The sequence below is a fragment of the Streptomyces roseoviridis genome, assembly GCF_039535235.1.
Lineage (GTDB): Bacteria > Actinomycetota > Actinomycetes > Streptomycetales > Streptomycetaceae > Streptomyces > Streptomyces roseoviridis.
Genome location: NZ_BAAAWU010000001.1, coordinates 3023255 through 3078046, shown reverse-complemented (window position 1 = coordinate 3078046; position 54792 = coordinate 3023255). Strand labels below are relative to the sequence as shown.

Genomic DNA, 54792 nt, shown 5'->3' with positions numbered 1-54792 from the left:
TAACCGGTACACACCGACCCGATACGCAGCCCGCTCACGCCGCAGCCCTCTCAGCCTTCAGGGTGTCGCGCAGCCACCGCCCCTTCTCCGGCGACGTGCGCAGCGCCTTGCGGATCCGGTCGGCCGTCAGATGCTCCACCGGCCACGACTCCGTGAACTGCCGCGCCTCAGCCAGCAGCTCACCCTTCGTGCGGCGGGGCTGAGTCGACTTCGCGGCCTCGGGCACCCGCCGGGTCACCCGGCGCGGGGTCGACTGCTCGGCGGCGACCGCACGGACCACGGCCGGACCGGGCGCCACCACATCGGGCGGGGTGGACTCTTCCTGCTCAAACAGGTCGTGGGAGCGGCCGTAGTCAACTGGGACTGGCTCCAGGGCCGGTACGGCCTGCTCAGAGGTAGACCGTTTCATACCGGTCTGGGGCGATTCCTTCGCATTCGGAGGGTGGATCGGTCGAGTGGACCGGTCGACCTTCAGCTCCACCATCATGTCGACCGGTTCACCGGCAGGTCCGGCGGTCGGGGTGATGGCGTACATGGCGGTGAGGGCCGCCTTGGCGCCGGTGGTGAGCTGGGTGCGCTGGACGTCGAGCAGCTTCTCGCCGAGGGCGAGGTCACCCGAACCGACTCGCTTGGCCAGCTTCCAGGACTCCAGTTCCGACTGTCGGCGGACCTTTTCGTCGGGGTGGTTCGCGGCCCGTGCCCGGTGATAGGCGAGGGCCTGGACGACCTCGGCGGCGCGGCGCTCGGCTTCGGCGTCGCGGCCGTCGCGGTAGACCACGATCCGTCGGGCCAGGAACGCGGCGCCCTCGGCGGACGCGGTCATGGCCAGCGGGGTGAGTGCGTAGATGACGATCTCGCCCGCGCCGGTGGCGGCCATGGCCGACATGGCGGACGCGGCGGCGGGAAGAGCCCACAGCCCCGCCCGGATCACGGCCGGGGCGGACTGCCCCAGCAGCGTGAGTCCGAGCAGCACGACCGCGAGCACGGCGGTCGCGCCCTCGCCGGCCGCGACCGCACCGACCGCCGTGCCGGAGCCGTATGCGGCCTTGATGTTGGTGTAGGTGCCGTAGGCGCCGGCGCCGCCGGTGGCGAGCATCGGCACGAACGCGACACCGAGCACCAGCTTCTGTACCCGGCTCAGGGGCTTGCCGGTGGCGTTCACGACTCACCCCCGTCCCGGCGGGCCAGCCAGAGGATCCGTGCCACGGCGATCACACCCGCACCGGCGATCGCTCCGGCGTAGTGGACGTCCCGGCGGCCGACGACCAGCCCCAGGACCTCCACGGCGACGCACAGGGCGAGCAGGCACCAGAAGGTGAGGCGGTTCATGCGGCACCGCCGATCAGGCGGACGTCGAGGGAGGCGAGCAGGCGGACGCGGTCCTCGTCGGGGCCCGACAGCTCCTGCCACTGCCAGTCGCCCTCGGCGTTGTCGGGCTCGTAGCCGAGCAGGGCCAGCGCCTCGATCCGCTCCGCCCGGGTCGGGGCCGAGACCCGCTTGAAGTCGTGGGCGGGCCAGTCGACGGTGGGGTGCTCCTTGACCACCACGTACAGCTCCCACTCACCCGTGAACGGGTTGGCCAGGTGCGCGGTGTACGTCATGCCGCACCGCCCATCGTCACGCCGGCGCGGTTGGTCAGGTTCCGGCGCTCGGCCAGGACCCGGTTGCGGGCCCGGCGGATGCGCCGCTCGTCCAGCACCGTGGCCGGACGGTCCAGCGTCATGATCTGCGCGTCGAGCAGGTCGACCTCCGCCAGGATCAGCGGCATCTCCTGCTCGATCGCGTCCAGCTCCGCGTCCGACGGCTCACCGTCGAACGCCACGGCCGTAACGGCCGCCTGAAGTGCAGCGATGGACTTCATTGGGTCGTGCTCCCTTCTCAGAGGAACGGCCCGAACCGAGGCCCCGGTGTTCCAGCACCGGGGCCTCTCGCCGTTGGAACCATCCGGCTCCCCTCGACCCCGCCCGTACGACCCCGCGAAGGGACCGGACGGGCGGAGGAGGCAACCGGCCACAGCCGAGCGGCTGCGGATGGACTGAGCGCGCGGACCTGTGCCGCGCCGGCCGCCTTGTTGTGTCTAAGGACAGGCGGCGAACCCTCATCACGCTGTTCAGTTTTCAAGCACCGGGCGCTTCCATCGAGCCGACCCGCCTACACGGAGCTCTCCGGGCGTCGAGCGCAGCACCTCGCATCGAGCCCGAAGCTCGATGAGGTACATGTATTACCTGTTCCTCATCATGCGGAGAAGGATTCGCATCGTCAAGTCCCTTGCTTCTTTGGGGCTGCGAGTCCGTCCCGCTCGATGCATTCAGCTTGGCTCGATCACGGCAGACGTTGGACTCCGCGCGTGTACGACTCCAGGACGTCTTCGCTACGGTGAAGTCGTCCCAAGTCGTCCCTGACGGGGGGAGTGCACGGCATGGCCAATGAGCGGCTTCGCGGTGCGATCGTGGCGAGCGGCATGACGCTCGATCAGGTCGCCGAGCAGTTAGGGGTGTCCGCCAAGACGGTGGAGCGCTGGATCAACGATCCCAAGCGTCAGCCGTACCGCCGCTTCAAGTACGCGACGGCATCGCTCCTCCAGCGCGAGGTGTCCTATCTGTGGCCGGAGGAGCAGACGGCGGCGGAGGTGACGGAGGCAGGCAACGCTGAGCTGGTGAGGCTGTATCCGCACCGGTCGGTTGTTCCGAACCGTCTGTGGCCGCAGCTGTATGCCGGAGCAACGCGCCACTTCGACGTGTTGGTCTACTCGGGCTTCTGGCTCACTGAGGACGCCGCCTTCCACCAGGTCGTGAAGGAGAAGTCGTCGGCCGGCGTCCCGGTGCGGTTCATGCTGGGCGACCCCGGTTCCGCCGCGGTCGCCGTGCGCGGAGCGGACGAAGGTATCGGCGGAGCGATGGGCAGCAAGATCCGCAACGCGCTGGTCAACTATGCGCCGTTGTTCGGGCTGCCCGGTGTGGAGTTCCGGCTGCACTCCACCACGCTCTACAACTCGATCTATCGGGCGGATGACGAGATGCTGGCCAACGGCCACCTGTACGGCGTCGGTGCCTACCTGGCGCCGGTCCTGCACCTTCAGCGTGTACCTGGGGGCGAACTGTTCGACGCCTACGCTGAGAGCGTCGAACGGGTCTGGGAGAGCGCCCGACCCATTTCGTCGCCCTTCGACCTGGGAGGTGCGGGCTCATGAGCCGCATTGACTACTTCCGTGACCCGGCGGCCCCCAAGGCGAACTCCGTCGTGCCCTCGGTCACGGCCGTCGTCCGGGAGGCGTCCGGACGACTCCTGTTGATCCACAAGACGGACAACTGTTTGTGGGCTCTTCCCGGCGGTGGCCACGACATCGGCGAGCGGATCGCCGACACGGTCGTCCGCGAGGTGGAGGAGGAAACCGGGATCCGCGTTGAGGTGGACGGCATCGTCGGGCTCTACACGGACCCTGAACACGTGCTCGCGTACGACGACGGTGAGGTGCGGCAGCAGTTCTCCATCTGCTTCAGGGCTCACCCCGTCGGGGGTGATCTCCGCACCAGCAGTGAGTCGAAAGAGGTCCGCTGGGTGGACCCGGCGGACCTCGATGGCCTGGACATTCATCCGTCCATGCGGTTGCGCATCACGCACGGCCTGGACGAGTCCCGCCGGGAGCCCTACATCGGCTGAGCGCCGGCCGTGGCGGCGGCCATGCGACGCTCCACGCGCTCGTTGGCGGCGTAGATCTCCGGCGCTGCCCGCTGAATGAAGCGGCCAACGATCGTGTCCGGCCCGTACCGCTGCACGATCTCGTCCAGCCGTGCCGCCGGCGTCGTGTGCTCGCCGTCCGGCGTCGTGGTCATGTCGGACACGATGAGCGCGTCCACCAGCTCCTGCCGCTCCAGCTCGAACTCAGTCTCCAGCTCCTGTCGAAGCCCGCGCTCCTCGGCCTCCAGGAGTGCACAGGAGTGATGGGCGACGAGCCGTACGACCCGCTCGTCGGCCCCCTCCTGATCGCGCAGGAACCGGGCGCCGTCGAGCGGGTGGAAGCCGGTGGCGGCGATGGAGGGCGAGTAGCCGATGTCGTGCAGGACGGCCGCGGCCTCCAGCAACTCGGCGTCCTGCCCGAGGATCGGCCTCAGGGACCGGGCCCGCTTGGCGACCCCAAGGGAGTGCGCCCAGCGGCGCGGCAACGGCTCGGACAGCAGCGATTCGGAGAGCGAGTACGCCCACTCAGTAAGCCCCATGGGTACCAAGGCTACGGCTGCTCGGGCGAAGCTGGGAGAGCGCGCACGGTTCGCCCTTTGCCGTGTGTGGTGTCGAGCAGGCCGATGCCTTCCAAGTGCGCGAGCGCACGTCGGACCGCCGTGCGCGAGGCCCCGAAGCGCTCACAGAGTTTCGATTCCGAGGGGTAGGTGTCGCCGAGCCCGAGTGAGGACTCAGTGATCAACGCTGCCATGCGTTCAGCTAGCGAGCGACGGTCGTTATTGCTGGGAATCCGCCAACCGACACCTGGGACCGACTCCACGACTTGCTCGGACTCAAGGAGCTTGAGGGCGCGACGGACAGTGTTGCGGGAGACGCTTAGAGAGCGCATGAGGGCTGCTTCGGACGGCAGTCCGTCCGAGATCTCACCGCTGTCAATCTGCTCTCGCAGTGCTTGTGCAACCACGAGGTACGTGCCACGTGGGTTTCGGCCTGACACAAGGGCTCCTCTCTGCAACCTTACTCAAGGCTCGCATAGAGCGGACCGTTGATGTGGCCCTCGCAGTGCCAAGCACTGCGAGGATGGTGTCAGACGGGGCAGCTACGAGCTCACGCGAAGTGCCTGACGGAGAGATAGGGAGGTCAATGGCCCTCCTCTGCCTATGTCTAACTAAAAATTGAGAGCGACGTGAGCCAGAAACTCATCCGTTCCCATTTCATGCGTTGAAGCGCCCATCCTCACGAAGAAGCGCTGGTTGTATGAGAGTGGTTTTCCGGTGGACCGTGGCTTCATGATCCACAGAACCTTTCCGTCACAAATAATCGGACTGAAGCTGTGAGCCAGGTTATTGCGGAAGTCGGAATCCACGGGAGCGGATCGAATCTTGCTTTGCCATTTACGCCACCACGAGTCAACGTCGTAACCCAGGTGGGTAATCTGTTCGCTGGTGCCCACGACTTGTTGGCCGTGAATTTCGATAGGAGATACGTTGAACAGTTCCTTCAATCGATCCGCTGCCGACGGCTTGTCTGCGACACCGATGAGGATGAAACCACTTGCGTCCCTGCTCCAGTTGGCCATGCCTACTGCAGTTTGCATGACTTCGTCGAACAGGTCGACGTTTTCAGTTGGAGGGTTCGACAGTACGCAAAATCCTTGCTTCAGCTCGACTAGCGGGTCCTCGTTCACGGGGCCGGACAGGTAGCTTTCGATCAGCAGGCGCGAGTTGAGTTGCACGGCGGCGCTCTTAGGCTCGGGCTTGAAGAAGGCTCTCCGTAGGCGACGCTTGACTTCCGGGTAGAGCGTCGCCTTTTTGTCCTTCCCCCAGGCGCTACCTCCAGTGGGGATAGAGAGGTCGCGGCCCCAGAAGTTGTCCAAAACTCCGCGGATCGCATCCATCGAACGTGGCTGGAGGCCGTCAATGAAAACGAGTTCGTAAAGCGCGGCGAAAATCGCCTGGAACTGTCGCTGTGTTCCCCTTTCGTAACTCTCCAAGTGGACCATGTGTCGGCCGAGTGAACCGTGGTCGCGCATCACGTCGTCGAGCAGTTCGATGACGGCTACGATACGCTGCTGCAGATTCTCCACTCCAATGGTGTTGATCGCGGCGCCTACTTCCTCCGAAGTGGCCGACGTGATTTTGCGTGGCAGCCCGTAAGCCACGTCACGGTTCTGCCATCCGCTCGTGGGCCAGGGGTCAAGGACGGCGTCTAGTACCAGATCTAGAACCATCTCTTCGTCGCCGGATGAACGAATGTCCTCCGCTCCGATGATGTCGTGTCTGGTCCAGAAGATGCGATCCAGGTCGAGGCCGTATGTTAGATCCCTCCTGGAGATTGAAAGCTTCTCCATCTCGCTGAGTGTGAGCGCTTCGGCAAAAGTTCCATCGCCGCGGATTGTGGCGCTGGTGCGTCGAACGACATCGGCTAGCGGGCCCGTAACACCAGCCTGCCGGATCTCATGCAGGCTGAGGCGTCTTCCGCCGCTGTTGATGCGGCGAAAAACTTCATCAATAGATGAAGTGGCGGCATCGCGGTAGATGGACAGTGGAATCTGGTAGTTCGCAATCGCTAGAGAAGTTTCCCGTGACATGACGGGCTTTTGTTGAGTCAATTCCCTTGCGTGCAGTTTTGCCAGAGTGTCGCCTGTTGTAGCCAGGTCAAAATACTCGCCGCGGTAGGAGTACTTGTTCTCCATGAATGAGAAGAAAGCTTCCAGGCGCTGCAGCCCGTCAATTAGCTCAAAGATCTCAACGCCAGCCCTCTTCCTTTGAGCCAGAAGAATTAGCGGGATGGGAAGCTTATTGATGGCCGAATCAATAAGCTTTTCCTTTTCGTCGCGTGTCCAAACGAGCTTCCGTTGGTATCGGCGGTCGACGATGAGCTTATCTCGGTAGTACTGGTTGTACAGCTGAATAAGGTTCTGCCCCTGCACCGAAAGCTCTGAACTCTGCATGCGTTCACGGTAGCCCAAACCCTCCAGCTTGGCCGTGTGTACGCGGAATCAGCCACCACACAACGCTGCGGAGTCTGCGGCGAGTTGAGGAAACAGTGCCGAAAGTGAACAGAGGGGCTGGAGGCGACATCCCTCTGAGCGCCGCACGCAGGCAGGCTCGATGTGCTCGCGTTACCCCGAGGGCTGGGTCTATCGCCGCTTGGCCCTGCTCAGCGTTCTTGGCCCCGCGGGGCCAAGCCCGGCACGTGGACGAGGTGCGGACGGTCGTGCGTCTATGCGGTGAGCCGGACGCTTAGATGCAGGTCAGTGGGCATCTGCAACGCCAACGCGAGCAGTCTGTAAATCCGTCGGCTTAGCCTACCCAGGTTCGAATCCTGGCGCCGCCACGCGATGCAGAAGGTCCCCGGTGTTCGCACCGGGGACCTTCTCTCGTTTTCGGGCCGCTCCCCGCGGGCTCGGGCCCCGGGCCGTCAGTTGCCCGCGACGTCCCGGACCGCGACCGCCACCGGGGTGGAGCCGGAGATCAGTTCCAGGGTCAGGCCCGCCGTCGCCGGGGTGTCGAGGAGTTCGGCGAGGACCGCGGCCACGTCGTCGCGGGGGACCGGGCCGCGGCCGGTGTGGGCCTCCAGGCGGACCAGGCCCGTGCCGGCGTCGTCGGTGAGCATGCCGGGGCGCAGGATCGTCCAGTCCAGGCCCTCGCGGGCGCGGACGTCGTCGTCCGCGGCGCCCTTGGCGCGCAGGTAGGCGTCGAAGACGGCGTCGCCCTCGTGGCCCGCCTGGGCGCCCATCGAGGAGACGACGAGGAAACGGCGCACGCCCACGCGTTCCGCCGCGTCCGCCAGCAGGGCGCACGCGCCCCGGTCCACGGTCTCCTTGCGGGCCGCGTCGCTGCCCGGGCCCGCGCCGGCCGCGAAGACGGCCGCGTCGGCGCCCTGCAGGATCGCCGCCACCTCCTCCACCGACGCCGACTCCAGGTCCATCAGGGCCGGTTCGGCACCCGCCTCCCGCAGGTCGTCGGCCTGGTCGGGGCTTCGGATGATCCCCACCGGTTCGTGTCCGCCGGCGGCGAGCAGCCGCTCGAGCCGCCGGGCGATCTTTCCGTGTCCTCCAGCGATGACTACGCGCATACTCACGACCGTACGGCCCCGGGCCCCGCCGGGCCTCCCGAGTCCGGCCGTGCCTGCCGGGGCAGATCCAGGGCCGCCGCCGAGTCGCAGTACTCCCGCACCGCGCTGGTCCGGGCCACCACCCGCCCCCGGTGCACCACGATCCGGCTGTACGCCAGGGACAGCACCCCCGCCAGCCGCGTGCCCCGCACCGCGAGCAGCTCCGCCGGGAAGCCCGCCTCCACCCGTACCTCCGCGAGCCCCATCGCCGCCCGCGCCCCCGTGCTCACCGCGCCGTACGCCTCCTGCGGCGCCAGGCCGCCCAGCGACGCCAGCAGATACGCCGCCTCCAGCGGATCGCCGCGCCCCACCGGGTTGGACAGGTCCCGCAGCGCCCCGCCGCCCGCCGCCACCCGTACCCCGGCGGCCCGCAGCAGCCGCACCGGCGCCGCGCCGCGCACCTGGGCGGCCCCGCAGCCGCCCTGCGGCAGACAGACCACGGTCACCCCGGCCGCCGCCAGCCGGTCCGCCGCCCGTCGCGCCTGCTCGGCCGGCAGTCGGCCCAGGCCCGCGCACGGCCCGATGGTCACGCCGGGCCGCAGCCCGCCGGCCATCGCCGCCAGCCGGGCGAGGCGGGCCGGATCGTCACCGTCGAGGTGCAGGTCCACCGGGCAGCCGTGCTCCGCGGCGACCTCCAGGACCGTCTCCACGTAGCCCGTCGGGTCCGGGTCCAGGTCCGGACAGCCGCCGACCACCCCGGCGCCCATCTTCACCGCGTCCCGCAGCATCGCCAGCCCGTCGGCCCCGGCCGCGCCGGTGAGCAGCCGGGGCGCCGCCACGGCCGTCAGGTCGGCGAGGCCGCGCAGCGAGCGCCGGGCCTGCAGGACGGCCTCCAAGGGCCCGAGGCCGTGCACGTCGCCGATCCGCACCTGGGCGCGCAGCGCGGTCGCGCCGTGCCCGAGCTGGAGCAGGGCGGCCTCGGTGGCCCGGCGCTGGACCTCTTCGGCGGCGTACGAGACGGGGCCGGCGGAGTCGGCGGTGAGCGCGGTGTCGGCGTGCGCGTGGGGCTCGGCCGGGGCGGGCAGCAGCAGATAGCCGGTGAGGTCGACGCGGGCTCCGACGGCGGTCAGGCTGCCCGCGGTGCCGACGGCCTCGATCCGGCCGCCGCCGAGGCGCACGTCGACCGTGCGGCCGTCGGTGAGCAGCGCGTTCGAGAGCAGCAGGGACGTGGCCTCGGCGGCGGCCGCGGGCCGGTCGTCGGGCGGCGGCTGGGGCTGCTTGCTGTCGGCTGACATCGGGCTCCTCACGGGCTCGCCAAGATCACGATCACGCAGCGTGGGCCCGAGCCTAGGGGCGGCCCCGGCCGCCTTCGAGGAGGAGGGCAATAGTCGTACTGATGAGGGCACGAGTGGCCTAGGAGGGGGTGGGGACGCGTGCGCGCGGGTACCCGCGGAAACGGATTTGGGTGATGGGCGGAGGACCGTGTAATGTCTTCCTCGCTCGCCCCAATAGCTCAGTCGGCAGAGCGTCTCCATGGTAAGGAGAAGGTCTACGGTTCGATTCCGTATTGGGGCTCTGGTGAGAAGGACCCGCCTTCGGGCGGGATCCGGATCATCAAAGCGGTGTAGCTCAGTCGGTAGAGCAAGCGGCTCATAATCGCTGTGTCACCGGTTCAAGTCCGGTCACCGCTACCCTCAGTAGCCGATTGTGGGGTCGGTCCTACGATCGGCTACTCTTTTCTGCGTTCATCCGTCCACCCGTCCGTCAAGGAGCACTCACGTGGCTGCCACCGACGTCCGCCCGAAGATCACGCTGGCCTGCGTGGAGTGCAAGGAGCGGAACTACATCACCAAGAAGAACCGGCGTAACAACCCGGACCGTCTTGAGATGAAGAAGCACTGCCCTCGCTGCAACTCGCACACCGCGCACCGCGAGACGCGCTAAACAGGCTCGTACACGAGGCCGTCCCCAGCCGGGGGCGGCCTCGCGTCGTTTCCCGGCAACGCAACGCATTCGCGTTTCCACGCACCACATCCAGCAGGACCAGCAGGAGGTATCGAGTCCATGGCGCTCGACCAGTCCTTCGTGGGCCGGACCTATCCGCCCACCGCGCCCTACGAGGTCGGCCGCGAGAAGATCCGCGAATTCGCCGAGGCGATCGGTGACGCGAATCCCGCGTACACCGACCAGGAGGCCGCCAAGGCGCTCGGCCACCCCGACGTCGTCGCCCCGCCGACCTTCGTCTTCGCGATCACCTTCAAGGCCGCGGGCCAGGTCGTCGAGGACCCCCAGCTGGGCCTGGACTACAGCCGCGTGGTCCACGGCGACCAGAAGTTCGCCTACACCCGCCCCGTGCGGGCCGGCGACCGCCTCTCGGTGACCAGCACCATCGAGGCCATCAAGTCCCTCGCCGGCAACGACATCCTGGACATCCGCGGCGAGGTCCACGACGAGACCGGCGAGCACGTCGTGACCGCCTGGACCAAGCTCGTGTCCCGCGCCCCCGAGGAGGTCTGACCGTGACCGCGAAGATCGCCTACGACGAGGTCGAGGTCGGCACCGAGCTGCCCGCGCAGACCTTCCCCGTGACCCGCGCCACCCTCGTCCGGTACGCGGGCGCCTCCGGTGACTTCAACCCGATCCACTGGAACGAGAAGTTCGCCCGCGAGGTCGGCCTGCCCGACGTCATCGCCCACGGCATGTTCACCATGGCCGAGGCGATCCGGGTCGTGACGGACTGGGCCGGCGACCCGGCCGCCGTCGTCGAGTACGGCGTCCGCTTCACCAAGCCGGTCGTCGTCCCGAACGACGACCAGGGCGCCGTGATCGAGGTCTCCGCGAAGGTGGCGGCCAAGCTCGACGACCGCCGGGTGCGCGTGGACCTCACGGCGTCCAGCGCCGGGCAGAAGGTCCTCGGCATGAGCCGGGCCGTGGTCGAGCTCGCCTGACGGCCAGGTGTTCTTCCTGGGAGACGGTTCGTCTCCCAGGAAGGACGGCCCCGTACTCTTGAGCCCGTGCAGCTCCTCCACGACGCCCCCCTCGCCCCCCTGACCACCTTCCGGCTCGGCGGACCCGCCACCCGGCTCGTCACCGCCACCACGGACGACGAGGTGGTCGCCGCGGTCCGCGAGGCCGACGCCTCCGGGACTCCGCTGCTCGTCATCGGCGGCGGTTCCAACCTGGTCATCGGCGACAAGGGTTTCGACGGCACCGCCCTGCACATCGCCACCCGCGGCTTCGCCCTCGACGGGAACCGCCTGGAGCTCGCCGCCGGCGAGGTGTGGACGGACGCCGTCGCACGGACCGTCGAGGCCGGGCTCGCCGGGATCGAGTGCCTGGCCGGCATCCCCGGCTCGGCCGGTGCGACCCCCATCCAGAACGTCGGCGCCTACGGGCAGGACGTCTCCGCCACCATCACCGAGGTCGTCGCCTACGACCGCCGGGCCGAGGAGACCGTCGTCCTCACCAACGCCGAGTGCGCCTTCTCCTACCGCCACAGCCGCTTCAAGCAGGACCCCGACCGCTATGTGGTCCTCCGGGTCCGTTTCGAGCTGGAGGACGCCGACGGGCTGTCCGCCCCCCTCGCGTACCCGGAGACGGCCCGCGCCCTCGGCGTCGAGGCGGGCGACCGCGTGCCGCTCGCACAGGCCCGGGAGACCGTCCTCGCGCTGCGCGCCGGCAAGGGCATGGTCCTCGACCCGGAGGACCACGACACGTGGTCGGCGGGGTCGTTCTTCACCAACCCGATCCTGACGGCCGGGCAGTACGCCGCGTTCCTCGCGCGGGTGGCCGACCGGCTCGGCCCCGAGGTCACCCCGCCCGCCTACCCGACGGGCGAGGACGGCTCGGTCAAGACCTCCGCCGCCTGGCTGATCGACAAGGCCGGCTTCGTGAAGGGCTACGGTTCCGGGCCCGCCCGGATCTCCACCAAGCACACCCTCGCGCTCACCAACCGCGGCGAGGCCACCACCGAGGACCTGCTGGCGCTCGCCCGCGAGGTCGTCGCCGGTGTCGAGGACGCCTTCGGGATCACCCTCGTCAACGAGCCCGTGATGGTAGGCGTCGGCCTCTGACGTCAGGCCCCTCTCGTCCTCATCGCGCCGTCGGTGAAGCCCTCAGCCGTGCGACCGCATCGGCGTTGAGGCGCCGGAAGTCCGCGGCCTCCCTGGCATGGAGCTCGGTCCAGTGCCGGGTGGCCTGCTCGTACAGGCTTCGGTGGGTCTTCGACCGGCCCACTTGGCGGTCGCACTCGGCCGCGGCGACGGCGAGCGGGACGGCCCGCTCCCGGGGCAGGGTGCCCGCCCGGGCGCGGGCTTCGTCCGGGGTGGCGAAGGCGTGGCCCCGGGCGCGGACGCAGCTGCTCCAGCGGGCCGTGGCCTCCTTGTACGCGGGGCTCCTGCCGACCTCCTCGTCCACGGGCCGGAAGCGGGCGTGCACGAAGGTGTCGGCGCGGGCCCACGCCGCGTAGTCGCCGAACAGTGCGGTGCGGGCCTCCGCGAAACACCCGGCCGTGGGGTGCTCCATGGTGCCGACGCCAGGGACCGCGACCTTGATCCTCTGCTGCTCCGGCGGCCCCATCAGGGCCTTCTCCCAGGCGGCGCGCCGCTGGGGGGACAGCCCCGTGAGGTACGTCCGCTCCTGGAGCTCGGCGGGGGAGTCGGGTGGCGCGGGGGTGCCGGGGGCCGGGCCGAAGCCCTCACGCCGGGCGCGGGACACGTCGTCCAGCGTCAGCTCCCGCTGCTGCGCGACGGCCTCGGCCCGGAGCTCGTCGACGTCGGCGGAGTCGTAGAAGAAGGCGAAGCCCTGGCGGGCCATGCACTCCCGTACCAGGGCGCGCTCGGCGTCCGCGAGCAGCGCCCTGGTCTCGGCGGGCAGATCGAGGTCGCCGGGCCGCGTGGACACCGGAACGGGGGCGGGGGCGGGGGCCGGCGGGGAGGAGCAGGCGGCGGCCGTGAGGAGGAGGGCGGCGGCGAGGAGCCGGAGCAGGGCTCGGGCTGGGGCACTGCGCGTCATGGAGGGCCTTCCGGTACCCGGTGCGGACGTACGGGCGCGGTACGGGTCGCACACGACCCGTACCGCCCGCGGCGGACAGGGCGTCTCTCAGCAGGCGGACACCTTGCTGAGGGAGGCCAGCTGCTTCGCCGGGTTGTGCTGGTACCAGAGGGTGCCGGGGCGGGAGCAGGCGTAGACGGAGCCGCTGGTCCGGTTGGGCTGGTGGTGGAGCTTCATGGCGGCCGACGACATGCGGTTGAAGGAGGAGTTGTCGTTCTTGTACACGGCCCCCGGCACCAGGTCGGAGTGCCAGCTGAACTTCTCCCAGACCCCTTCGTGGTTGGCGCGCGTCCACACGCAGTAGTTGCCGGACGGGCAGTCGTGCGGGCCCGCCTGGGCGGGGGCGGCGGCGAGGACGCCGCCGACGAGGAGCACGCCCACGGCGGACGCCACGGACACCATCTTCTTGATCACGGGATTCACCTCGGTCGTCGGAGGTACGGAAACGCCCGGCGTCAGAGCGTCGGGCGAGGCCCATGGTGTGGTCCGGTGCGTCCGTGGCGGCAATGCGCGCGGACCGTCCCGGACAGACCTGCGTGCTTCCGTGCTGGTCGGGGGTTGTCCGGGACGCTGTCCCACACGACCGCCGGCCCGAGAGGGCGGAGAGAGGGGGCTCAGTAGGCGACGCCCACGCCCTGCTTCACCGTCGCCGGGTCGTCGATCATCGCCAGCATCGCGTGGGCCACGTCGGCACGCGCGAGGGAGCGGCCGCGCGGCGGGTTTCCGCCGACCACGCGCCGGTATCGGCCGGTGACCGGCCTGTCCGTGAGCTTGGGCGGGCGTACGGACGTCCAGTCGGTCGCGCTCGCGGCGAGATCGGCCTCCATCGCGCGCAGGTCGGCGTAGATGTCCTTCAGGACGGAGTTGACGATCGCGAGCACGGCCTTGTCGGCCACGCCCTGGCCGTCGGGGACGGGACCCACGGGTGCGGCGCTGACCACGAGGAGCCGGCGGGTCCCCGATCCCTCCATGGCGCGCAGGACCGACCGGGTCAGCCGGGTGGCGATGCCCGCGTCGGCGCGGCTGCGCGCGCCCAGGCCGGAGAGGACCGCGTGCCGGTCCGCCACCGCCTCGCGCAGCGCCTCCGGGTCGGACAGATCCGAGCGGAAGACGTCGAGCCGGGCGCCGGTGACGGTGAACCGGGCCGGATCGCGGACCACGGCGGTCACCTCGTGGCCCGCGTCCAGGGCCTGACGGACGATCTCCTGGCCGATGCCGCCGGTGGCACCGAAGACGGTGAGCTTCATGTCGAACTCTCCAGAGTGGGCGAGGTCAGCGGGTGAGTGAGTACTCACTCACCTCTAGAGTGGGTGGGCACTCACCCACCCGTCAAGCCGTTCCCCTCCCGGAGTCCTTGTGGAGCAGAAGCCGACCCGCACCCGGATCCTCGACGCCGCCCGCGACCTCATGCGCACCGCCGGCCTGGCCCGCACCACCACCAAGGAGATCGCCAAGGCCGCCGGCTGCTCGGAGGCGGCGCTCTACAAACACTTCACCAGCAAGGAGGAGCTGTTCGTCACCGTCCTCAAGGAACGGCTGCCCAAGCTGGGCGACCTCCTCGGCACTCTCGCCGTCGACCCCCAGGGACGGGGCGTCGAGGAGAACCTCGCCGAGATCGCCCGCCGGGCCGCGCTCTTCTACGAGCAGACCTTCCCGATGGCCGCCTCGCTCTACGCCGAACCCCAGCTAAAGGCCCGCCACGACGAGGCCATGCGTGAACTCGGCGTCGGCCCCCACAAACCCATCGAGGGCCTCGCCGACTACCTCCGCGCCGAGCAGGCCCACGGCAGGATCAGCCCCGCCGCCGACCCGCACGCCGCCGCCTCGCTCCTCCTCGGGGCCTGCGCCCAGCGTGCCTTCGCCTACGAGACGACCCCGGACCGCCGGCCGCCGCAGGACGTCGACGACTTCGCCCGCTCGCTCGCCCGCACCCTCATGCGCGGGATCGGCTAGCCGCTTCCCCGCTCCCGCCCACCGGGGCCGCCAGCCAGTCGTCGATCCCGGCGAGGAGCTTGCGCCGTACGTCCTCCGGGGCCGCCGAGCCCCGCACGGACTGCCGGGCCAGCTCCGCGAGCTCCGCGTCCGTGAAGCCGTGGTGCTCGCGGGCGATCTCGTACTGCGCCGCCAGCCGGGAGCCGAAGAGCAGCGGGTCGTCCGCGCCGAGCGCCATCGGGACCCCTGCCTCGAAGAGCGTCCGCAGCGGCACGTCCTGCGGCTTCTCGTACACCCCGAGCGCCACGTTGGACGCAGGGCACACCTCGCACGTCACGCCGCGCTCCGCGAGCCTGCGCAGCAGCCGCGGGTCCTCGGCCGCCCGCACCCCGTGCCCCACCCGGGCCGCCCGCAGGTCGTCCAGGCAGTCCCGGACCGAGGAGGGCCCGGTCAGCTCGCCGCCGTGCGGGGCCGCCAGCAGACCGCCGTCCCGGGCGATGGCGAAGGCCCGGTCGAAGTCGCGGGCCATGCCCCGCCGCTCGTCGTTGGAGAGCCCGAAGCCGACCACGCCCCGGTCCGCGTAGCGCACCGCCAGCCGGGCCAGGGTGCGCGCCTCCAGGGGGTGCTTCATCCGGTTCGCCGCGACCAGCACGCGCATGCCGAGCCCGGTCTCGCGGGAGGCGGAGTCCACCGCGTCGAGGATGATCTCCAGGGCGGGGATCAGACCGCCGAGCAGCGGCGCGTACGAGGTCGGGTCGACCTGGATCTCCAGCCAGCCGGAGCCGTCCCTGACGTCCTCCTGGGCCGCCTCGCGCACCAGCCGCCTGATGTCCGCGGGCTCGCGCAGGCAGGAGCGGGCGATGTCGTAGAGCCGCTGGAAGCGGAACCAGCCGCGTTCGTCCGTGGCCCGCAGCTTCGGCGGCGTGCCGCCCTTGAGCGCGTCGGGGAGGTGCACCCCGTACTTGTCGGCCAGTTCCAGCAGGGTCGAGGGCCGCATCGAGCCGGTGAAGTGCAGGTGCAGATGGGCCTTGGGGAGGGCGGCGAGGTCTCGGTGAACGTGCTCCATCGGCCGATACTGCCGCACTCGAATGGACGAGAACAGTCCGTTTCCCCGATCGGGACCTTGCCCGAACGCGAGAACGGGCCCCCGGTTCCGGAGAACCAGGAGCCCGCCACTTCCGAAAATCCGGAGGTGCTAGTCGCGCGCCTCGGCCAGCAGCTTCTGGATCCGGGACACGCCCTCCACCAGGTCCTCGTCGCCCAGCGCGTACGAGAGGCGGAGGTAGCCCGGGGTGCCGAAGGCCTCGCCCGGGACGACCGCGACCTCGGCCTCGTCCAGGATCAGCGCGGCCAGCTCCACCGAGTCCTGCGGACGCTTGCCGCGGATCTCCTTGCCCAGCAGCCCCTTCACCGACGGGTACGCGTAGAAGGCGCCCTCCGGCGTCGGGCAGTACACGCCCTCGATCTCGTTGAGCATCCGCACGATCGTCTGGCGGCGGCGGTCGAAGGCGGTGCGCATCTCGGCGACCGCGTCCAGGTTCCCGGACACGGCGGCGAGCGCGGCGACCTGCGCCACGTTGCTCACGTTGGAGGTGGCGTGCGACTGCAGGTTGGTTGCGGCCTTGACGACGTCCTTCGGGCCGATGATCCAGCCCACCCGCCAGCCCGTCATCGCGTACGTCTTGGCGACACCGTTGACCACGATGCACTTGTCGCGCAGCTCGGGCACGAGCGCCGGCAGCGAGGTGAACGTCGCGTCGCCGTAGACCAGGTGCTCGTAGATCTCGTCGGTGAGCACCCACAGGCCGTGCTCGACGGCCCAGCGGCCGATCGCCTCGGCGTCGGCCTGGCTGTAGACGGCGCCGGTCGGGTTCGACGGGGACACGAAGAGGACGACCTTGGTCCGCTCCGTGCGCGCCGCCTCCAGCTGCTCCACCGACACCCGGTAGCCGGTCGTCTCGTCGGCCACGACCTCCACCGGGACACCGCCGGCGAGACGGATCGACTCGGGGTACGTGGTCCAGTACGGGGCCGGGACGATGACCTCGTCGCCCGGGTCGAGGATCGCGGCGAACGCCTCGTAGATGGCCTGCTTGCCGCCGTTGGTGACCAGGATCTGGGAGGCGTCGACCTCGTAGCCGGAGTCGCGCAGCGTCTTGGCGGCGATGGCGGACTTGAGCTCGGGCAGGCCGCCGGCCGGCGTGTAGCGGTGGTACTTCGGGTTCTTGCAGGCCTCCACGGCCGCCTCGACGATGTAGTCCGGCGTCGGGAAGTCGGGCTCACCCGCGCCGAAACCGATGACCGGGCGCCCGGCGGCCTTGAGTGCCTTGGCCTTGGCGTCGACGGCGAGGGTGGCGGACTCGGAGATCGCACCGATCCGGGCGGAGACCCGGCGCTCGGTGGGAGGGGTAGCAGCGCTCATGCGGCCCATCGTCCCAGACCCCAAACCGCCCCGGCACACAGGTTTCACGGACCGGACAGGAACGGTCATTCACGGTCGCGGGCAGGTCCGGCGGCAGGTCGGACCCGTTTCTGTTCGACGTGAGGGCCCATGACCACGTACACTCACTGCTCGTTGGCCCGCACCGACCACATCTCCTGATGCGGTAGGTTGGGGAACCACAAAGGGTCGTAGCTCAATTGGTAGAGCACCGGTCTCCAAAACCGGCGGTTGGGGGTTCAAGTCCCTCCGGCCCTGCTACACACACCGCCAGGTTGTGTGCGCATGTACGTACTTCATTGCACCGCCGTGCGGCTCCACCCCGGGCGCGGCACGGCCACGACCCGGAATCAGGTGAGAGATCGTGACGGACGCCGTAGGCTCCATCGACATGCCTGATGCCGAAGACGCCACTCCGGAGTCCAAGAAGAAGGCCCGGAAGGGCGGCAAGCGCGGCAAGAAGGGCCCCCTCGGCCGTCTCGCGCTCTTCTACCGCCAGGTCGTCGCGGAACTCCGCAAGGTCGTCTGGCCGACGCGAGGCCAGCTGACGACGTACACCACCGTGGTGATTGTCTTCGTTGTCATCATGATCGGCCTCGTGACCGTGATTGACTATGGCTTCCAGGAAGCAGTCAAGTACGTCTTCGGCTGACTTTTTGTTCCACCCCATCTGTATCGCAGGAAGAAGCAGCCACCGTGTCTGACGCGAACCTGAACGACGCCTTCGAGTCCGAGTCCGTCGAGGACGAGCTCGACATCGTCGAGGCGGCCGACGAGGACCAGGACGAGGCTGCGGACGTCGAGGCCGGGATCGAGGCCGACGAGGTCGAGGTCGAGGACGCCGAGGACGACGGCACCGAGACCGCTGACGTCGAGGCCGCCGAGGAAGAGGCCGAGGAGGCCGTGTCGGCCGAGGCCGGCGACGCCGAGGAGAGCGACGAGACCGAGGACGCGGAGGAGGCCGCCGAGCCCGCCGCGCCGGTCGACCCCGTCGCCGCGCTCCGCGAGGAGCTGCGTGGCCTGCCCGGCGAGTGGTACGTGATCCACACCTACGCGGGCTACGAGAAGCGCGTGAAGGCCAACCTGGAGCAGCGTGCCGTCTCGCTGAACGTCGAGGACTTCATCTACCAGGCCGAGGTCCCCGAGGAAGAGATCGTCCAGATCAAGAACGGCGAGCGCAAGAACGTCCGGCAGAACAAGCTGCCCGGTTACGTGCTCGTCCGCATGGACCTGACGAACGAGTCCTGGGGCGTCGTCCGCAACACGCCCGGCGTCACCGGCTTCGTGGGCAACGCCTACGACCCGTACCCGCTGACCCTGGACGAGATCGTCAAGATGCTCGCCCCGGAGGCCGAGGAGAAGGCCGCCCGCGAGGCCGCAGAGGCCGAGGGCAAGCCGGCTCCGGCCCGCAAGGTCGAGGTCCAGGTCCTGGACTTCGAGGTCGGCGACTCGGTCACCGTCACCGACGGCCCCTTCGCCACCCTCCAGGCCACGATCAACGAGATCAACGCCGACTCGAAGAAGGTCAAGGGCCTCGTCGAGATCTTCGGTCGCGAGACCCCGGTCGAGCTCAGCTTCGACCAGATCCAGAAGAACTGACACACCAGGTTTCCGGACAGGTCAGAGGGGCTGCGACAGCCCCTCTGACCTGCTCGGTTTTTGGCCGCGCAGCTATACCCGTTATCGTTGTGCGGTATGCCTCCATCCGGATGACCGGATGGACCGGCTGAAAACTCTCACTAGGACCCGGAGAGAGCTATGCCTCCCAAGAAGAAGAAGGTCACGGGGCTTATCAAGCTCCAGATCAACGCCGGTGCGGCCAACCCGGCCCCGCCGGTCGGCCCCGCGCTCGGCCAGCACGGCGTCAACATCATGGAGTTCTGCAAGGCCTACAACGCCGCGACCGAGTCGCAGCGTGGCATGGTCGTGCCGGTGGAGATCACGGTCTACGAGGACCGTTCCTTCACCTTCATCACCAAGACCCCCCCGGCCGCCAAGCTGATCCTCAAGGCCGCGGGTGTGGACAAGGGCTCCGGCGAGCCGCACAAGACCAAGGTCGCGAAGCTCACGAGCGCCCAGGTCCGCGAGATCGCGTCGGTCAAGCTGCCCGACCTGAACGCCAACGACCTGGACGCCGCCGAGAAGATCATCGCCGGCACCGCCCGTTCCATGGGCATCACGGTCGAGGGCTGATCACCCCCGTAGTCCTTCAGTGGCAGGACCACGCGCTGGTCCGTACCACGACTCCACACCTGAACACACAGGAGCAGAAGTGAAGCGCAGCAAGTCCCTCCGGGCTGCCGACGCCAAGATCGACCGGGAGAAGCTCTACGCCCCGCTCGAGGCCGTGCGTCTGGCCAAGGAGACCTCCACCACCAAGTTCGACGGCACCGTCGAGGTGGCCTTCCGTCTGGGCGTCGACCCGCGCAAGGCCGACCAGATGGTCCGTGGCACCGTGAACCTTCCGCACGGCACCGGTAAGACCGCCCGGGTCCTGGTCTTCGCGACCGGTGACCGTGCCGAGGCCGCGATCGCCGCGGGCGCCGACATCGTCGGCTCCGACGAGCTCATCGACGAGATCTCCAAGGGCAACCGCCTGAACGAGTTCGACGCCGTGGTGGCCACCCCGGACCTCATGGGCAAGGTCGGCCGCCTCGGCCGCGTCCTCGGCCCGCGTGGTCTCATGCCGAACCCGAAGACCGGCACCGTCACCCCCGATGTCGCCAAGGCTGTCAACGACATCAAGGGCGGCAAGATCGAGTTCCGCGTCGACAAGCACTCGAACCTGCACTTCATCATCGGCAAGGTCTCCTTCGACGAGACCAAGCTGGTGGAGAACTACGGCGCCGCGCTGGAGGAGATCCTCCGTCTGAAGCCGTCCGCCGCCAAGGGTCGCTACATCAAGAAGGCCGCCATCGCCACCACGATGGGCCCCGGCATTCCGGTCGACCCGAACCGCACCCGCAACCTCCTCGTCGAGGAGGACCCGGCCGCGGTCTGAGCCCCCTGAAGGCTCAGGAGCCCCTCGCGGCTCCAGCGTCCTGAAACCGCCCCCCACGCCTCCCGAGGCGTGGGGGGCGGTTCATTTCCCGGCGCGGCTGTCGGTGCCCCGGGGTACCGTGCTCCCGGGCATTCGAACGGAAGAGCGCAAGGGGTGGGATTCATGAGCATGTCCGCATGGAAGCGCGCGGGCGTGGCGCTGACGGCGACCGCCGTCGTCACGGGCGTGGCCGGCTGCCAGGACGGTGGCGACGCCAAGAAGGCGGCGGAGGCACCGGCGAAGGCGGTGACGATGGGCCTCGGTGAGGTGACGAAGGCGCTCACGGCCGCGTTCCAGAAGACGTCCGAGGCCAAGTCCGCCAAGGTGACCATGACCATGAGCATGCGGGGCGTCGGCGCCCAGTCCGGCACGGCCACGCTCACCGGTGTCCAGGGCTGGGACCCCGCGGCGATGGACATCACCATGAGGGGTTCTCTGCTGGGCGCGGGTGACCCGGACGCCCCGGACCAGACGCGCATGATCATGCTCGACGGCGTGATGTACATGGACGTGGGGGCCGAGCGCGCTGCCGAGACGGACGGCAAGCGGTGGATGAAGCTCGACCTCGAGGCCGCCGCACAGGAGTCCGGGGACACGGCACTGCAGAAGCAGATGACCGGTGGCCTGGACAACATGAACCAGGACCCGGCCCAGCAGCTCGCCCTGCTCCTGGAGTCCCCGGATCTGAAGCACGTCGGCGCCGAGAAGGTCAACGGCATGGAGACCGACCACTACAAGGGCACGCTCAGCGTCGAGCAGATGCTCAAGGCCAACAAGTCGTCGAAGCTCCTCACCAAGGAGCAGCACGACTCGCTCGTCGCCGGCGTGAAGAAGGCCGGTCTCAAGGGCTACGACACCGAGGTCTGGGTGACCGAAGAGGGCTATCCGGCGCGGATGGTCGTCGGCATGTCCATGGCCCAGGGCACCGTGCACATGCGGGCCGACTACAGCGACTACGGCGCCCGAGCCGCCGTCCAGGCGCCCCCGGCCGAGGACACCTTCGACCTGTTCGCGCTGTTGAGGGAGGCCGGCCAGGAGCCCGGACAGGGCTGATTTGCTCCTGGACGCCACCGTCGCGTACGCTTCCACAGAAGCCAAAGACCGCTGGTCGTCGCTGTGCCCGTGAGGGTGCGGAGGCCGAAGGATTCGCTGAGAGATGCGAGCGACCCGCGCAGGTGACAGTGGATGAGTTCCCGGATCGTTCTCGATGCGGTCGAGCTGAGCCCCGTGCGCCTGCGCCCGGGGCGTTTTGTTTTGTTCAGTCCCTTCCGCGCGGTCCCATCACCCGGAAGGAGGCCGACGCTTATGGCAAGGCCCGACAAGGCTGCCTCGGTGGCCGAGCTGGAGGACCAGTTCCGCAGCTCGAACGCCGCTGTGCTGACCGAGTACCGGGGTCTCACCGTTGCGCAGCTCAAGACGCTGCGTCGTTCGCTCGGTGAGAACGCCCAGTACGCCGTGGTGAAGAACACGCTGACCAAGATTGCGGCCAACCAGGCCGGGATCACCGCGCTGGACGACCAGTTCACTGGTCCGACCGCGGTCGCCTTCGTCACCGGTGACCCGGTGGAGTCGGCGAAGGCGCTGCGTGACTTCGCCAAGGAGAACCCGAACCTCATCATCAAGGGCGGTGTCCTTGAGGGTAAGGCGCTCTCCGCCGATGAGATCAAGAAGCTTGCGGACCTCGAGTCCCGCGAGGTTCTGCTCAGCAAGCTGGCCGGCGCGTTCAAGGGCAAGCAGTCCCAGGCTGCCTCGCTCTTCCAGGCGCTGCCGTCGAAGCTCGTCCGCACCGTGGACGCGCTCCGTGCCAAGCAGGCCGAGCAGGGCGGTGCCGAGTAATTCGGCTCGCGCAATGATCCGAGCCGCCGCCTAGCCGGCGGAGCGGGTCACAGCGGGCCGACAGTACGCCCGCCTCACATGTACATCCGGCACCTGCCGATTTAGTGGAAGGATCGCCCATCATGGCGAAGCTCTCTCAGGAAGACCTGCTCGCGCAGTTCGAGGAGATGACCCTCATCGAGCTCTCCGAGTTCGTGAAGGCGTTCGAGGAGAAGTTCGACGTCACCGCCGCCGCGGCCGTCGCCGTTGCCGCCCCGGGTGCCGCTGGTGGCGCCGGTGGCGCCGAGGCCGTCGAGGAGAAGGACGAGTTCGACGTCATCCTCACCGGCGCCGGCGACAAGAAGATCCAGGTCATCAAGGTCGTGCGTGAGCTGACCTCCCTGGGTCTGAAGGAGGCCAAGGACCTCGTCGACGGCACCCCGAAGCCGGTCCTCGAGAAGGTCAACAAGGAAGCCGCTGACAAGGCCAAGGAGGCCCTCGAGGGCGCCGGCGCCTCCGTCGAGGTCAAGTAAGACCTCGTCGCGTCTCGCGACTCCTGCTGAGCGTGCTGTAACGCTCTGAGCCTGAAGGGCGATCATCCATCTGGGTGGTCGCCCTTCGGCGTTCCCGGGACCCGCGTGGCGGCGGTCGTCCGGGCCCGGGGAAGCGGAGTATGGTGATCTTCGCCGTGCGCCGCGCAGAGGCAGGGGCCTTGACGAACCGCACGCAGCGCGCAATTCTCAGGACGCGTCGTCACAACGATCCGTTTCCGAGGCATGGATCGACGACCGAACGGGCAGTATCGAGGTGCGCCGCACGGCGCGACGTAGCGCGGAGTTGAGAACAACGAGGGTCGCGAATTGCTCGCCCTGGACATCAGTGGGCCAAGTGGCTACACTGACCCTTTGCGCTGCCTGTTAGCTGCCCCCTGCCCGTCACCAGGGGCATCCCCTCGCATCAGCATCCTGGGCCTACCGCCCCTGACCTGGCTTTATCGCCATTTCAGGGCCGTCCGCCCAGGGGGCTCCGCTAGGGACCGGTACGCGCGTAGTGAGTCCGAGCCCTCGGAAGGACCCCCTCTTGGCCGCCTCGCGCAACGCCTCGACCAATACGAACAACGGCGCCAGCACCGCCCCGCTGCGCATCTCCTTTGCAAAGATCAAGGAGCCCCTCGAGGTTCCGAACCTCCTCGCGCTCCAGACCGAGAGCTTCGACTGGCTGCTCGGCAACGCCGCGTGGAAGGCTCGCGTCGAGGCCGCCCTTGAGTCGGGACAGGACGTCCCCACGAAGTCCGGCCTGGAGGAGATCTTCGAGGAGATCTCCCCGATCGAGGACTTCTCCGGGTCGATGTCGCTGACCTTCCGCGACCACCGCTTCGAGCCGCCGAAGAACTCCATCGAGGAGTGCAAGGACCGTGACTTCACGTACGGTGCCCCGCTCTTCGTCACCGCCGAGTTCACCAACAACGAGACCGGCGAGATCAAGTCCCAGACGGTCTTCATGGGCGACTTCCCGCTCATGACCAACAAGGGCACCTTCGTCATCAACGGCACCGAGCGTGTCGTCGTGTCGCAGCTGGTCCGTTCCCCTGGTGTCTACTTCGACTCCTCCATCGACAAGACGTCCGACAAGGACATCTTCTCCGCCAAGATCATCCCGTCCCGGGGTGCCTGGCTGGAGATGGAGATCGACAAGCGCGACATGGTCGGCGTCCGCATCGACCGCAAGCGCAAGCAGTCCGTCACCGTCCTCCTGAAGGCGCTCGGCTGGACCACCGAGCAGATCCTGCAGGAGTTCGGCGAGTACGAGTCCATGCGCGCCACCCTGGAGAAGGACCACACCCAGGGCCAGGACGACGCGCTGCTCGACATCTACCGCAAGCTCCGTCCGGGCGAGCCGCCGACGCGCGAGGCCGCCCAGACGCTGCTCGAGAACCTGTACTTCAACCCCAAGCGCTACGACCTCGCGAAGGTCGGCCGCTACAAGGTCAACAAGAAGCTCGGGGCCGACGAGCCGCTGGACGCGGGTGTCCTCACCACCGACGACATCATCGCGACCATCAAGTACCTGGTGAAGCTGCACGCCGGCGAGACCGAGACGGTCGGCGAGAACGGCAACACGATCGTCGTCGAGACCGACGACATCGACCACTTCGGCAACCGCCGCCTGCGCAACGTCGGCGAGCTGATCCAGAACCAGGTCCGCACCGGCCTCGCGCGCATGGAGCGCGTCGTCCGCGAGCGCATGACCACCCAGGACGTCGAGGCGATCACGCCGCAGACCCTGATCAACATCCGGCCGGTCGTCGCCTCCATCAAGGAGTTCTTCGGCACCAGCCAGCTGTCCCAGTTCATGGACCAGAACAACCCGCTGTCGGGTCTGACGCACAAGCGTCGTCTGTCCGCGCTGGGTCCCGGTGGTCTGTCCCGTGAGCGGGCCGGCTTCGAGGTCCGAGACGTGCACCCGTCCCACTACGGACGCATGTGCCCGATCGAGACCCCCGAAGGCCCGAACATCGGTCTGATCGGTTCGCTCGCCTCGTACGGCCGCGTCAACGCGTTCGGCTTCGTCGAGACGCCGTACCGCAAGGTCGTCGACGGCCAGGTCACCGACGAGGTCGACTACCTGACCGCCGACGAGGAGGACCGCTTCGTCATCGCGCAGGCCAACGCCGCGCTCAACGACGACCTGCAGTTCACCGAGGCCCGCGTCCTGGTCCGCCGCCGTGGCGGCGAGGTCGACTACGTCTCCCCGTCCGACGTGGACTACATGGACGTCTCGCCGCGCCAGATGGTGTCGGTCGCGACCGCCATGATCCCGTTCCTCGAGCACGACGACGCCAACCGTGCCCTCATGGGCGCGAACATGATGCGTCAGGCCGTCCCGCTGATTAAGTCGGAGGCCCCGCTCGTCGGCACCGGCATGGAGTACCGCTGCGCCACCGACGCCGGCGACGTGCTCAAGGCCGAGAAGGACGGTGTGATCCAGGAGCTGTCCGCGGACTACATCACCGTGGCCAACGACGACGGCACCTACATCACGTACCGCCTGGCCAAGTTCTCCCGCTCGAACCAGGGCACCTCGGTCAACCAGAAGGTCGTCGTCTCCGAGGGCGACCGCGTGATCGAGGGCCAGGTCCTCGCCGACGGCCCCGCCACCGAGAACGGTGAGATGGCGCTCGGCAAGAACCTGCTCGTCGCGTTCATGCCGTGGGAGGGTCACAACTACGAGGACGCGATCATCCTGTCGCAGCGCCTCGTCCAGGACGACGTCCTCTCCTCGATCCACATCGAGGAGCACGAGGTCGACGCCCGTGACACCAAGCTCGGCCCCGAGGAGATCACCCGGGACATCCCGAACGTCTCCGAGGAGGTCCTCGCCGACCTCGACGAGCGCGGCATCATCCGCATCGGTGCCGAGGTCGTCGCCGGCGACATCCTGGTCGGCAAGGTCACGCCCAAGGGTGAGACCGAGCTGACCCCGGAGGAGCGCCTGCTCCGCGCGATCTTCGGTGAGAAGGCCCGTGAGGTCCGTGACACCTCGCTGAAGGTCCCGCACGGCGAGACCGGCAAGGTCATCGGCGTCCGCGTCTTCGACCGCGAGGAGGGCGACGAGCTTCCCCCGGGCGTGAACCAGCTGGTCCGCGTCTACGTCGCCCAGAAGCGCAAGATCACCGACGGTGACAAGCTCGCCGGCCGTCACGGCAACAAGGGTGTCATCTCCAAGATCCTCCCGATCGAGGACATGCCGTTCCTCGAGGACGGCACCCCGGTCGACATCATCCTCAACCCGCTCGGCGTCCCGTCCCGAATGAACCCGGGACAGGTCCTGGAGATCCACCTCGGCTGGCTCGCCAGCCGCGGCTGGGACGTCTCCGGCCTCGCCGACGAGTGGGCGCAGCGCCTCCAGGCGATCGGCGCCGACAAGGTGGAGCCCGGCACCAACGTCGCCACCCCGGTCTTCGACGGTGCGCGTGAGGACGAGCTCGCGGGTCTGCTCCAGCACACCATCCCGAACCGCGACGGCGAGCGCATGGTGCTCCCCTCCGGCAAGGCGCGCCTGTTCGACGGCCGCTCCGGCGAGCCGTTCCCGGACCCGATCTCGGTCGGGTACATGTACATCCTCAAGCTCCACCACCTGGTCGACGACAAGCTGCACGCCCGTTCGACCGGCCCGTACTCGATGATCACCCAGCAGCCGCTGGGTGGTAAGGCCCAGTTCGGTGGTCAGCGCTTCGGTGAGATGGAGGTGTGGGCGCTGGAGGCATACGGCGCCGCGTACGCCCTCCAGGAGCTGCTGACGATCAAGTCCGACGACGTGACCGGCCGCGTGAAGGTCTACGAGGCCATCGTCAAGGGCGAGAACATCCCTGAGCCCGGCATCCCCGAGTCCTTCAAGGTGCTCATCAAGGAGATGCAGTCCCTGTGCCTCAACGTGGAGGTGCTGTCCTCGGACGGCATGTCCATCGAGATGCGCGACACCGACGAGGACGTCTTCCGCGCAGCGGAGGAGCTCGGTATCGACCTGTCCCGGCGCGAGCCGAGCAGCGTCGAAGAGGTCTGACGGGAGTCCGGTACGGGGGCTCAGCAATGAGCCCCCGGCCGGCCCCAGGACCCCCGTATCAGACCCACAGCCTTACAACCCTGAGAGGGATTGACGCATAGTGCTCGACGTCAACTTCTTCGACGAGCTCCGGATCGGTCTGGCCACCGCTGACGACATCCGTCAGTGGAGCCACGGCGAGGTCAAGAAGCCGGAGACCATCAACTACCGCACGCTCAAGCCCGAGAAGGACGGACTCTTCTGCGAGAAGATCTTCGGTCCGACCCGGGACTGGGAGTGCTACTGCGGCAAGTACAAGCGCGTCCGCTTCAAGGGCATCATCTGTGAGCGGTGTGGCGTCGAGGTCACCCGCGCCAAGGTGCGCCGTGAGCGGATGGGCCACATCGAGCTGGCCGCTCCCGTCACCCACATCTGGTACTTCAAGGGCGTTCCGTCGCGTCTTGGCTACCTGCTCGACCTCGCCCCGAAGGACCTGGAGAAGGTCATCTACTTCGCGGCGTACATGATCACGTACGTCGACGACGAGCGCCGTACGCGTGACCTGCCGTCGCTGGAGGCCCACGTCTCCGTCGAGCGCCAGCAGATCGAGAACCGCCGCGACGCCGACCTCGAGGCCCGTGCCAAGAAGCTCGAGACCGACCTGGCCGAGCTGGAGGCCGAGGGCGCCAAGGCCGACGTGCGCCGCAAGGTGCGCGAGGGCGCCGAGCGCGAGATGAAGCAGCTGCGCGACCGCGCGCAGCGCGAGATCGACCGCCTCGACGAGGTCTGGACCCGCTTCAAGAACCTCAAGGTCCAGGACCTGGAGGGCGACGAGCTCCTCTACCGCGAGCTGCGTGACCGCTTCGGCACGTACTTCGACGGCTCGATGGGCGCCGCGGCGCTGCAGAAGCGCCTGGAGTCCTTCGACCTGGAGGAGGAGGCGGAGAAGCTCCGCGAGATCATCCGCACCGGCAAGGGCCAGAAGAAGACCCGTGCGCTCAAGCGCCTCAAGGTCGTCTCCGCGTTCCTGCAGACCGCGAACAGCCCCAAGGGCATGGTTCTCGACTGCGTGCCGGTCATCCCGCCGGACCTGCGTCCGATGGTGCAGCTCGACGGTGGCCGTTTCGCGACCTCCGACCTGAACGACCTGTACCGCCGCGTCATCAACCGCAACAACCGTCTGAAGCGTCTGCTCGACCTCGGTGCCCCCGAGATCATCGTGAACAACGAGAAGCGGATGCTCCAGGAGGCGGTCGACGCCCTCTTCGACAACGGCCGTCGCGGCCGCCCGGTCACGGGCCCCGGCAACCGTCCGTTGAAGTCCCTCAGCGACATGCTCAAGGGCAAGCAGGGTCGATTCCGCCAGAACCTGCTCGGCAAGCGCGTGGACTACTCCGCGCGTTCCGTCATCGTCGTCGGCCCGCAGCTCAAGCTGCACCAGTGCGGTCTGCCGAAGGCCATGGCGCTCGAGCTCTTCAAGCCGTTCGTGATGAAGCGCCTGGTCGACCTGAACCACGCGCAGAACATCAAGTCGGCCAAGCGGATGGTCGAGCGCGGCCGCACGGTCGTGTACGACGTCCTCGAAGAGGTCATCGCCGAGCACCCGGTTCTGCTGAACCGTGCTCCCACGCTGCACCGCCTCGGCATCCAGGCCTTCGAGCCCCAGCTGGTCGAGGGCAAGGCCATCCAGATCCACCCGCTCGTCTGCACCGCGTTCAACGCGGACTTCGACGGTGACCAGATGGCCGTCCACCTGCCGCTCTCCGCGGAGGCGCAGGCCGAGGCCCGCATCCTGATGCTGTCCTCGAACAACATCCTCAAGCCCGCCGACGGCCGTCCGGTGACGATGCCGACCCAGGACATGGTCCTCGGTCTGTTCTTCCTCACCACCGACGGCGAGCTGCGGGACGTCAAGGGCGAGGGCCGCGCGTTCGGCTCCACGGCCGAGGCGATCATGGCGTTCGACGCCGGCGAGCTGTCGCTGCAGTCGCAGATCGACATCCGCTTCCCGATCGGCACCGTTCCGCCGCGCGGCTGGGTTCCCCCGGTCGCCGAGGAGGGCGAGCCGGAGTGGCAGCAGGGTGACTCGTTCCGCCTGCGGACGACCCTGGGCCGCGCGCTCTTCAACGAGCTGCTGCCCGAGGACTACCCGTTCGTCGACTACTCCGTCGGCAAGAAGCAGCTCTCCGAGATCGTCAACGACCTCGCCGAGCGCTACCCCAAGGTCATCGTGGCGGCGACGCTCGACAACCTGAAGGCGGCGGGCTTCTACTGGGCGACCCGTTCCGGTGTCACCGTGGCCATCTCCGACGTCGTCGTCCCCGAGGCGAAGAAGGCGATCGTCGCCGGCTACGAGGCTCAGGACGAGAAGGTCCAGAAGCAGTACGAGCGCGGTCTGATCACCAAGGAAGAGCGCACTCAGGAGCTCATCGCGATCTGGACCAAGGCGACCAACGAGGTCGCCGAGGCCATGAACGAGAACTTCCCCAAGACGAACCCCATCTTCATGATGGTTGACTCGGGTGCCCGAGGAAACATGATGCAGATGCGGCAGATCGCCGGTATGCGTGGTCTGGTGTCGAACGCCAAGAACGAGACGATCCCGCGTCCGATCAAGGCGTCCTTCCGCGAGGGCCTGTCCGTGCTCGAGTACTTCATCTCGACCCACGGTGCCCGTAAGGGTCTCGCCGACACCGCCCTGCGTACCGCCGACTCGGGTTACCTGACCCGTCGTCTGGTGGACGTCTCGCAGGACGTGATCATCCGCGAGGAGGACTGTGGCACCGACCGCGGCCTCAAGCTGAAGATCGCCGTCAAGGACGAGGCCGGCGTGCTGCGCAAGGCCGAGGACGTCGAGACCAGCGTGTACGCGCGCTGCCTCGCCGAGGACGTCGTCGTCGACGGCAAGGTGCTGGCCCCGGCCGGCGTCGACCTCGGTGACGTGCTCATCGACCAGCTGGTCACCGCGGGCGTCGAGGAGGTCAAGACCCGCTCGGTCCTGACCTGTGAGTCCGCCGTCGGCACCTGCGCCATGTGCTACGGCCGCTCGCTGGCCACCGGCAAGCTGGTCGACATCGGTGAGGCGGTCGGCATCATCGCCGCCCAGTCCATCGGTGAGCCCGGTACCCAGCTGACGATGCGTACCTTCCACACCGGTGGTGTGGCCGGTGACGACATCACCCAGGGTCTGCCCCGTGTCGTCGAGCTCTTCGAGGCCCGGCAGCCGAAGGGTGTCGCCCCGATCTCGGAGGCGGCCGGCCGCGTCCGCATCGAGGAGACCGAGAAGACCAAGAAGATCGTCGTCACCCCGGACGACGGCAGCGACGAGACCGCTTACCCGATCTCGAAGCGCGCCCGTCTGCTGGTGGGCGAGGGCGACCACGTCGAGGTGGGCCAGAAGCTCACCGTGGGTGCCACCAACCCGCACGACGTGCTGCGCATCCTCGGCCAGCGTGCGGTCCAGGTCCACCTGGTCGGCGAAGTCCAGAAGGTCTACAACTCGCAGGGCGTGTCGATCCACGACAAGCACATCGAGATCATCATCCGGCAGATGCTGCGCCGCGTGACGATCATCGAGTCCGGCGACGCGGAGCTGCTGCCGGGCGAGCTCGTGGAGCGCTCGCGCTTCGAGCAGGAGAACCGTCGTGTGGTCCAGGAAGGCGGCCACCCGGCCTCCGGCCGTCCGCAGCTGATGGGTATCACCAAGGCCTCGCTCGCCACCGAGTCGTGGCTGTCGGCGGCGTCCTTCCAGGAGACGACCAGGGTCCTGACCGACGCGGCGATCAACGCCAAGTCGGACTCCCTGATCGGCCTCAAGGAGAACGTCATCATCGGTAAGCTCATCCCGGCCGGTACGGGTCTGTCCCGCTACCGCAACATCCGGGTCGAGCCGACCGAGGAGGCCAAGGCCGCGATGTACTCGGCCGTCGGCTACGACGACATCGACTACTCGCCGTTCGGCACCGGCTCCGGCCAGGCCGTCCCGCTGGAGGACTACGACTACGGTCCGTACAACCAGTAGGCAGTAGCGCGGTAAAAGCGAAGAAGGGCGGCACCCCGCGAGGGGTGCCGCCCTTCGGCGCGTCCGGGGCTGCTAGCGGCCGGCCAGCTCCCACAGGGCGAGGCCGAGGCCGGCGGTGGCCGTCAGCGCGGCGACCGAGGCGATCGGCCAGCGCGCCCGTTCCAGGGCGTCGAGCCGGGCCTCGTGGTCGGCGAGCTGCTTGTCGGTCTGGTCGCTGCGCTGGACGAGCAGCGCGAGGGAGCCGTCGACGCGGGCGAAGCCGGCCTCCAGGGTGCCGCGCAGCCGCTCCAGTTCGAGGGCGACGGCGACCGGGTCGTTCGGGTCAGGCTCGGCCATCGGCCCCATCCTCCGGGGTGGTGCGCAGCCAGGACGGCAGCAGGGCCTGGAAGGCCGGGACGGCCATCACCCGGGTGAGGGCGCCGGCGACGGCGATTGCCCCGGCGACCCAGGGGAGGGTGGCGGGGATCCCGGAGGCGTCGACGAGCGCCGGCAGCACGACGGCGATGCCGACGGCGGTCTGCACGATCGTGCGGATCGTGCGCTTGGCGGCTTCGGACATGGGTGGTTCTCCTTGCGTGGGGGAGCTGGTGCGAAGGCGATGGGGGGCAGGGGCCGCCGCACGCGCGGGGCGGGCTACTGCACGTACGGGACCTTCAGCGCGTTCCAGGAGGTGCGGCCCGGCCAGCCGTCGGCGTCGGAGCCGGCGAAGCCGAGCTTGCGCTGCCAGGCGGCGTACGACTGCCGGTCCGCCTCGGACCAGCGCGGGCTCGGGCCGACCTTGTAGCGGCCGCAGCCCTCGGCGACCAGCCGGCGGCCCATCGCGGTGACGACGGGGGAGCTCGGGGTGGTCTTGAAGAAGGCGGTCCCGGGGAACGGCTGGTAGCGCGGGGCGGCCGGCTTGGCGGGGGCGGTCGGCTTGGCCGCCGGGGCCTTGCCGAGCCGCTTCTGGACCCGGTCGCGCATGCCGGGCATGCCGACGCCGCGCGGGTCGCTCTTCCAGTCGGACCACTCCGCGTGGCCGATGACGGACCGGGCGCCCCAGCCGTGGGCCCGGCACAGCGCCGCCGACACCCGCTCGATGGCGTCGAGCTGGGCGGCGGGCCACGGGTCGCTGCCGTTGCCGAGGTTGATGCACTCGAAGCCGTAGAAGCGGGAATTGCCGTCGACGGCTCCGCGGCTGCCCTGGTGCTCGCGCGGGACGGGCGGGCGGACCCCGTACGTCTCGCTGATCACGGCCTGGAGGACGGACGGGTCGCCGCCGCCCGCGTGGTTGGCGCGACCGCTGCCGACGAGGTGGACGGTGCCGTCCTTGGCGATGACGCCGTGGCACAGCGGGCCGGGCAGGCCCTCGTAGCCGTTGTAGCAGAGCTCGACGGTGTGCGCGGTGCCGCTGGAGACGGTGTGGTGGATCATCACGCCGACCACGGGCCCCCAGGGGCCGGCCTGGTTGCGGTGGTGGGTGCGCCATCCGTCGTGCTCGACGACGGTGACGCCTTCGGCGCGGAGCGCGGCCACGAGCCGGTCCGCGGAGAGGGGGGCTGCCATCTGTGTCCTCCGGGGCAGGGATCCCGGGCGTTCCCGGGCATGAGAAAACCCCGGCCGGTCGGTCGGCTCGGGGCGGGCGTGGGGGTGGGCGCGGTGGTGGCGCGCTGGTTACGGGGCGGGGGTCTCCGGGGCCGGCTCGGGGTGTGGCTGGGGCGCCGGGGCCCAGGTCGCGCAGAGCGCCGCGTAGGCGGCGCGGCGTGCCTCGAAGTCGGCGAGGGCGGCGGCGACGGCCCGCTCGACGGCGGTCGGCTCCGGCACGGCGGGAACGCCGTTCTGCGCGGGCACGAGGACCACGCCCTGGCCGCGCAGGACGGCGTCGCCGTCGCCCTTCTCGCCGAATTCGGCGGTGACGTACACCGAGGGGTACTGCCCGGTGACCGGGTCGCGGTCCAGTGCGTAGCCGTGGCTGTCGTCGTAGACACGGACACTGAGGGTGTGGCCGTTCTGGGTGACGGTGGTCCGCCCCGCGTAGTCGATGGCCACGCCCCAGGGCTGGGTGGGGTCGATGTTCATGGTGTGCTCCTCGTACGGCTCGGACGGCCGGATCAGGTCTGGGTGCCGTACATCAGCACGGGCTGGGCGTAGACGGTGCCGCCGTTGGCCAGGGCCTGGATCTGGATCTCCATGGTCTGGCCGAACCGGCTCTTCATGTCGCCGGGCAGCAGACCGGTGTAGTCGTACGTCGAGCCGGCGGTGACGGTGGGACCGAACGGCTGATTGTCGACCAGCACCCGGACCTGGCCGGTGGTGGTGCCTGAGGACACGGCCGTGTGCAGGGACAGGCGTAGCTTCGGCTGCCAGATCGGGTTGTAGGACAGCGCGATGGTCGTGAAGGAGGCGCTGGTGGTGGACGGCCAGCGGCTCTTGTCGACGGTCTGGGGCGGGAGCAGCTGGAGCCAGGGCCGGGCGAGGCCGCCGGTCATGATGTCGTCGGCGAAGATCTCGTGGCCGTAGCCGTCGAAGATCCGGAACAGCGGCCGGTTGATGACGACGCCGCCGTTCTGTGCCGGCGGGCGGATCTCGCTGACGGCCGGTCGGGTGTTGACGGCCGTCGACAGGGCCTTCAGCCGGCGTTCCATCTTGTTGAGCCGGTCGATGATGTCCTCGGGCAGCTGGGGCATCAGGTCTCCTCAAGGTAGAGCTCGGCGGTGTCGGGGCGGCCGCGCTCCGGGGGAGTGACCTTGACACCGATGACGCGGTAGCGGGTGTCCAGGCCTTCGGAGTACCACTCGTCGCGGATCCGAATGCGGGCGAAGCGGCCGAGGAGGGCGGGCGGGACGATCCCGCCCAGGTGAATGCTGATCGCGGGAATCACCACGGTGCCCCGGGCCTCGTCGAGCGTGCGCTTGGCGAGGGATTCGAGCGTGAGGGTGTCGGTGACCTCGTTGTGGTCCGAGGAGAGGTCGATCAGCGGCCAGCCGTCCGCGAGCAGGTCGCTGGCGACCTGCTGCGTCTTGGGGAAGATCGGCCGGGATTCCGTACCCGCGTTGGCGTTGGTGGACGCACCGCGGGCCAGTGCGGTGGTGCCGCCGCGGGTCGCGTCGTACGGGAAGGAATACGACAGGATGGTGCCGGGCCGGTCGAAGACCAGGTCCGTCGCACCGTTGACGATCTTGGGAGAGCCGAGCCGGAGCTGCCGGATCCGTCGGCCGTCGACCGGGTCGCGGTAGACCAGGATCTGGTACTCGAAGCCGTTCTCCATCGCCGCGAGCTGGTCGAGCGCGTCGCTGTAGACCGTCTCGTCGCCCATGCGCCAGGAGGCCGTCCGCAGGACGCCGGACTCCTCCTGGCCGAGGCTGATCCCGAGGCGGCGGGGCTCCCTGGGCTCCTCCGGAGGCTCCCCGGTCTGCGGCGTGGGCGGAGGCGTCGGGTCCTCCTGGAGGTCGAGTTCCTCCCACAGCCTGCGAGCGATCGCCAGCTGGTCGGTCGGGGTCGTGAAGGAGATCCTGTCAGTGCGGATCCGGCGCCGGCTCGCGTACGAGTCGAAGGTGGCGGCCTGGATGCCGAGGGTCAGCACCCCGCGGCCGCTGGACTGCAGGGTGGTGGTCCAGATGATGCCGCCCCACCACAGGTCCCCGCCGCGCTCCAGGTAGACCGCGGTGCGGCCCTCGCGGACCTTCTTCACCCGGTCGGCGATCTCCTTGTCGGGGATGGGGATGGTCCCGGAGAGCGAGCCGGGCTTGCCGATGTAGTCGTCGAAGGAGACGTCCCGCAGGGGCAGGATGTCGAGTGTCTGGTCGGTGATCAGATCGCAGAAGATCGCCCGGTAGGGCGTGTCGAGACTCATGCGGCGGACCTCACGGAAGGATGTAGGTGGCGCTGACACGGATGTGGCGGCCGGGGACGAGGGCCCCCGGGTAGTCCCAGGTGCGCAGGGTGATCTGGCCGGAGGCGGTGACGTTCGCCCCGCCGCTGCCGAAGCCGTCGCAGGCCGGGGCCTCGACGCTGAGGGCCGGGCGCCAGCCCGCGGGCAGGGTGCACAGCGGCTCGTCGCCCAGGTTGCCGGCGCTGTCCACGTCGACCCGGGAGGTGCGGGTGACGGTGACGGTCATGGTGCACAGACCGGCCTTGTTCCGGCGGGCCTCGAAGGCCACCACGGTCCAGTTGGCGAGGGCGGTGGCACCGGACGTGGTGCTCTCCACCTCCACGGGCGGCTGGTAGTTCACCCAGGTGGTGCCGTTCCAGCGCTGCAGGACTCCGGCGTTCTCGCGGAACTGACCGGTGTAACTGCCGTTGGTGAGCGCGCCGCTGGGGGCGATCCCGCCGATGTCCTTGGGATAGGGAACCCAGGCGCTCCCGTCCCAGCGCTGGAGCTGGCGCGCGTTGTTGTTGTCCTGGTACTGGCCCGGGTACGAGCCCTGCACGCTGGCGTTGTTGTAGACCGGCAGGATGCCGCCGATGCCGACGGTCGTGGTGCGCAGGTCGGTGAGCGAGCTCGCCCACGGGATGCCACCGGTGCCCGCGGAGGCTCCGGCAGGCACCAGGACCCGGAACAGCGGGAGCGAGGTGGCTGGTGTCTGCGGAGGCTCCGGCGCGGCCTTCGGCTGCCCCTGGATGATCTCGACCGTGGCCTCGCTGAGCGTCTGTCCGTCCCACTCGGCGTCGTACACGCGCAGGACGACCAGGTCGATCCGCGGGTTCAGGGGGTCGCCGTCACCGAAGGTGAGGGGCATGTCCGCGTCGAGGCTCACGGGATAGGCGCCCTGCCCGGTCGGGCCCTGGACGACGGCACGGCCGTAGGACAGGTTCGCGGTCATCGGGCCGCTGGAGGTCAGCGAGAAACCGCTCACCCGGTAGATGCCGTTCGGCGAGCCGGGAAGGATGCCGGACCGGGAGGCGACCGGGTCGGCCGGGGTGGTGGCACCGAGGGCGGTGAGCCGGGTGGCGACCCGGGTCTGTCCGTTGGGCTGCAGCCAGCCGCTGCGCAAGGGCATGGTGTCTCCTCTCAGAGGGGGTGGGCCGCGGTCAGAACTGCGGGTCGACGCGGATGAAGGTGTTGTCGAACGCCGCCTTGACGCCGGCGGTGTTGCTGACGACCCGGAAGTAGGCGGTGAGCGTGTAGCTCGCGCCCGCGGTCAGGCCGGACAGCCGGCGCGTGGAGGAGGCGGAGATCAGGTTGTCGCTCGCACAGACCGCCGCCCACTCGTCGTTGGGCTCCTGGATCGAGGTGGTGCCCTGCGTGAGCTTGAGCGCCATGTACGAGTACAGGTCCGCGCGCGCCCGCATCCGGGCTCCGAAGGTGACGATGACGTTCCTCGACGACGGGGCGGTGAAGGTGAGGGACAGTCCCTTCGCGGGGCCCTGGTTGAGCAGGTGGGTGTACGTGCTCGATGCGGTGTCGCCGTAGTCCGAGCTGTCCGTGAAATACGGCCCGGGGTGGATGACCGGCTTCCACGCCGCGCCGTCCCAGCGCTGGAGCAGGCCGCCCTCCGAGTCCCGGTACTGACCGACGTAGCTGCCGGGGACGTTGCCGACGCTGGTCGGGACGATGCCGCCGAGCGCCGCCGGGTAGGACACCCACGCACCGCCGTCCCACCGCTGCAGGGCGCCGCCGGCGTCCTGGTACTGACCCGGGTACCCGCCGGGCAGGACGGGGCCCTCCACGGGAAGGATGCCGCCGATCGCGACGACCGGGGTGCGCAGGTCCGTCATGGAAGTGTTCCACGGGATGCCGCCGGTGCCGGCGCTGGCGTTCGCCGGGACGGCGACCTCGTACAGAGGCAGGCACCGGGCCGGGACGGCCGGGCGCTGCCCGGTGCCCGGGGCGCCCTGGAGGATCTCGACCTTCGCGTCCTGGCGGAGCTGACCGTCGTAGAGGCTGTCGTAGATCTTGATGACGATCAGGTCGATGCGAGGCTGGTCGGTGCCCGGCGCGAAGGTGAGCACCGTGGGAGTGGTCAGTGCCACCGGGTAGACGCCCTGGGAGATGTCGCCCTGGATGACGGCGCGGCCCTCGTGGACGGTCACCGACATGGCGGCGGTGCCCTCCGTCCAGAAGCCGGAGAGGCGGTACAGGCCTTCGTAGGAGCCGGGCAGGATGCCGGAGCGGACCTGCACGGGGTTGACGGGGGTGGTCGCGCCGATCTGGTTGAGGCGGGTGTCCTCGCGGGTCTGGCCGGTCTCGGCGACCCAGCTGCTGCGCAGGTTCATGGGGAACTCCGTTCGGGGGTACGAGGGGGGCGGGTCAGGACTTGATCCACTCGGCGGTCAGCACGCAGGCGTAACCGGAGCCGCCGAGGGTCTTCACCGCGGCGGTGTGCGACTGGTAGCCGTGGAGCTGGACCGTGCTGCCGGCGGTGATCCGGATCAGGCCCTGGCCGCCGACGGAGATGGCGCCGTTTCCGGCGGGCGTCAGCCAGGTCATCCGGGACTGGCCGACGCCGCCGACGACGATGCGGGCGCCGCGCATGCCGGTCTGGGCGTCGTTCTGCCACGTGATGTGGGCGGCGATGCGCCACCAGCCGGTGCGCGGGACGGTGTAGGTGTTCGTGCCGTTCCAGCCGGCGGCGTCGTCGACCTCGACGGTCGGCAGGTTGATCGCGGTCCAGGCGTTGGACGGCACACTCTGCTGCTGGGAGGACGCCCACTGGGTGGCGGCCAGCAGGATCTTCGCGGTGCCTTCGCTGTACTGCCAGGCCGCGCCGTCCCAGCGCTGGAGGCCCGTGGAGCTGTCGCGGTACTGGCCGGTGTAACCACCGGTGGTGGTGCCGCTGGGGGCGATGCCGCCGAGGGCCTTCGGGTACGAGACCCACGTGGCGCCGTCCCAGCGCTGCAGGGTGCCGCCGGCATCGCGGTACTGGCCGGTGTAGGCCCCCCTGAAACCGCTGGCGGGCAGGATGCCGCCGAGTGCGACGACCGGCCAGTGCTGGGTGGTCACGTTGCTGCCTGTGCCGGTCCAGACGATGCCGCCGGTACCGGCGGAGGTGCCCTTCTTCACCGTGACGGTGTACAGCGGCAGGGAGCTGCCGTCCGGGCTCACCGGAGCGGCCGGCACGGCCGCCGGCGTGCCCTTGACCAGGCGGATCCTGGCCTCGGTGACGCCGGTCTTGTCGTACGTGTCGTCCAGGACGACGAGCTCGATCAGGTCGATCCGGTCGTACTGGGCGTTGCCGTCCTCGATGGTCAGGGTCTCGGGTGAGACGGCCGCCACGAGGTAGGCGCCCTGGTTGGTGTCCTTGCCCTGGACGATCGCGCGGCCGGTACCGATCGTGCACTGCATCGGCGCGGATCCGGTGAGCACGAAGCCGCCCGGCAGGATGCCCGGGCGGGAGCGCAGCGGCGTCTCCTCGGTGCTCTGGCCGCTGGGGGTGAGCAGGGCGGCGAGGGTGAGGCGGGTGTCCTCGCGGGTCTGGCCCTCGGACTGGAGCCAGGCGGCTCGTACGGTCATGGTTCTTACCTCTCGATGGGAAGGAGGGCGGAACGGCGGGTCACCACTCGGCGCTGCGCCAGTGGACGGTCATCAGGGCTTCCGGGGCCGCCGAGTCGGGGCGGAAGGAGAGCTCGTTACGGCCGGGCTCGAGCGTGAACAGCTCTTCCGGGCTGGAGTCGGCCATCGCCGTGTGCCGGCGGGAGGCGGTGTTGTTGAGCATCACGGTGCCGTTGGCAGTGTCGACGGTCAGCTGGTCGCCGGCCGCCAGGTCGATCGCGTACCGCAGCCGGCGCCGGCTGTGCCGGTCCGTGACGCTCGGCATGGAGCAGGGTCCGCGGAAGACGATCACCGGGTGGGTGGCCGCGGAGCCGGTGTTCTCGGCGACGGCGTCACCGGTGGACGTGGCCTTGCCCCAGCTGAGCGGCCAGGTCAGCGGCCAGGTGAGCCCCGATTCCGGCTGCGGGGCGTTGGTGGAGACGGTCTGCTCCTCGACCGAGTAGCGGCGCGGGTCGGAAGCCAGCCACTGGACCGACATCTTCGAGCTGCCCTGGGTGGCGAACCCCTGGTCGGCGGGGACCACGCGCTGCGCGATCCGGGCGCGTACGGCGAGCAGTTCGCCGTGCAGCCGGACGGTGAGCCAACGCTCCTCGTCGAGCAGGGCGAGCGCCTGGCGCAGCGCGCGGATGGCCTCGGGGGCACCGCCGTACTCCGGCATCAGGACGATCGTGCCGCCGATCTTGCGCGGCTTGGCGTAGCGGGCACCGGGCCAGGCGCCGTGCGAGGTGGGCCGCTCGGCGTCGGAGGCGTCGTACTCCGGCAGGTCCTCCCAGCCCTGGAGCCCGGACCGGTCGACGGAGAAGGGCGTACCGGGGCCGATGAGAAGCCCGGCCCACTGGATCTGCCCGTCCTGGGTGATCAGCGAGCCGGGCGCGAGGTCGGCGGTGAAGCTGTTGCTTCCGGCATATGTGGTTGTGGTCTCGGCCATGGGGCCGTCACCTCACTTCTGAGGGGCTGACAGGGGCGGGCGTTCAGCAGTGCGCGGACGCGAGGAACAGCAGGTCCTCGGCGGTCGAGCGGGGGCCGGCGCCCGGCTTCTCGTGGAACTCACGGATGCGGTGGGGCTGCGCGGGCGCCTCGGTGACGGCCGGGACACGGCGGTTCTCGAGCACGGTGAGCGGGTCGATGCGCCAGCCCTCGGAGGAACCGGGGAAGACGACACCGCCCTCGGCGAGCATCGGGATCTTGTCGATGTCGACGCCGAACTTCTTGCCGAGGAGTTCGAAGCTCAGCTCGTTGAGGCCGTCGATGATCCAGTTGGCGAAGGCGATGAGACCGTTGATGGGTCCCTTGACGACGCCGAGCACGGCGCTCAGGGCGCCCTTGATGAGGTCGCCCATGCCGCGCAGTGCCTTGCCCACGGCGTCCTTCGCGTGGCGGAAGAAGCCGGGGATCTTGTCCGTGATGAAGGTCAGGATCGGCTTGACCGCGTTCTTGATCGCGCCCATGGTGCGCGAGGCGATCCCGCGCATGGCGTTGAGGGCGGAGCCGATCGCGCTGCCGATCTTCCTGATGCCGTCGATCGCGGAGCCGATGCCCTTGAGCGCGGCCTTGAAGAGGGTCAGATACGCCTTGACGTAGGTCCCGACGGCCTTGCCGACCGCCTTCATGATCGGCGAGAGGAACTTCCAGACCGCCTGGAAGCCCTTCAGAACCGCCTGGAAGACCTGCTTCATGATCTTCTGGCCGGTCTTGGACTGCATCGCGTACTCGATGAGCCAGGCGGCGACGGGTACGAGGATGCCGACCAGGAAGCCGATCGGGTTGGCGCGCATGGCGACGTTGATGCCGGTCATGGCGACGGCGGCGACGGTCATGACCGTGCCGTAGGTGCCCATCAGCGTGGTGATGACGTCGGTGACGGGGAGCAGCGGCGCCAGGATCGACAGGATGCCGCCGATCGCCGGCCCGAACCTCGCGGCGGCCGTACGGGCCTTGCCGGCGGCGGCGCCGAACTTCTTGACGCCGGCGCCGGCCGTGGACCGCTGGATCCTGCGGAGGGCGGTCGCGGTTCCGGAGGCGGTGGTGCCGAGGGTGCGGAGGGGCGTGCCGGCGGTGCGGAGGTCGGAGGTGAACCTGGTGATACCGCCGGCCGCCTGCTGGACGTCGCTCTTGAGCCGCTTGAGCGAGTCGCCCGCCTGGCGGGCGTTCTGCCGCAACGACGACATCACCGGAGTCGCCGCCCGGAAGCGCGGCATGGCGACTACGGCGGCACTCATCCGCGTGCCTTCGCCAGGTACATCAGCGCGTCGGCGGTGGACTGCGGGTCACTGCCGCGGGCCGCGTGGTAGTGCTCGATGTGCAGTCCGACGCCCTTGCCGTGACCGCCCGGGGCGTGGGCCGCCATGCGGGCGCGGCGGGCGGTGAGGGCGAGCAGCCGGTCCAGCTTGGACAGCGGCAGGACGGCCTCCGCCTCGCCTGCCTCGGCGAGGATCGCCGGGACACCGCCGGCGCGCGGCATGACGACACCACCGGTGGCGAGCATCGGGATGGTCGGGATGTTCACGCCGAAGGTCTTGCCGCCGACGATGGGCACCCAGCTGGGAACGCTCACCTTGACGCCGTTGACGGCGCTGATCATCCGGTTGATCAGGCCGATGACGGCGTTGATGGGACCGGACACACCGCTCTTGATGCCCTCGAAGGCCCGGGACGCGATGTCCTTGAGGCCGTTCCAGATGGAGGACATCTTCTCCTTGACGGCGCTGAACGCCTTCGGGATCGCCGTCTTGATCCAGTTCACCACGGGGGTGATGACGGCCTTGATGCCCTTCCAGACGGAGCTGACGACCGTCTTGATCGCCTTCATGACCGTGGTGATGACCGTCTTCCAGATCTTCACGTAGGTCTTGATGACGGTGGCGACGGCCTTGACGACGGTGGAGATGGCCTTCTTGATGCCGTTCCAGACCGTCTTGATCAGCTGGCCGGCCTTCTTCATGATCGGGCCGACGGCCTTCATGACCGAGCTGATGACGGTCTTGATGGCGTCGAAGGCCTTCTTCAGGACCTTCTGCATCGTCTTCGACTGCAGGGCCATGTCGACGATCTTCTCGATCAGCGGCATGAAGAGTTCGATGAGACGGGCGAGGAAATTGCCCTTCATCGACTTGTTGAGCTTGTCCTGGCCCTTGGCGGCCTTGCCGGCGCCGGACTCGTACTTGCCGAGCTTCTTCCCGGCGGTCTCGGCGGTCCTGCCCGCCTTGGACATGGCCTTTTCGGCGTTGTCGGAGGCGGTCTTGAGGTTCTTGAGCTGGGCGTTGGAGCCCTGGGCGTTCGTCTTGAGGGTCTTGAGCTGCCCGGACGCGGACCTGCCGGCGTCACCGACCTTCTTGACGGAAGTGCCGGCGCCGGAGGCGTGCGTCTTGAGACCGCGGAGGGCGTCGGCCGCCCTTTTCGTGGAGCTGGTGAGAGACATGGTTAACCTCCTTTCGAGGGTGTGGTGTCAGATGGACTGGGCGGCGAGCTGGGCCCGCTCCTTCAGGTAGTCGAACGCCCGTCCTGCCTCGTTGGTGTTGTCGGCGAGCCTCTGGGCGGCGGTGGCGGCCGACGACAGGCTGTTGGCCTTCGGGATCTTGCGCGGGTTGAAGTTCTGCGTGGCGTTGACGAGTCGCTTGATCGCCCCGGCCGTCTTCTTGAGCTCCTCGACGTCGGCCTCGGACGCGGCCTTGTTCACCTTCTCGATGGCCTCGGCCGCTTTGGTGATGGCGGCGGTCTTCGGCAGGCGGGCGAAGGCCCTGGTGAAGGGACCGGCGTGCTCGTTGAACTTCTCCAGGTGCGGGTTGAGACTCTGGAGCTGCCCGCGAAGCGCGTCGAAGTTCGTGTTCGGGTCGAGGTCGGCGACGCTGCTGCCACCGTTGGCGACACGTCGCTCGCGGCGCTCGATCTGCTCACGGGTCTGTCGGGTGAGGTCGCCGTTCTCGTCCATGGCGCGGAACGTGCCGTCGCGGCTGGCCCACTCCCGAATGTTTCGGGAAATGTTGTTCAGCCGGCCCGCCAGATAGACACCGATCGCCGGGAGGATGAGGGCGAGGACCATGCCCCCGATGGCCGCGTAGAGCCAGTTCTGCCACTCGATCTTGTCGTCGGTCCGGCTCTCGGAGAACTTCTCCCAAGCGGCGGCGAGACCGCCCAGCCCCATTCCCTCCAGGTACTCGGTCATCGGCTCCTTCTGGAGCTCCTCGTACATGCTGGCGAACCGCCCGGCGAAGTCGTACGGCAGAAGGTCGTCCGTGACGATCTTGGGCTCCACCGCGATGAGCGCCCGTTTGAGGTCGGTAAGGTAGGTTTCGAACGGCCGGTCCTTGCGGTCGTTCTTGTCCGCGGCTTCGTGGTTGCCCGGATAGGTGACCTTGTGTTTCTCCTGATCGGTGTTTATCTCGAAGAGCGCTCGTTTCAGGTCAGCGATGTCCTGGATGACGGTCTTTATGTCGTCACTCATATTTGCTCCGCTTCCGGCCGAAAATGGCCAAGAGCCGAAAGCCCCCGCCGGCGATGTGCTCCGGTGGGGGCTCGTGCGTGGGGCGCGGTCGGGCGGCTAGGCGTCCTCGTCCCGGCGAGAGTCCCGGCGGGAGTCGCGGCGCACCGTCGTGAGCGCGTCGTTCCAGCCCGCCGCGTAGGCGGCCGCCTCGCGCCGGCTGACCTCGGCGCACAGCGTGCCGAGCAACGCTCTCTTGTCGAGGGCGGCGGGTCCGTTCAGGAGCTGGGCGAGGCGGTCCTCGAGAGGGATGTGCGGTCGCGATGCCTCGGCCTGCTGAGCCATGGACGCCTGCCTTCCGGTTGCTTGCCCGTGCGTACGTGGCGGCGCCGCGGAGTGAGGCGGGGGCACCACGTTTTCGAACTTGTGTGCGAACAGAGTGTGGAACATCCGTTCGAGGTTTGTCGAGCGGGAAACGCCTGACGGCGTGTCTTCTGGTCAGCTCCCGGTGCGGGTTGGTCCGCGCACGGAGCGTGTGTTCGACGCGGGGTAGTCTGGAGGACGCGTTCCCGGGCCTGACACAGTCGGGGGGCGAGGGGCGCGAGGGGCGCGTGGGGACCCCAGGGGGTTGGAAGGCAGTGCGGACGCATGGAATCGGAGCCGGGCGCTAACCGGCGGGAGCGGGTCATCGACTGGCTCGAGTCCCACCCGGACCTGCCCCATCTCTTCGCGCGGCTCGCCGAGTTGGTCCACGTGCACGGGTACGACACCGAGGACCTGGTGGTCATGCCCCGCACCGAGGTCGACCGCCGCGAGACGGCCGCCTTCACCGCAGGCTGGGCCGAGGCCGTTTCCGATGAATTGCCCCGAATCCGCCGCGAATACGAGAAACGCGTCGCCGACGCCTACGCCCAGGGCCAGGGTGACGCGCGTGGAATCCGTCGGCCTCAGCGCCGTACCGATGCGAATGCGAATCCGGACGGTGCCAGGGTCATTCCGCTGCCCTTCGCCCGGCTGCTCGAACCGCCGGCCGTGGTCGTCGAGGCCGAGGAGCGGGTCCGCCGGGAGCGTGAGCTGTTCGACCAGCGCCCCGAGCCGGAACCGCTGCCCGAGCCCGAGTCCGAACGCGGACGGGAACCCGATCCCGATCCCGAACCGGTCCGTGCTCCGGCGCCCGATCCGGCCCCCGACCCCGATGCCGACGTCCTGCTGACCGCCCAGGAGAGCCGCTCGCGCAGGAACGCCCAGCCGGTCCGCAAGGTCGCCCGCCGCAAGGGCGGCCGCCCCATCGTGCCGCCGCTCGCCGGCGTGCCCCATCAGGGCGGCAGCGGGGGCGAGCGGCGGGGCGGCGAGTCCGGCGAACCGGAAGCGCGCGCGGGCGCGCGCAGGCGCCGGCTCTCCGACCGGGCCAGGGCGCTTGAGGAGGACCTGGCCGCCGGGCGAGCACAGGAAGAGCCCCCGGAGCCCGCTCCCTGAGGGGAACGGGCTCCGGGGGCCGTGGGGGGTGGTGCGAGGGGCCTCGCCTCAGCCGAAGAAGCGGGCGAGAGCACCGGGGGAGACCGCCTCGGGGGCGGCTTCCTCCGGGGCGTCCCCGTCCGACTCCTCGCCGTCCTCGTCCTTGACGCCGGGGCGCGGCACGGGCTTCGGGAAGTCGGGCTGGTCGCCGTCCTCGTCGGAGTTGACCATCTGGAACATCCAGTTGCCCACGGCCAGGTGGTCCACCGTCGCGGCGAGCAGGTGGTCGGTGACGGACCACTCCGCCGCCTCCCCGTGGATCTGCCGCTGCACGGCCCCGTCCTGCGGAAGGTGCTTGATGAGCACCATCAGGCGCCGGCTGGACAGGTCCCCCCGGTACCAGTCCAGGAGATCGGTGTCGTAATAGCGGAGGAGATCCGCCTCAAGGGCCTCGGCGTGTTCGTCGACGAACTCGACGAGGCTCAGTCTTCCCCCAGGCCGAGCCCGGTCTCCTTGCCGTAGGCCTCGAGGATCGCGGCGATGTCCTGCATCGTGATGTCGTGCTCCTCGAAGCGGGCGAACTGCTCCTCACCCATCAGGAGCGCGAGCAGACCGTCCACGTCGTTGTCGTCGAGCTTGCGCAGCGCCTTCGCGGTCTTGCGGGACAGCTCGGTGGGAAGCGTGAAGGACTCGCCGTCCAGCTCGAAGGACCAGGTGCGGCCGTGGGCCTCCAGTCGCTGGGCGCGAGCGGCGTTGACGTCGAAACGGGCCATGGTGTGCGTACTCCTTGTTCGCGTGGGTCGCGTGGATGAATGAGGAGAGGGGGCGGGGCGGGACGGCGGTGTGCCGTCCCGCCCCGGGTGGGGCTGGATCAGACGGCCGCGCCGTACTGGCTGTCCTTCATGAGGAAGGTGGCCAGCGGCTTGCCGTTGCCGTTCGACATGGCGCTGAAGGTGATGCCCAGGGTGGACGCCGCCTTGCGGGCCAGCTTGATGTCGTCGGAGGCGGTGACCTGGCCGCGCGGGATGATGAAGCGGTAGGTGACCGCGGTGCCACCGGCCTTGACGTCGGTGAACTCCAGGCCGAGAGCGCGCACGTCCGCGAACGGACGCTCGGCGATCTCGTACTTGAAGACCTCGGTCGACGTGGCCGGGTCCGCCTCGACCTTGCCGCCGCCCATGAAGAAGGGCAGCGTGTCCTCGTTGAACTGGAGCATGGAGAACTTCAGCGAGAGGTCACGGGCCGAGTAGATGTAGTGGACCGGGGAGACCGACTGCCACGAGTCGATGGCCTCCAGCTTGTCCTTCTTCGAGAAGGTCACGCCGTCACCGGTGGTGTAACCGAGGTCGGTCCAGCCACTCCAGTCGGCGGAGGACTCGCCGGCGCCGAAGGTCGGCGCGGCGGTGCCGACCGTGGCCACGTAGAGCTTGCCGGTGCCTGCGACGCGGATCTCGGCCGAGTTGTTTCCTGCCATGGTGGGGTTTCTCCTTGGTGAGAGGGTGAGGGCGCCGTCCCCGGCCGGACGGATTCCGGGCCCGGGTACGGCAAAGGCCCCGCCGGTTCGGCGAGGCCTGGTCTGTGGGGGCGTCGTGACGACGCCGGGGGAGCGCTCCTGGGCCTGGGCGTCTAGAAGACGTTCAGGGAGAGCTGGATGACGCAGAGGTAGCGGTTGGCGCCCCGGTAGAGGTAGTCGGGCAGCCAGCGCGGCCCGTCCTGCTCCTCGACGTCGCTCACGAAGTTCACGCCGATCTGCTTGCCGATGGTGGCGAGCAGCGCGCGCCGGGCGGCGTTGGCGGTGAGGTGGGCCGCGTTCTTGGTCGGCCCGTACACCTCGAACTCGATCAGCGGCTTGTCGACGTGCAGGTCACCGATCCAGGCGCCGCCGCGGCGGTTCACCAGGACGGCGTTCTGCGTGCCGTCGAAGCCGGCCGGCGCCTGTACGGCGACCGTGACGCCGGCAAGGGCCGGGTCGGCCTTGAGGACGTCGACGACCAGCTTCTCGACGTCCGGGAACGCACTCGGGGGAGTGGTCATGACGGATCTCCTCGATGGAAGGGGAGGGCGGGACGGTGCTGCGCGGGGTGGTGCGGGGGGCCGTCCGGGGCGCTCGACGCGGGCGAAGGGGGAAGGGGCGCGGAGCGCTCCCGGACGGCGAACGGCGGAGCCTGCGGCCCGTCTCGCGGGCACAGCTCCGCCGCTGCACCAACTGTGACAGAGAGCGTGCGCGCACGCAACTAATTCGGTGAGCGGTTTCGTCGATCCTCCGCAAAGCGGAGCTGTCAGCCCGCTGACCTGGGACTTTCTGTGAAACGGCGGAACGGTAGGTTGGGGCGCACCCCAACCAGAGGAGCCGCCCGTGTCCGCAGCAGCCCGCCCCCGACCCCGCCTCCTCTACGTCACCGACCTCGCCTACCCCGCCCGAGGACGCCGCTACTGCGACGAGGACATCGACCTCACCGCCCGCCTGCGCACCGACTTCGACCTCGCCCTGTGCCACCCGCGCGACGCCGCCGCCCTCATGGACGCCTTCGACGCCGTCGTCGTCCGCAACAGCGGGCCCGTCCTGCACTACCAGGAGACCTACGACGCCTTCCGCGCCGAGGCGGCCGCCCTCGGCACCCGCGTCTACAACCCGCTCCACGGCCGCGGCGACATGGCCGGCAAGCAGTACCTCCTCGACCTCACCGCCGCCGGCCTCCCCGTCATCCCCACCGTCGGCTCCGCCGCCGACCTGGGCCGGCTCCCCGAAGCGGCGGAGTACGTCGTCAAGCCCAAGGCCGGCGCCGACTCCATAGGTCTGGAGTTCGTGCCGTACGAACGCCTCGCGGACCTCTCGTACGGCGGGATCCTCGTCCAGCCGCGGATCGACTTCCGCTACGAGGTGTCCTTCTACTACGTCGACGACCGCTTCCAGTACGCCCTGTACGCCCCCGACCCCGAGCGCCGCTGGGTCCTGGAGCCGTACGACCCCACCGAGGCGGACCTCGCCTTCGCCCGCCGCTTCGTCGACTGGAACACCCTCGACCACGGCATCCAGCGCGTCGACGCCTGCCGCACCCCGGAGGACGAGCTGCTCCTGGTCGAACTGGAGGACCTCAACCCCTACCTGTCCCTGGACCGCGTCCCGGAGGACGTGCGGGACCGCTTCGCCGCCGAGATGACCCGCTCCCTGCACGACTTCCTGCGGGCGTGACGGCGTGACGGCATGACGACCGACGTGGCGGCATGGCGGCATGACGAAGCGCCCCGTGTCTCTCGTGTGAGACACGGGGCGCTTCGTTCGGAGGGGGCGGGAGTCCGATCAGGAGGTACGGGGCTTCCGCCGGGCCGCACGCTCCGCCGCGAAGACGTCCTCCAGGCGGAAGAGCTGTGCCCGGCCCGCCTTGCCCGCGGCCCGCAGGTGGCCCAGCTGGACCCACTTGCGGATGGTCGCCGGGGCGACTCCCGCCTCCTCGGCGGCGAGCGGGCCCGGGATGAGCGCCGGCAGGGACAGCGGCAGCGCGGTCGAGCTCAGCATGAGGTCTCCTTCGTGTCGTCCATCGCCGCTTCGATCTCCTCCGTGCGCAGCCCCGAGGCGTCCGCGAGCTCGGCCCACTCCTCCTCCGGCCACAGGTGCCGGTAGGACGGGTCGTCCTGACAGCCGCACGCCGCGTCCGTGCACACGCACGCCGGGTTCACGCACAGCACCGCGCGCCGGTCGGGGAAGGCCCGCAGCGACACCGAGTCGCACCAGGGGCAGCGCCCCGAGACCCGTACGACCGTCTCCGCCTCGCCCAGGGTCCGGGCACACCGCCGTGCCATGCGGCGGATCTCGTCCCGCACGTGGCGGGCGAGCACCGGGTGGCCCGCCACCTCGTCGAGCAGGCCGACCACCCGGCGCAGCCGCTCGACCACCCCGGCCCGGCGCGGCCGCGGCAGCCCGAGCCGCGCGCAGACCGCCTCCTCCAGCTCCACCACGCCGTCGGTGATGTCACGGATGGCGTCGGACACGTGCAGCCGGACGGGCGCGGCGCCGTGCCCGGGGACGACCAGGCCGTGCCGCTGTTCGAGCAGCAGCGCCTCCCGGCGCTCCTGGCGGATCAGCTCGTCCCGCCCGGGGTGCGGCGCCGTCGGCGCACTCCCCACCGGCCCGCGCCGCCCGGGCGCGAGCTCCTCGGCGAGCTCCGGGAACTGCCGTACGAGGGAGGCGGCCCAGAGGGTGATGTCCCGCAGCACCCGCTCGTCGGCGGTGCCGGCGGTCCCGCTCGGGCTGACGGTCCCGACGGTGGGCCGGTCGGACGGGCGGGTCCCGGCGGTCGTCGCGGTTCCGGAGTGGTCGGCGGACTCCGGCATGCGCTCAGCCACGGGGGCCTCCGGCGAGAACGGCGCCGACGAGGGTGCGGCCGTCGGCGCGGGCGTCTGCTCGGTCGTCCGAGCCGATACGGGGACGGGTGGGGGCGGGCGTGTCCGCCCGGGAGGGGACGGCCGCGTCCAGGGCGGACGCGTCTAGGGCGGCGGCGTCCAGGCCGGCCGTCTCCAGGGCGGCGGCGTCCAGGGCGGCGGCGAGTTCCGCCGCTTCCTCCGCTTCCGCCGCTCGCGCGGCCTCCGCGGCAGCCTCGCCGGGGCGACGGCGCGGCTTCACCGGGCGGCCGTTGCGCCAGAGGCGGCCCGCGCAGACGCCGTCGAACCAGCTCTCGGCGGGGGCCACGGCCGCCTCGCACTCGCGGCTGACGGGGCAGACGGCGCAGGCCCGCAGGGCCGGGGCCGCCTCCTTGCCCCGTCGGGAGAAGACGACGTTCGGCGAGAGGCCGGCGCATGCGGCGGCGGCTTGCCATGGGGAGGTGTCGGACAGGTGCAAGGTGGGTCTCCACGTTCCGGGGCCCCGGGGCCCATGGGGCGTGTGGGGCCCTTGGGACTCAGGAGGCCGACGAGTGCGGCGAGGAGCACGATAGACATGTTGCGTGCGAGCTCGCAACTAGCTTCGAAAGCCCTGATGGAGACCTCTTCACCGATTCGCCACGATTGCGTGCCCGAAAGCACGTAATTCCGTGCGCGCAAGCACGCTAAAGTGAGGGGCCCGAAGGGTGGGGGAGTAAGAGGGAGCGGTAATTACATGAGCACTCAAGGGCTCGACGAGTTCGCGGGATGGGTCGAAGGTCTGATGCGGGCCCGCGGCTATGACATCGACAATCCCCGCGGCGGAGGGAAATCCCGGATCGCGGACGAGGCCGGCGTCCATCGCGCCGCCGTGACCCGGCTGCTGCAGCGGCAGAGCATGCCCGACCTGGAAACCATGCGCAGGATCGCCCCGCTCCTCGGGGTCTCCGTCCGCGACATGCTCATCCGGTCCGGGCGCGTGACCCCGGAGGAGCTGCCGCTCGCGGCGGATCTGCTGCCGCCGGGCGACTGGCAGCCGACCATGGAGGACTTCGCTCGCTGGCTCGGGGTCCCCGACGAGCGGATGGACGTCTTCGTCAAGGTCGTCACGCAGTTCCTGGAGCCCGAGCCCGAGGGCGGCGACGTCCGGGCCACGGGCGAGTCCCGTCGCGCCGCGCAGGATTGACCGCGGTCCCGGATCCGTCCGGGACCGCGCCGACTCGCCTCCCGGGGCCGCGCCGATCCATGCCCCGGGTCGCACGGAGCACCGCCCCGGGCCGCACCGGCGTGACACCCCCAGGTCCCGCGCCGGCCGTGGCCCTGACCGGGCACCGCCCCGGGCCGCATCGATCCGCATCCCGGGCCGCACCGGCGTGACACCCCCAGGTCCCGCGCCGGCCGTGGCCCAGGCCCCGGCCCTGCTCCGGCCCAGGCCCAGGCCCCGGCCCTGATCCTGGCCCCGGACCTGACAGGGCCCCGGTCCGCCGCCGACCGGGCCGCCTCCGGTCCGCGGTCCCGGCCCTGGTCGACCGTCGGTCCCAAGGTCGTCGCCGCCCACCGCTCCCCGGCCGCCGCCCACCGGTCGTCCGTCCGCGGCCCGGCCCGCCGCCCCCGATGCGTGCCCGCCTCCGCCCGCCGCTCCCCGGTCGCCGCCCACCGGCCATCCGTCCGCGGCCCGGCCCGCCGCCCTCGACGCGGGCCCGCCTCCGCCCGCCCCCACCGCCTCCCCGTCGCCCCGCGTCCGCCGCGACCCGTCGTCGCTGCGTTCTCCCACGTCGGCGGGGGAGCCTGCGCGTGGGCATTTGTTTTGACCGGAGTCCATGCGATAGGTACGCTCATGCCTTGTGCCTGGGGTGTGCCCGGAGTCGTGTGCGTGTCCTCAACCGCACGCTGAATCCGAGACCGGCCACCGCAATCCGCGCCCTTCCCCGCCCATGGCGGGGGTCCGCGCGATTCGACACACCCGACCGCGTGGGTCGGCGACGTTCCAGGTTAGTTTTACCGACGGCACACAGAAACCGGAGAAGTAGTGCCTACGATCCAGCAGCTGGTCCGTAAGGGCCGGCAGGACAAGGTCGAGAAGAACAAGACGCCCGCACTCGAGGGTTCCCCTCAGCGCCGCGGCGTCTGCACGCGTGTGTTCACGACCACCCCGAAGAAGCCGAACTCGGCGCTGCGGAAGGTCGCGCGTGTGCGTCTGACCTCCGGCATCGAGGTCACGGCCTACATTCCGGGTGAGGGTCACAACCTGCAGGAGCACTCGATCGTGCTCGTGCGCGGTGGCCGTGTGAAGGACCTGCCGGGTGTTCGTTACAAGATCATCCGCGGTTCCCTCGACACGCAGGGCGTCAAGAACCGTAAGCAGGCTCGCAGCCGCTACGGCGCCAAGAAGGAGAAGTAAGAATGCCTCGTAAGGGCCCCGCCCCGAAGCGCCCGGTCATCATCGACCCGGTCTACAGCTCTCCTCTTGTCACCTCGCTGATCAACAAGATCCTGCTGGACGGCAAGCGTTCCACCGCCGAGCGCATCGTGTACGGCGCCATGGAGGGTCTTCGTGAGAAGACCGGCCAGGACCCGGTCATCACGCTGAAGCGCGCCCTCGAGAACGTGAAGCCGTCCCTCGAGGTCAAGTCCCGTCGTGTCGGTGGCGCCACCTACCAGGTGCCGATCGAGGTCAAGCCCGGTCGCGCCTCCACCCTCGCGCTGCGCTGGCTGGTCGGCTACTCCCGCGCCCGTCGCGAGAAGACCATGACCGAGCGCCTCATGAACGAGCTCCTGGACGCCTCGAACGGCCTCGGTGCTTCGGTCAAGAAGCGTGAGGACACGCACAAGATGGCCGAGTCCAACAAGGCCTTCGCGCACTACCGCTGGTAGTCGCAACCCACATCGAGACCGAGAGAAGACTGAAGCCTTATGGCTACCACTTCGCTTGACCTGGCCAAGGTGCGCAACATCGGCATCATGGCCCACATCGACGCGGGCAAGACGACCACCACCGAGCGGATCCTGTTCTACACCGGCGTTTCGTACAAGATCGGTGAGGTCCACGACGGCGCCGCCACGATGGACTGGATGGAGCAGGAGCAGGAGCGTGGCATCACGATCACCTCTGCTGCCACCACCTGCCACTGGCCGCTCGAGGACGTCGACCACACGATCAACATCATCGACACGCCGGGCCACGTCGACTTCACCGTCGAGGTGGAGCGTTCCCTGCGCGTGCTCGACGGTGCCGTGACCGTGTTCGACGGCGTGGCCGGCGTCGAGCCCCAGTCCGAGACCGTCTGGCGTCAGGCGGACCGCTACGGCGTTCCGCGCATCTGCTTCGTCAACAAGCTCGACCGTACCGGCGCGGAGTTCTTCCGCTGCGTCGGCATGATCGAGGACCGTCTGGGCGCTCAGCCGATCGTCATGCAGCTCCCGATCGGTGCCGAGGCCGACTTCCAGGGCGTCGTGGACCTCGTCCGCATGAAGGCCCTGGTCTGGTCCGCCGAGGCCACCAAGGGCGAGATGTACGACGTCGTCGACATCCCGGCCTCGCACACCGAGCTCGCCGAGGAGTACCGCGGCAAGCTGATCGAGGCCGTCGCCGAGAACGACGAGGCGATCATGGAGCTGTACCTCGAGGGCGAAGAGCCCACCGAGGAGCAGCTGTACGCGGCCGTGCGCCGCATCACGATCGCCTCCGGCAAGTCCAAGGACACCACGGTCACCCCGGTGTTCTGCGGTACCGCGTTCAAGAACAAGGGTGTTCAGCCCCTGCTCGACGCGGTCGTGCGCTACCTCCCCTCCCCGCTCGACGTCGAGGCCATCGAGGGCCACGACGTCAAGGACCCGGAGCAGGTCGTCAAGCGCAAGCCGTCCGACGACGAGCCGCTGTCGGCCCTCGCGTTCAAGATCATGAGCGACCCGCACCTCGGCAAGCTCACCTTCGTCCGCGTGTACTCCGGTCGCCTGGACGCCGGCTCTTCTGTCCTGAACTCGGTGAAGGGCAAGAAGGAGCGCATCGGCAAGATCTACCGCATGCACGCGAACAAGCGTGAGGAGATCGACTCGGTGGGCGCCGGCGACATCATCGCCGTGATGGGTCTCAAGCAGACCACCACCGGTGAGACGCTCTGTGACGACAAGGCCCCGGTCATCCTGGAGTCCATGGACTTCCCGGCCCCGGTCATCCAGGTCGCCATCGAGCCCAAGTCCAAGGGCGACCAGGAGAAGCTGGGTGTCGCCATCCAGCGTCTCGCGGAGGAGGACCCCTCCTTCCAGGTCCACTCGGACGAGGAGACCGGCCAGACCATCATCGGCGGCATGGGCGAGCTGCACCTCGAGGTGCTGGTCGACCGCATGCGCCGTGAGTTCAAGGTCGAGGCCAACGTCGGCAAGCCGCAGGTGGCCTACCGCGAGACGATCCGCAAGGCCGTCGAGCGCGTGGACTACACGCACAAGAAGCAGACCGGTGGTACGGGTCAGTTCGCCAAGGTCCAGATCGGCATCGAGCCGATCGAGGGCGGCGAGTCCTCGTACGAGTTCGTGAACAAGGTCACCGGTGGCCGCATCCCGAAGGAGTACATCCCTTCGGTCGACGCGGGTGCGCAGGAGGCCATGCAGTTCGGCATCCTCGCCGGCTACGAGATGACCGGCGTTCGCGTGATCCTGCACGACGGTGCGTACCACGAGGTCGACTCCTCCGAGCTCGCCTTCAAGATCGCCGGCTCGCAGGCCTTCAAGGAGGCCGCGCGCAAGGCTTCGCCCGTGCTGCTCGAGCCGATGATGGCCGTCGAGGTCACCACGCCCGAGGACTACATGGGTGAGGTCATCGGCGACATCAACTCCCGCCGTGGCCAGATCCAGGCCATGGAGGAGCGTCACGGTGCCCGCATCGTGAAGGGCCTCGTGCCCCTTTCGGAGATGTTCGGCTACGTCGGCGACCTCCGCAGCAAGACCTCGGGTCGCGCAAGCTACTCGATGCAGTTCGACTCCTACGCCGAGGTTCCGCGGAACGTCGCCGAGGAGATCATCGCGAAGGCCAAGGGCGAGTAACTCTCCCGAGTTCACGCTTTAGGCTTGACACCAGTCGCCGGGGCTCAGCCCCCGAAACCCGAGGATCGGGCCCCGGCGCCTGGCATCCCAGCAAAGATCACCTGGCGCCGATGAAGCAAGGCGTTCAGAACCACTCCAGGAGGACCCCAGTGGCGAAGGCGAAGTTCGAGCGGACTAAGCCGCACGTCAACATCGGCACCATCGGTCACATCGACCACGGTAAGACGACCCTCACGGCCGCCATTACCAAGGTGCTGCACGACGCGTACCCGGACCTGAACGAGGCCTCGGCCTTCGACCAGATCGACAAGGCTCCCGAGGAGCGCCAGCGCGGTATCACCATCTCCATCGCGCACGTCGAGTACCAGACCGAGTCGCGTCACTACGCCCACGTCGACTGCCCCGGTCACGCGGACTACATCAAGAACATGATCACGGGTGCGGCGCAGATGGACGGCGCCATCCTCGTGGTCGCCGCCACCGACGGCCCGATGCCGCAGACCAAGGAGCACGTGCTCCTGGCCCGCCAGGTCGGCGTCCCCTACATCGTCGTCGCCCTGAACAAGGCCGACATGGTGGACGACGAGGAGATCCTGGAGCTCGTCGAGCTCGAGGTCCGTGAGCTCCTCACCGAGTACGAGTTCCCGGGTGACGACCTGCCGGTCGTCCGCGTCTCCGCGCTCAAGGCCCTCGAGGGCGACAAGGAGTGGGGCGAGAAGCTCCTCGGCCTCATGAAGGCCGTGGACGAGGCCATCCCGCAGCCCGAGCGTGACGTCGACAAGCCGTTCCTGATGCCGATCGAGGACGTCTTCACGATCACCGGTCGTGGCACCGTCGTCACCGGCCGTATCGAGCGCGGTGTCCTCAAGGTCAACGAGACCGTGGACATCATCGGTATCAAGCAGGAGAAGACCACCACCACGGTCACCGGCATCGAGATGTTCCGCAAGCTGCTCGACGAGGGCCAGGCCGGTGAGAACGTCGGTCTGCTCCTCCGTGGCATCAAGCGCGAGGACGTCGAGCGCGGCCAGGTCATCATCAAGCCCGGTTCGGTCACGCCGCACACCGAGTTCGAGGCCCAGGCCTACATCCTGTCGAAGGACGAGGGTGGCCGTCACACCCCGTTCTTCAACAACTACCGCCCGCAGTTCTACTTCCGTACCACGGACGTGACCGGCGTCGTGACCCTCCCCGAGGGCACCGAGATGGTCATGCCGGGCGACAACACCTCCATGTCCGTCCAGCTGATCCAGCCGGTCGCCATGGAGGAGGGCCTCAAGTTCGCCATCCGTGAGGGTGGCCGGACCGTCGGCGCCGGCCAGGTCACCAAGATCACCAAGTAAGTTCTCACGAACTTCGGTGGTTTGACCTGGTAGCTCGACAGAGCTCCCACGAGGACCCCGCACCGCTTCGGCGGCGCGGGGTCCTCTGCTTTACCCCCCGGTGGCAAACGCAAACCTGACGTCCCGTAGAG

General features: G+C 69.2%; 58 protein-coding genes, 3 tRNA genes and 1 pseudogene (1 of these 62 running past the window's edge). 26 read left to right on the top strand and 36 right to left on the bottom strand.

The features are described from left to right. The 5 genes in view from ABD954_RS13805 to ABD954_RS13785 are tightly spaced (each overlapping or abutting the next) and all read right to left on the bottom strand, a layout consistent with a single transcriptional unit that may run on beyond the window. Positions 1–38, bottom strand: partial view of a DNA cytosine methyltransferase gene (locus ABD954_RS13805; protein ID WP_345486306.1) — the start only. The gene continues 994 nt to the left of window position 1, outside the view; 38 of the gene's 1032 nt are visible here — the first part of the coding sequence; the start codon lies at positions 36–38; its stop codon lies beyond the left edge, outside the window. Then, on the bottom strand, positions 35–1162 hold the full coding sequence (locus ABD954_RS13800; protein WP_345486305.1) for a conjugal transfer protein: 1128 nt from the start codon (positions 1160–1162) through the stop codon (positions 35–37). The genes ABD954_RS13805 and ABD954_RS13800 overlap by 4 nt, the downstream gene beginning before the upstream one ends. After that, on the bottom strand, positions 1159–1329 hold the full coding sequence (locus ABD954_RS13795; protein WP_345486304.1) for a hypothetical protein: 171 nt from the start codon (positions 1327–1329) through the stop codon (positions 1159–1161). The genes ABD954_RS13800 and ABD954_RS13795 overlap by 4 nt, the downstream gene beginning before the upstream one ends. Beyond that, complete coding sequence (locus tag ABD954_RS13790) at positions 1326–1601, bottom strand: DUF6303 family protein (RefSeq protein WP_345486303.1); 276 nt, start codon at positions 1599–1601, stop codon at positions 1326–1328. Before ABD954_RS13790 ends, ABD954_RS13795 begins: the two co-directional genes overlap by 4 nt. Continuing rightward, positions 1598–1861, bottom strand: coding sequence for a DUF6284 family protein (locus tag ABD954_RS13785; RefSeq protein ID WP_345486301.1), 264 nt, complete (start codon positions 1859–1861; stop codon positions 1598–1600). The genes ABD954_RS13790 and ABD954_RS13785 overlap by 4 nt, the downstream gene beginning before the upstream one ends. Before the next feature lie 558 nt (positions 1862–2419). Here ABD954_RS13785 and ABD954_RS13780 point away from each other — a divergent pair. Both ABD954_RS13780 and ABD954_RS13775 read left to right on the top strand, forming a co-directional pair. Then, on the top strand, positions 2420–3190 hold the full coding sequence (locus ABD954_RS13780) for a helix-turn-helix domain-containing protein (RefSeq protein WP_345486300.1): 771 nt from the start codon (positions 2420–2422) through the stop codon (positions 3188–3190). Further along, positions 3187–3660, top strand: coding sequence for an NUDIX domain-containing protein (locus tag ABD954_RS13775; RefSeq protein ID WP_345486299.1), 474 nt, complete (start codon positions 3187–3189; stop codon positions 3658–3660). Before ABD954_RS13780 ends, ABD954_RS13775 begins: the two co-directional genes overlap by 4 nt. Here the strand turns inward: ABD954_RS13775 and ABD954_RS13770 are convergent. The 5 genes from ABD954_RS13770 to ABD954_RS13750 all read right to left on the bottom strand — a co-directional run bounded on the left by ABD954_RS13770 (position 3648) and on the right by ABD954_RS13750 (position 9032). Then, the gene (locus ABD954_RS13770) at positions 3648–4217 is read right to left on the bottom strand and encodes an HD domain-containing protein (protein WP_345486298.1); all 570 of its coding nucleotides are present in this window, start codon (positions 4215–4217) and stop codon (positions 3648–3650) included. The genes ABD954_RS13775 and ABD954_RS13770 overlap by 13 nt on opposite strands. An 11-nt stretch (positions 4218–4228) precedes the next feature. Further along, positions 4229–4642 carry a GntR family transcriptional regulator gene (locus ABD954_RS13765; RefSeq protein ID WP_345492150.1) on the bottom strand — a complete coding sequence of 138 codons (414 nt, stop codon included), beginning with the start codon at positions 4640–4642 and terminating at the stop codon, positions 4229–4231. Positions 4643–4846: 204 nt separating this feature from the next. Continuing rightward, entirely contained in the window at positions 4847–6631 is a 1785-nt protein-coding gene (locus ABD954_RS13760; RefSeq protein ID WP_345486297.1) for a GmrSD restriction endonuclease domain-containing protein, read from the bottom strand. A gap of 470 nt (positions 6632–7101) precedes the next feature. Further along, complete coding sequence (locus ABD954_RS13755) at positions 7102–7758, bottom strand: SDR family oxidoreductase (protein WP_345486296.1); 657 nt, start codon at positions 7756–7758, stop codon at positions 7102–7104. Between the two features lie 2 nt (positions 7759–7760). Continuing rightward, the gene (locus tag ABD954_RS13750) at positions 7761–9032 is read right to left on the bottom strand and encodes an amidohydrolase family protein (protein ID WP_345486295.1); all 1272 of its coding nucleotides are present in this window, start codon (positions 9030–9032) and stop codon (positions 7761–7763) included. A gap of 207 nt (positions 9033–9239) precedes the next feature. Here ABD954_RS13750 and ABD954_RS13745 point away from each other — a divergent pair. The 6 genes and pseudogenes from ABD954_RS13745 to ABD954_RS13720 all read left to right on the top strand — a co-directional run. Further along, positions 9240–9312 (top strand) — tRNA-Thr (locus tag ABD954_RS13745). Between the two features lie 43 nt (positions 9313–9355). After that, positions 9356–9428, top strand: a tRNA-Met gene (locus tag ABD954_RS13740). Between the two features lie 88 nt (positions 9429–9516). Beyond that, the gene (gene rpmG, locus ABD954_RS13735; RefSeq protein WP_003956487.1) at positions 9517–9681 is read left to right on the top strand and encodes a 50S ribosomal protein L33; all 165 of its coding nucleotides are present in this window, start codon (positions 9517–9519) and stop codon (positions 9679–9681) included. A 120-nt stretch (positions 9682–9801) separates the two neighbouring features. Then, entirely contained in the window at positions 9802–10254 is a 453-nt protein-coding gene (locus ABD954_RS13730; protein ID WP_345486294.1) for an FAS1-like dehydratase domain-containing protein, read from the top strand. A 2-nt stretch (positions 10255–10256) separates the two neighbouring features. Further along, positions 10257–10685 carry a MaoC family dehydratase gene (locus ABD954_RS13725; protein ID WP_345486293.1) on the top strand — a complete coding sequence of 143 codons (429 nt, stop codon included), beginning with the start codon at positions 10257–10259 and terminating at the stop codon, positions 10683–10685. Positions 10686–10736: 51 nt separating this feature from the next. Continuing rightward, positions 10737–11810 (top strand): annotated as a pseudogene (locus ABD954_RS13720) (UDP-N-acetylmuramate dehydrogenase); the annotation flags it as partial. Between the two features lie 19 nt (positions 11811–11829). Here the strand turns inward: ABD954_RS13720 and ABD954_RS13715 are convergent. The 3 genes from ABD954_RS13715 to ABD954_RS13705 all read right to left on the bottom strand — a co-directional run bounded on the left by ABD954_RS13715 (position 11830) and on the right by ABD954_RS13705 (position 14036). Continuing rightward, the gene (locus tag ABD954_RS13715) at positions 11830–12750 is read right to left on the bottom strand and encodes a hypothetical protein (protein ID WP_345486292.1); all 921 of its coding nucleotides are present in this window, start codon (positions 12748–12750) and stop codon (positions 11830–11832) included. A gap of 87 nt (positions 12751–12837) precedes the next feature. Further along, positions 12838–13203: a peptidase inhibitor family I36 protein gene (locus ABD954_RS13710; protein ID WP_345486291.1), complete on the bottom strand. Its 366-nt coding sequence runs from the start codon at positions 13201–13203 to the stop codon at positions 12838–12840. Positions 13204–13403: 200 nt separating this feature from the next. Next, positions 13404–14036, bottom strand: coding sequence for an NAD(P)-dependent oxidoreductase (locus tag ABD954_RS13705; protein WP_345486290.1), 633 nt, complete (start codon positions 14034–14036; stop codon positions 13404–13406). Positions 14037–14145: 109 nt separating this feature from the next. On the opposite strand from ABD954_RS13705, the gene ABD954_RS13700 reads away from it, so the two are divergent. After that, the gene (locus ABD954_RS13700) at positions 14146–14742 is read left to right on the top strand and encodes a TetR/AcrR family transcriptional regulator (protein WP_345486289.1); all 597 of its coding nucleotides are present in this window, start codon (positions 14146–14148) and stop codon (positions 14740–14742) included. On the opposite strand, the gene ABD954_RS13695 is transcribed toward ABD954_RS13700, so the two are convergent. Together ABD954_RS13695 and ABD954_RS13690 are read right to left on the bottom strand one after the other, a co-directional pair. Then, positions 14723–15787, bottom strand: a complete 1065-nt coding sequence (locus ABD954_RS13695) for an adenosine deaminase (RefSeq protein ID WP_345486288.1) — start codon at positions 15785–15787, stop codon at positions 14723–14725. The genes ABD954_RS13700 and ABD954_RS13695 overlap by 20 nt on opposite strands. Before the next feature lie 129 nt (positions 15788–15916). Further along, positions 15917–17143: a pyridoxal phosphate-dependent aminotransferase gene (locus tag ABD954_RS13690; RefSeq protein ID WP_345486287.1), complete on the bottom strand. Its 1227-nt coding sequence runs from the start codon at positions 17141–17143 to the stop codon at positions 15917–15919. Positions 17144–17346: 203 nt separating this feature from the next. On the opposite strand from ABD954_RS13690, the gene ABD954_RS13685 reads away from it, so the two are divergent. The 10 genes from ABD954_RS13685 (at position 17347) to ABD954_RS13640 (ending at position 30579) form a co-directional block, all read left to right on the top strand. Then, positions 17347–17419 (top strand) — tRNA-Trp (locus ABD954_RS13685). A gap of 106 nt (positions 17420–17525) precedes the next feature. Beyond that, positions 17526–17813: a preprotein translocase subunit SecE gene (gene secE / locus ABD954_RS13680; protein ID WP_345486286.1), complete on the top strand. Its 288-nt coding sequence runs from the start codon at positions 17526–17528 to the stop codon at positions 17811–17813. Positions 17814–17857: 44 nt separating this feature from the next. Then, a complete protein-coding gene (gene nusG, locus ABD954_RS13675; protein WP_345486285.1) occupies positions 17858–18760 on the top strand; it encodes a transcription termination/antitermination protein NusG in 903 nt (300 codons plus the stop codon). A gap of 159 nt (positions 18761–18919) precedes the next feature. After that, entirely contained in the window at positions 18920–19354 is a 435-nt protein-coding gene (gene rplK / locus ABD954_RS13670; protein WP_345486284.1) for a 50S ribosomal protein L11, read from the top strand. A 79-nt stretch (positions 19355–19433) separates the two neighbouring features. Next, positions 19434–20162, top strand: a complete 729-nt coding sequence (gene rplA, locus ABD954_RS13665; RefSeq protein ID WP_309054882.1) for a 50S ribosomal protein L1 — start codon at positions 19434–19436, stop codon at positions 20160–20162. Between the two features lie 162 nt (positions 20163–20324). Continuing rightward, positions 20325–21254 carry an SCO4651 family lipoprotein gene (locus ABD954_RS13660; RefSeq protein WP_345486283.1) on the top strand — a complete coding sequence of 310 codons (930 nt, stop codon included), beginning with the start codon at positions 20325–20327 and terminating at the stop codon, positions 21252–21254. A gap of 252 nt (positions 21255–21506) precedes the next feature. Continuing rightward, positions 21507–22037, top strand: coding sequence for a 50S ribosomal protein L10 (gene rplJ, locus ABD954_RS13655; RefSeq protein ID WP_345486282.1), 531 nt, complete (start codon positions 21507–21509; stop codon positions 22035–22037). A gap of 122 nt (positions 22038–22159) precedes the next feature. After that, entirely contained in the window at positions 22160–22549 is a 390-nt protein-coding gene (rplL, locus tag ABD954_RS13650; protein WP_345486281.1) for a 50S ribosomal protein L7/L12, read from the top strand. Between the two features lie 547 nt (positions 22550–23096). After that, positions 23097–26579 (top strand): DNA-directed RNA polymerase subunit beta, encoded by a 3483-nt coding sequence (gene rpoB, locus ABD954_RS13645; protein WP_345486280.1) that lies wholly within the window; start codon positions 23097–23099, stop codon positions 26577–26579. 100 nt (positions 26580–26679) lie between these two features. After that, positions 26680–30579 carry a DNA-directed RNA polymerase subunit beta' gene (locus tag ABD954_RS13640; protein ID WP_345486279.1) on the top strand — a complete coding sequence of 1300 codons (3900 nt, stop codon included), beginning with the start codon at positions 26680–26682 and terminating at the stop codon, positions 30577–30579. Positions 30580–30651: 72 nt separating this feature from the next. On the opposite strand, the gene ABD954_RS13635 is transcribed toward ABD954_RS13640, so the two are convergent. From ABD954_RS13635 to ABD954_RS13570, 14 genes are all read right to left on the bottom strand, one after another. Then, complete coding sequence (locus tag ABD954_RS13635) at positions 30652–30915, bottom strand: hypothetical protein (RefSeq protein WP_345486278.1); 264 nt, start codon at positions 30913–30915, stop codon at positions 30652–30654. Beyond that, a complete protein-coding gene (locus ABD954_RS13630) occupies positions 30902–31138 on the bottom strand; it encodes a hypothetical protein (RefSeq protein ID WP_345486277.1) in 237 nt (78 codons plus the stop codon). The genes ABD954_RS13635 and ABD954_RS13630 overlap by 14 nt, the downstream gene beginning before the upstream one ends. Positions 31139–31212: 74 nt before the next feature. After that, positions 31213–32124 carry a peptidoglycan-binding protein gene (locus tag ABD954_RS13625; RefSeq protein ID WP_345486276.1) on the bottom strand — a complete coding sequence of 304 codons (912 nt, stop codon included), beginning with the start codon at positions 32122–32124 and terminating at the stop codon, positions 31213–31215. A 108-nt stretch (positions 32125–32232) separates the two neighbouring features. After that, positions 32233–32637, bottom strand: coding sequence for an ATP-binding protein (locus ABD954_RS13620; RefSeq protein WP_345486275.1), 405 nt, complete (start codon positions 32635–32637; stop codon positions 32233–32235). A gap of 32 nt (positions 32638–32669) precedes the next feature. After that, positions 32670–33245 (bottom strand): hypothetical protein, encoded by a 576-nt coding sequence (locus ABD954_RS13615; RefSeq protein ID WP_345486274.1) that lies wholly within the window; start codon positions 33243–33245, stop codon positions 32670–32672. Further along, a complete protein-coding gene (locus tag ABD954_RS13610; RefSeq protein ID WP_345486273.1) occupies positions 33245–34411 on the bottom strand; it encodes a hypothetical protein in 1167 nt (388 codons plus the stop codon). Before ABD954_RS13610 ends, ABD954_RS13615 begins: the two co-directional genes overlap by 1 nt. 10 nt (positions 34412–34421) lie before the next feature. Next, a complete protein-coding gene (locus ABD954_RS13605; protein WP_345486272.1) occupies positions 34422–35558 on the bottom strand; it encodes a hypothetical protein in 1137 nt (378 codons plus the stop codon). Between the two features lie 31 nt (positions 35559–35589). Further along, on the bottom strand, positions 35590–36774 hold the full coding sequence (locus ABD954_RS13600) for a hypothetical protein (protein ID WP_345486271.1): 1185 nt from the start codon (positions 36772–36774) through the stop codon (positions 35590–35592). A 34-nt stretch (positions 36775–36808) separates the two neighbouring features. Next, entirely contained in the window at positions 36809–38011 is a 1203-nt protein-coding gene (locus ABD954_RS13595; RefSeq protein WP_345486270.1) for a hypothetical protein, read from the bottom strand. Between the two features lie 40 nt (positions 38012–38051). Continuing rightward, positions 38052–38978, bottom strand: coding sequence for a phage distal tail protein (locus tag ABD954_RS13590; protein ID WP_345486269.1), 927 nt, complete (start codon positions 38976–38978; stop codon positions 38052–38054). A 43-nt stretch (positions 38979–39021) separates the two neighbouring features. Then, entirely contained in the window at positions 39022–40269 is a 1248-nt protein-coding gene (locus ABD954_RS13585) for a phage tail tape measure protein (protein ID WP_345486268.1), read from the bottom strand. Beyond that, positions 40266–41468: a phage tail protein gene (locus ABD954_RS13580; RefSeq protein ID WP_345486267.1), complete on the bottom strand. Its 1203-nt coding sequence runs from the start codon at positions 41466–41468 to the stop codon at positions 40266–40268. Before ABD954_RS13580 ends, ABD954_RS13585 begins: the two co-directional genes overlap by 4 nt. Before the next feature lie 27 nt (positions 41469–41495). Continuing rightward, the gene (locus ABD954_RS13575; protein ID WP_345486266.1) at positions 41496–42491 is read right to left on the bottom strand and encodes a hypothetical protein; all 996 of its coding nucleotides are present in this window, start codon (positions 42489–42491) and stop codon (positions 41496–41498) included. Between the two features lie 96 nt (positions 42492–42587). Then, positions 42588–42812: a hypothetical protein gene (locus ABD954_RS13570; RefSeq protein WP_345486265.1), complete on the bottom strand. Its 225-nt coding sequence runs from the start codon at positions 42810–42812 to the stop codon at positions 42588–42590. Positions 42813–43115: 303 nt separating this feature from the next. Between ABD954_RS13570 and ABD954_RS13565 the strand changes: the two genes are divergently transcribed. After that, positions 43116–43943: a hypothetical protein gene (locus ABD954_RS13565; RefSeq protein WP_345486264.1), complete on the top strand. Its 828-nt coding sequence runs from the start codon at positions 43116–43118 to the stop codon at positions 43941–43943. A gap of 48 nt (positions 43944–43991) precedes the next feature. Here ABD954_RS13565 and ABD954_RS13560 read toward each other — a convergent pair whose 3' ends face one another. The 4 genes from ABD954_RS13560 to ABD954_RS13545 all read right to left on the bottom strand — a co-directional run bounded on the left by ABD954_RS13560 (position 43992) and on the right by ABD954_RS13545 (position 45956). Further along, positions 43992–44291, bottom strand: a complete 300-nt coding sequence (locus tag ABD954_RS13560) for a hypothetical protein (protein WP_345486263.1) — start codon at positions 44289–44291, stop codon at positions 43992–43994. A 113-nt stretch (positions 44292–44404) separates the two neighbouring features. Beyond that, entirely contained in the window at positions 44405–44695 is a 291-nt protein-coding gene (locus ABD954_RS13555) for a hypothetical protein (protein ID WP_345486262.1), read from the bottom strand. A gap of 98 nt (positions 44696–44793) precedes the next feature. After that, on the bottom strand, positions 44794–45396 hold the full coding sequence (locus ABD954_RS13550) for a phage tail tube protein (RefSeq protein WP_345486261.1): 603 nt from the start codon (positions 45394–45396) through the stop codon (positions 44794–44796). Positions 45397–45548: 152 nt separating this feature from the next. After that, the gene (locus tag ABD954_RS13545) at positions 45549–45956 is read right to left on the bottom strand and encodes a hypothetical protein (protein WP_345486260.1); all 408 of its coding nucleotides are present in this window, start codon (positions 45954–45956) and stop codon (positions 45549–45551) included. 322 nt (positions 45957–46278) lie between these two features. On the opposite strand from ABD954_RS13545, the gene ABD954_RS13540 reads away from it, so the two are divergent. Continuing rightward, the gene (locus tag ABD954_RS13540) at positions 46279–47115 is read left to right on the top strand and encodes an ATP-grasp domain-containing protein (RefSeq protein WP_345486259.1); all 837 of its coding nucleotides are present in this window, start codon (positions 46279–46281) and stop codon (positions 47113–47115) included. A gap of 108 nt (positions 47116–47223) precedes the next feature. On the opposite strand, the gene ABD954_RS13535 is transcribed toward ABD954_RS13540, so the two are convergent. The 3 genes from ABD954_RS13535 to ABD954_RS13525 are packed head-to-tail and all read right to left on the bottom strand — an operon-like array spanning position 47224 to position 48759. Further along, positions 47224–47439 carry a MerR family transcriptional regulator gene (locus ABD954_RS13535; RefSeq protein WP_345486258.1) on the bottom strand — a complete coding sequence of 72 codons (216 nt, stop codon included), beginning with the start codon at positions 47437–47439 and terminating at the stop codon, positions 47224–47226. Beyond that, complete coding sequence (locus ABD954_RS13530) at positions 47433–48266, bottom strand: hypothetical protein (protein ID WP_345486257.1); 834 nt, start codon at positions 48264–48266, stop codon at positions 47433–47435. Before ABD954_RS13530 ends, ABD954_RS13535 begins: the two co-directional genes overlap by 7 nt. After that, positions 48259–48759 (bottom strand): WhiB family transcriptional regulator, encoded by a 501-nt coding sequence (locus ABD954_RS13525; RefSeq protein WP_345486256.1) that lies wholly within the window; start codon positions 48757–48759, stop codon positions 48259–48261. Before ABD954_RS13525 ends, ABD954_RS13530 begins: the two co-directional genes overlap by 8 nt. 255 nt (positions 48760–49014) lie before the next feature. Between ABD954_RS13525 and ABD954_RS13520 the strand changes: the two genes are divergently transcribed. From ABD954_RS13520 to tuf, 5 genes are all read left to right on the top strand, one after another. Continuing rightward, positions 49015–49464: a helix-turn-helix domain-containing protein gene (locus tag ABD954_RS13520; protein WP_345486255.1), complete on the top strand. Its 450-nt coding sequence runs from the start codon at positions 49015–49017 to the stop codon at positions 49462–49464. Between the two features lie 843 nt (positions 49465–50307). Next, positions 50308–50679, top strand: a complete 372-nt coding sequence (gene rpsL / locus ABD954_RS13515; RefSeq protein WP_003948652.1) for a 30S ribosomal protein S12 — start codon at positions 50308–50310, stop codon at positions 50677–50679. Between the two features lie 2 nt (positions 50680–50681). Beyond that, complete coding sequence (gene rpsG, locus ABD954_RS13510) at positions 50682–51152, top strand: 30S ribosomal protein S7 (RefSeq protein WP_345486254.1); 471 nt, start codon at positions 50682–50684, stop codon at positions 51150–51152. Positions 51153–51191: 39 nt separating this feature from the next. Next, on the top strand, positions 51192–53318 hold the full coding sequence (fusA, locus tag ABD954_RS13505) for an elongation factor G (RefSeq protein WP_345486253.1): 2127 nt from the start codon (positions 51192–51194) through the stop codon (positions 53316–53318). A 149-nt stretch (positions 53319–53467) separates the two neighbouring features. Beyond that, complete coding sequence (gene tuf / locus ABD954_RS13500; RefSeq protein WP_345486252.1) at positions 53468–54661, top strand: elongation factor Tu; 1194 nt, start codon at positions 53468–53470, stop codon at positions 54659–54661. The last annotated feature ends 131 nt before the right edge of the window (positions 54662–54792 follow it).

What these genes read in the sequence shown, in the direction of transcription:
- ABD954_RS13795 (WP_345486304.1), bottom strand. Translation starts at nt 1,329, where the DNA reads ATGAACCGCCTCACCTTCTGGTGCCTGCTCGCCCTGTGCGTCGCCGTG.
- ABD954_RS13790 (WP_345486303.1), bottom strand. Translation starts at nt 1,601, where the DNA reads ATGACGTACACCGCGCACCTGGCCAACCCGTTCACGGGTGAGTGGGAG.
- ABD954_RS13785 (WP_345486301.1), bottom strand. Translation starts at nt 1,861, where the DNA reads ATGAAGTCCATCGCTGCACTTCAGGCGGCCGTTACGGCCGTGGCGTTC.
- ABD954_RS13780 (WP_345486300.1), top strand. Translation starts at nt 2,420, where the DNA reads ATGGCCAATGAGCGGCTTCGCGGTGCGATCGTGGCGAGCGGCATGACG.
- ABD954_RS13775 (WP_345486299.1), top strand. Translation starts at nt 3,187, where the DNA reads ATGAGCCGCATTGACTACTTCCGTGACCCGGCGGCCCCCAAGGCGAAC.
- ABD954_RS13770 (WP_345486298.1), bottom strand. Translation starts at nt 4,217, where the DNA reads ATGGGGCTTACTGAGTGGGCGTACTCGCTCTCCGAATCGCTGCTGTCC.
- ABD954_RS13760 (WP_345486297.1), bottom strand. Translation starts at nt 6,631, where the DNA reads ATGCAGAGTTCAGAGCTTTCGGTGCAGGGGCAGAACCTTATTCAGCTG.
- ABD954_RS13755 (WP_345486296.1), bottom strand. Translation starts at nt 7,758, where the DNA reads ATGCGCGTAGTCATCGCTGGAGGACACGGAAAGATCGCCCGGCGGCTC.
- ABD954_RS13750 (WP_345486295.1), bottom strand. Translation starts at nt 9,032, where the DNA reads ATGTCAGCCGACAGCAAGCAGCCCCAGCCGCCGCCCGACGACCGGCCC.
- ABD954_RS13730 (WP_345486294.1), top strand. Translation starts at nt 9,802, where the DNA reads ATGGCGCTCGACCAGTCCTTCGTGGGCCGGACCTATCCGCCCACCGCG.
- ABD954_RS13715 (WP_345486292.1), bottom strand. Translation starts at nt 12,750, where the DNA reads ATGACGCGCAGTGCCCCAGCCCGAGCCCTGCTCCGGCTCCTCGCCGCC.
- ABD954_RS13705 (WP_345486290.1), bottom strand. Translation starts at nt 14,036, where the DNA reads ATGAAGCTCACCGTCTTCGGTGCCACCGGCGGCATCGGCCAGGAGATC.
- ABD954_RS13695 (WP_345486288.1), bottom strand. Translation starts at nt 15,787, where the DNA reads ATGGAGCACGTTCACCGAGACCTCGCCGCCCTCCCCAAGGCCCATCTG.
- ABD954_RS13690 (WP_345486287.1), bottom strand. Translation starts at nt 17,143, where the DNA reads ATGAGCGCTGCTACCCCTCCCACCGAGCGCCGGGTCTCCGCCCGGATC.
- rplK (WP_345486284.1), top strand. Translation starts at nt 18,920, where the DNA reads ATGCCTCCCAAGAAGAAGAAGGTCACGGGGCTTATCAAGCTCCAGATC.
- ABD954_RS13660 (WP_345486283.1), top strand. Translation starts at nt 20,325, where the DNA reads ATGAGCATGTCCGCATGGAAGCGCGCGGGCGTGGCGCTGACGGCGACC.
- rplJ (WP_345486282.1), top strand. Translation starts at nt 21,507, where the DNA reads ATGGCAAGGCCCGACAAGGCTGCCTCGGTGGCCGAGCTGGAGGACCAG.
- rplL (WP_345486281.1), top strand. Translation starts at nt 22,160, where the DNA reads ATGGCGAAGCTCTCTCAGGAAGACCTGCTCGCGCAGTTCGAGGAGATG.
- ABD954_RS13635 (WP_345486278.1), bottom strand. Translation starts at nt 30,915, where the DNA reads ATGGCCGAGCCTGACCCGAACGACCCGGTCGCCGTCGCCCTCGAACTG.
- ABD954_RS13630 (WP_345486277.1), bottom strand. Translation starts at nt 31,138, where the DNA reads ATGTCCGAAGCCGCCAAGCGCACGATCCGCACGATCGTGCAGACCGCC.
- ABD954_RS13625 (WP_345486276.1), bottom strand. Translation starts at nt 32,124, where the DNA reads ATGGCAGCCCCCCTCTCCGCGGACCGGCTCGTGGCCGCGCTCCGCGCC.
- ABD954_RS13620 (WP_345486275.1), bottom strand. Translation starts at nt 32,637, where the DNA reads ATGAACATCGACCCCACCCAGCCCTGGGGCGTGGCCATCGACTACGCG.
- ABD954_RS13615 (WP_345486274.1), bottom strand. Translation starts at nt 33,245, where the DNA reads ATGCCCCAGCTGCCCGAGGACATCATCGACCGGCTCAACAAGATGGAA.
- ABD954_RS13610 (WP_345486273.1), bottom strand. Translation starts at nt 34,411, where the DNA reads ATGAGTCTCGACACGCCCTACCGGGCGATCTTCTGCGATCTGATCACC.
- ABD954_RS13605 (WP_345486272.1), bottom strand. Translation starts at nt 35,558, where the DNA reads ATGCCCTTGCGCAGCGGCTGGCTGCAGCCCAACGGACAGACCCGGGTC.
- ABD954_RS13600 (WP_345486271.1), bottom strand. Translation starts at nt 36,774, where the DNA reads ATGAACCTGCGCAGCAGCTGGGTCGCCGAGACCGGCCAGACCCGCGAG.
- ABD954_RS13595 (WP_345486270.1), bottom strand. Translation starts at nt 38,011, where the DNA reads ATGACCGTACGAGCCGCCTGGCTCCAGTCCGAGGGCCAGACCCGCGAG.
- ABD954_RS13590 (WP_345486269.1), bottom strand. Translation starts at nt 38,978, where the DNA reads ATGGCCGAGACCACAACCACATATGCCGGAAGCAACAGCTTCACCGCC.
- ABD954_RS13585 (WP_345486268.1), bottom strand. Translation starts at nt 40,269, where the DNA reads ATGAGTGCCGCCGTAGTCGCCATGCCGCGCTTCCGGGCGGCGACTCCG.
- ABD954_RS13580 (WP_345486267.1), bottom strand. Translation starts at nt 41,468, where the DNA reads ATGTCTCTCACCAGCTCCACGAAAAGGGCGGCCGACGCCCTCCGCGGT.
- ABD954_RS13575 (WP_345486266.1), bottom strand. Translation starts at nt 42,491, where the DNA reads ATGAGTGACGACATAAAGACCGTCATCCAGGACATCGCTGACCTGAAA.
- ABD954_RS13570 (WP_345486265.1), bottom strand. Translation starts at nt 42,812, where the DNA reads ATGGCTCAGCAGGCCGAGGCATCGCGACCGCACATCCCTCTCGAGGAC.
- ABD954_RS13565 (WP_345486264.1), top strand. Translation starts at nt 43,116, where the DNA reads ATGGAATCGGAGCCGGGCGCTAACCGGCGGGAGCGGGTCATCGACTGG.
- ABD954_RS13560 (WP_345486263.1), bottom strand. Translation starts at nt 44,291, where the DNA reads ATGGTGCTCATCAAGCACCTTCCGCAGGACGGGGCCGTGCAGCGGCAG.
- ABD954_RS13555 (WP_345486262.1), bottom strand. Translation starts at nt 44,695, where the DNA reads ATGGCCCGTTTCGACGTCAACGCCGCTCGCGCCCAGCGACTGGAGGCC.
- ABD954_RS13550 (WP_345486261.1), bottom strand. Translation starts at nt 45,396, where the DNA reads ATGGCAGGAAACAACTCGGCCGAGATCCGCGTCGCAGGCACCGGCAAG.
- ABD954_RS13545 (WP_345486260.1), bottom strand. Translation starts at nt 45,956, where the DNA reads ATGACCACTCCCCCGAGTGCGTTCCCGGACGTCGAGAAGCTGGTCGTC.
- ABD954_RS13535 (WP_345486258.1), bottom strand. Translation starts at nt 47,439, where the DNA reads ATGCTGAGCTCGACCGCGCTGCCGCTGTCCCTGCCGGCGCTCATCCCG.
- ABD954_RS13520 (WP_345486255.1), top strand. Translation starts at nt 49,015, where the DNA reads ATGAGCACTCAAGGGCTCGACGAGTTCGCGGGATGGGTCGAAGGTCTG.
- rpsG (WP_345486254.1), top strand. Translation starts at nt 50,682, where the DNA reads ATGCCTCGTAAGGGCCCCGCCCCGAAGCGCCCGGTCATCATCGACCCG.
- fusA (WP_345486253.1), top strand. Translation starts at nt 51,192, where the DNA reads ATGGCTACCACTTCGCTTGACCTGGCCAAGGTGCGCAACATCGGCATC.